The organism is Janthinobacterium aquaticum, from assembly GCF_009208565.1.
Taxonomy (GTDB): Bacteria; Pseudomonadota; Gammaproteobacteria; order Burkholderiales; family Burkholderiaceae_D; genus Janthinobacterium.
The window spans coordinates 1-57,671 of sequence record NZ_WFLK01000002.1 but is presented as its reverse complement, the minus strand read 5'-3'; the positions used below and the strand labels follow the sequence as shown (position 1 = coordinate 57,671).

General features: G+C 64.1%; 42 protein-coding genes and 2 tRNA genes (1 of these 44 running past the window's edge). 26 read left to right on the top strand and 18 right to left on the bottom strand.

The window, feature by feature from the left end; all coding sequences use genetic code 11:
* The 4 genes from tssC to GCM43_RS03180 form a co-directional block, all read right to left on the bottom strand.
* Nucleotides 1–969, bottom strand: the 5' portion of a protein-coding gene (gene tssC, locus GCM43_RS03195; RefSeq protein WP_152242080.1) for a type VI secretion system contractile sheath large subunit. 525 nt of this gene lie to the left of the window's left edge; the window shows 969 of its 1,494 coding nt (coding positions 1–969); the start codon lies at nt 967–969; its stop codon lies beyond the left edge, outside the window.
* A 46-nt stretch (nt 970–1,015) separates the two neighbouring features.
* Nucleotides 1,016–1,555, bottom strand: coding sequence for a type VI secretion system contractile sheath small subunit (tssB, locus tag GCM43_RS03190; protein WP_152242079.1), 540 nt, complete (start codon nt 1,553–1,555; stop codon nt 1,016–1,018).
* A 416-nt stretch (nt 1,556–1,971) separates the two neighbouring features.
* Nucleotides 1,972–7,827, bottom strand: coding sequence for a coiled-coil domain-containing protein (locus GCM43_RS25735; RefSeq protein ID WP_193315519.1), 5,856 nt, complete (start codon nt 7,825–7,827; stop codon nt 1,972–1,974).
* Nucleotides 7,828–8,418, bottom strand: coding sequence for a hypothetical protein (locus tag GCM43_RS03180; RefSeq protein ID WP_226929294.1), 591 nt, complete (start codon nt 8,416–8,418; stop codon nt 7,828–7,830).
* Between the two features lie 225 nt (nt 8,419–8,643).
* Between GCM43_RS03180 and GCM43_RS03175 the strand changes: the two genes are divergently transcribed.
* From GCM43_RS03175 to GCM43_RS03155, 5 genes are all read left to right on the top strand, one after another.
* Nucleotides 8,644–10,269: a transporter substrate-binding domain-containing protein gene (locus GCM43_RS03175; RefSeq protein WP_226929293.1), complete on the top strand. Its 1,626-nt coding sequence runs from the start codon at nt 8,644–8,646 to the stop codon at nt 10,267–10,269.
* Nucleotides 10,266–10,946, top strand: coding sequence for an ABC transporter permease (locus GCM43_RS03170; RefSeq protein WP_152242077.1), 681 nt, complete (start codon nt 10,266–10,268; stop codon nt 10,944–10,946). Before GCM43_RS03175 ends, GCM43_RS03170 begins: the two co-directional genes overlap by 4 nt.
* A 108-nt stretch (nt 10,947–11,054) precedes the next feature.
* Nucleotides 11,055–12,101, top strand: coding sequence for a hypothetical protein (locus GCM43_RS03165; protein WP_152242076.1), 1,047 nt, complete (start codon nt 11,055–11,057; stop codon nt 12,099–12,101).
* 94 nt (nt 12,102–12,195) lie between these two features.
* Nucleotides 12,196–13,125 carry a hypothetical protein gene (locus GCM43_RS03160; RefSeq protein WP_152242075.1) on the top strand — a complete coding sequence of 310 codons (930 nt, stop codon included), beginning with the start codon at nt 12,196–12,198 and terminating at the stop codon, nt 13,123–13,125.
* Between the two features lie 66 nt (nt 13,126–13,191).
* Entirely contained in the window at nt 13,192–13,824 is a 633-nt protein-coding gene (locus GCM43_RS03155; RefSeq protein WP_152242074.1) for a carbonic anhydrase, read from the top strand.
* A 15-nt stretch (nt 13,825–13,839) separates the two neighbouring features.
* Here the strand turns inward: GCM43_RS03155 and GCM43_RS03150 are convergent, their stop codons facing one another.
* The 5 genes from GCM43_RS03150 to GCM43_RS03130 form a co-directional block, all read right to left on the bottom strand.
* Nucleotides 13,840–16,800, bottom strand: a complete 2,961-nt coding sequence (locus tag GCM43_RS03150) for a sensor histidine kinase (RefSeq protein ID WP_152242073.1) — start codon at nt 16,798–16,800, stop codon at nt 13,840–13,842.
* Between the two features lie 101 nt (nt 16,801–16,901).
* The gene (locus GCM43_RS03145; protein ID WP_152242072.1) at nt 16,902–17,453 is read right to left on the bottom strand and encodes a hypothetical protein; all 552 of its coding nucleotides are present in this window, start codon (nt 17,451–17,453) and stop codon (nt 16,902–16,904) included.
* Between the two features lie 332 nt (nt 17,454–17,785).
* Nucleotides 17,786–18,223 (bottom strand): (R)-mandelonitrile lyase, encoded by a 438-nt coding sequence (locus tag GCM43_RS03140; RefSeq protein ID WP_152242071.1) that lies wholly within the window; start codon nt 18,221–18,223, stop codon nt 17,786–17,788.
* Between the two features lies 1 nt (nt 18,224).
* Entirely contained in the window at nt 18,225–18,995 is a 771-nt protein-coding gene (locus GCM43_RS03135; RefSeq protein WP_152242070.1) for a carboxymuconolactone decarboxylase family protein, read from the bottom strand.
* 158 nt (nt 18,996–19,153) lie between these two features.
* A complete protein-coding gene (locus tag GCM43_RS03130) occupies nt 19,154–20,041 on the bottom strand; it encodes a LysR family transcriptional regulator (RefSeq protein ID WP_152242069.1) in 888 nt (295 codons plus the stop codon).
* A 129-nt stretch (nt 20,042–20,170) separates the two neighbouring features.
* Here GCM43_RS03130 and GCM43_RS03125 point away from each other — a divergent pair.
* A tRNA-Ser gene (locus GCM43_RS03125) sits at nt 20,171–20,263 on the top strand.
* A gap of 168 nt (nt 20,264–20,431) precedes the next feature.
* Here the strand turns inward: GCM43_RS03125 and GCM43_RS03120 are convergent.
* Together GCM43_RS03120 and GCM43_RS03115 are read right to left on the bottom strand one after the other, a co-directional pair.
* Nucleotides 20,432–21,832 (bottom strand): sensor histidine kinase, encoded by a 1,401-nt coding sequence (locus tag GCM43_RS03120; protein ID WP_152242068.1) that lies wholly within the window; start codon nt 21,830–21,832, stop codon nt 20,432–20,434.
* Nucleotides 21,825–22,508 carry a response regulator transcription factor gene (locus GCM43_RS03115; protein WP_152242067.1) on the bottom strand — a complete coding sequence of 228 codons (684 nt, stop codon included), beginning with the start codon at nt 22,506–22,508 and terminating at the stop codon, nt 21,825–21,827. The genes GCM43_RS03120 and GCM43_RS03115 overlap by 8 nt, the downstream gene beginning before the upstream one ends.
* A gap of 177 nt (nt 22,509–22,685) precedes the next feature.
* On the opposite strand from GCM43_RS03115, the gene GCM43_RS03110 reads away from it, so the two are divergent.
* The 3 genes from GCM43_RS03110 to GCM43_RS03100 are packed head-to-tail and all read left to right on the top strand — an operon-like array spanning nt 22,686 to nt 28,472.
* Entirely contained in the window at nt 22,686–23,825 is a 1,140-nt protein-coding gene (locus GCM43_RS03110) for an efflux RND transporter periplasmic adaptor subunit (RefSeq protein ID WP_319636932.1), read from the top strand.
* Entirely contained in the window at nt 23,818–26,922 is a 3,105-nt protein-coding gene (locus tag GCM43_RS03105) for an efflux RND transporter permease subunit (protein ID WP_152242066.1), read from the top strand. Before GCM43_RS03110 ends, GCM43_RS03105 begins: the two co-directional genes overlap by 8 nt.
* Nucleotides 26,922–28,472: an efflux transporter outer membrane subunit gene (locus GCM43_RS03100; RefSeq protein ID WP_152242503.1), complete on the top strand. Its 1,551-nt coding sequence runs from the start codon at nt 26,922–26,924 to the stop codon at nt 28,470–28,472. Before GCM43_RS03105 ends, GCM43_RS03100 begins: the two co-directional genes overlap by 1 nt.
* 277 nt (nt 28,473–28,749) lie before the next feature.
* Here the strand turns inward: GCM43_RS03100 and GCM43_RS03095 are convergent.
* The 6 genes from GCM43_RS03095 to cysS all read right to left on the bottom strand — a co-directional run bounded on the left by GCM43_RS03095 (nt 28,750) and on the right by cysS (nt 35,094).
* Nucleotides 28,750–28,842: transfer RNA gene (locus GCM43_RS03095), tRNA-Ser, on the bottom strand.
* Nucleotides 28,843–28,953: 111 nt separating this feature from the next.
* Nucleotides 28,954–30,201 carry an aspartate kinase gene (locus GCM43_RS03090; protein WP_152242065.1) on the bottom strand — a complete coding sequence of 416 codons (1,248 nt, stop codon included), beginning with the start codon at nt 30,199–30,201 and terminating at the stop codon, nt 28,954–28,956.
* A gap of 121 nt (nt 30,202–30,322) precedes the next feature.
* A complete protein-coding gene (tilS, locus tag GCM43_RS03085; RefSeq protein WP_152242064.1) occupies nt 30,323–31,738 on the bottom strand; it encodes a tRNA lysidine(34) synthetase TilS in 1,416 nt (471 codons plus the stop codon).
* Between the two features lie 232 nt (nt 31,739–31,970).
* Nucleotides 31,971–32,945, bottom strand: a complete 975-nt coding sequence (locus GCM43_RS03080) for an acetyl-CoA carboxylase carboxyltransferase subunit alpha (RefSeq protein WP_152242063.1) — start codon at nt 32,943–32,945, stop codon at nt 31,971–31,973.
* A gap of 53 nt (nt 32,946–32,998) precedes the next feature.
* Nucleotides 32,999–33,700 (bottom strand): DNA-3-methyladenine glycosylase family protein, encoded by a 702-nt coding sequence (locus tag GCM43_RS03075; protein ID WP_413770922.1) that lies wholly within the window; start codon nt 33,698–33,700, stop codon nt 32,999–33,001.
* A complete protein-coding gene (gene cysS, locus GCM43_RS03070; RefSeq protein WP_152242062.1) occupies nt 33,697–35,094 on the bottom strand; it encodes a cysteine--tRNA ligase in 1,398 nt (465 codons plus the stop codon). The genes GCM43_RS03075 and cysS overlap by 4 nt, the downstream gene beginning before the upstream one ends.
* A gap of 284 nt (nt 35,095–35,378) precedes the next feature.
* Between cysS and GCM43_RS03065 the strand changes: the two genes are divergently transcribed.
* The 12 genes from GCM43_RS03065 to GCM43_RS03015 all read left to right on the top strand — a co-directional run bounded on the left by GCM43_RS03065 (nt 35,379) and on the right by GCM43_RS03015 (nt 46,102).
* Nucleotides 35,379–36,002, top strand: coding sequence for a peptidylprolyl isomerase (locus GCM43_RS03065; RefSeq protein WP_152242061.1), 624 nt, complete (start codon nt 35,379–35,381; stop codon nt 36,000–36,002).
* Between the two features lie 63 nt (nt 36,003–36,065).
* Nucleotides 36,066–36,557: a peptidylprolyl isomerase gene (locus tag GCM43_RS03060; protein WP_152242060.1), complete on the top strand. Its 492-nt coding sequence runs from the start codon at nt 36,066–36,068 to the stop codon at nt 36,555–36,557.
* A gap of 80 nt (nt 36,558–36,637) precedes the next feature.
* Nucleotides 36,638–37,393 (top strand): UDP-2,3-diacylglucosamine diphosphatase, encoded by a 756-nt coding sequence (locus GCM43_RS03055; RefSeq protein WP_152242501.1) that lies wholly within the window; start codon nt 36,638–36,640, stop codon nt 37,391–37,393.
* A gap of 69 nt (nt 37,394–37,462) precedes the next feature.
* The gene (locus GCM43_RS03050; RefSeq protein WP_193315518.1) at nt 37,463–38,194 is read left to right on the top strand and encodes a DUF72 domain-containing protein; all 732 of its coding nucleotides are present in this window, start codon (nt 37,463–37,465) and stop codon (nt 38,192–38,194) included.
* A 115-nt stretch (nt 38,195–38,309) separates the two neighbouring features.
* Nucleotides 38,310–38,504, top strand: a complete 195-nt coding sequence (locus GCM43_RS26035; protein ID WP_226929292.1) for a hypothetical protein — start codon at nt 38,310–38,312, stop codon at nt 38,502–38,504.
* 3 nt (nt 38,505–38,507) lie between these two features.
* Nucleotides 38,508–39,623: an ATP-binding protein gene (locus GCM43_RS03045; protein WP_226929291.1), complete on the top strand. Its 1,116-nt coding sequence runs from the start codon at nt 38,508–38,510 to the stop codon at nt 39,621–39,623.
* Entirely contained in the window at nt 39,614–40,999 is a 1,386-nt protein-coding gene (locus tag GCM43_RS03040) for a sigma-54-dependent transcriptional regulator (RefSeq protein WP_152242058.1), read from the top strand. The genes GCM43_RS03045 and GCM43_RS03040 overlap by 10 nt, the downstream gene beginning before the upstream one ends.
* A 165-nt stretch (nt 41,000–41,164) precedes the next feature.
* Entirely contained in the window at nt 41,165–41,578 is a 414-nt protein-coding gene (locus GCM43_RS03035) for a hypothetical protein (RefSeq protein ID WP_152242057.1), read from the top strand.
* A gap of 19 nt (nt 41,579–41,597) precedes the next feature.
* A complete protein-coding gene (locus GCM43_RS03030) occupies nt 41,598–42,311 on the top strand; it encodes a hypothetical protein (protein WP_152242056.1) in 714 nt (237 codons plus the stop codon).
* Nucleotides 42,301–43,551 (top strand): arsenic transporter, encoded by a 1,251-nt coding sequence (locus GCM43_RS03025; protein WP_152242055.1) that lies wholly within the window; start codon nt 42,301–42,303, stop codon nt 43,549–43,551. The genes GCM43_RS03030 and GCM43_RS03025 overlap by 11 nt, the downstream gene beginning before the upstream one ends.
* On the top strand, nt 43,548–44,771 hold the full coding sequence (locus GCM43_RS03020) for an MFS transporter (RefSeq protein WP_152242054.1): 1,224 nt from the start codon (nt 43,548–43,550) through the stop codon (nt 44,769–44,771). The genes GCM43_RS03025 and GCM43_RS03020 overlap by 4 nt, the downstream gene beginning before the upstream one ends.
* Nucleotides 44,772–44,896: 125 nt before the next feature.
* Nucleotides 44,897–46,102 carry a GGDEF domain-containing protein gene (locus GCM43_RS03015; RefSeq protein ID WP_152242053.1) on the top strand — a complete coding sequence of 402 codons (1,206 nt, stop codon included), beginning with the start codon at nt 44,897–44,899 and terminating at the stop codon, nt 46,100–46,102.
* On the opposite strand, the gene GCM43_RS03010 is transcribed toward GCM43_RS03015, so the two are convergent.
* A complete protein-coding gene (locus GCM43_RS03010) occupies nt 46,089–47,306 on the bottom strand; it encodes an MFS transporter (RefSeq protein ID WP_226929290.1) in 1,218 nt (405 codons plus the stop codon). The two genes, GCM43_RS03015 and GCM43_RS03010, sit on opposite strands and share 14 nt — an antisense overlap.
* 163 nt (nt 47,307–47,469) lie before the next feature.
* On the opposite strand from GCM43_RS03010, the gene GCM43_RS03005 reads away from it, so the two are divergent.
* The 5 genes from GCM43_RS03005 to GCM43_RS02985 all read left to right on the top strand — a co-directional run.
* Nucleotides 47,470–48,381: a LysR family transcriptional regulator gene (locus GCM43_RS03005; protein ID WP_152242052.1), complete on the top strand. Its 912-nt coding sequence runs from the start codon at nt 47,470–47,472 to the stop codon at nt 48,379–48,381.
* 188 nt (nt 48,382–48,569) lie between these two features.
* Nucleotides 48,570–48,935, top strand: a complete 366-nt coding sequence (locus GCM43_RS03000) for a GntR family transcriptional regulator (RefSeq protein ID WP_152242051.1) — start codon at nt 48,570–48,572, stop codon at nt 48,933–48,935.
* Nucleotides 48,932–49,825: an ABC transporter ATP-binding protein gene (locus GCM43_RS02995; RefSeq protein ID WP_152242050.1), complete on the top strand. Its 894-nt coding sequence runs from the start codon at nt 48,932–48,934 to the stop codon at nt 49,823–49,825. The genes GCM43_RS03000 and GCM43_RS02995 overlap by 4 nt, the downstream gene beginning before the upstream one ends.
* A complete protein-coding gene (locus GCM43_RS02990; protein WP_152242049.1) occupies nt 49,822–50,823 on the top strand; it encodes a hypothetical protein in 1,002 nt (333 codons plus the stop codon). The genes GCM43_RS02995 and GCM43_RS02990 overlap by 4 nt, the downstream gene beginning before the upstream one ends.
* A 743-nt stretch (nt 50,824–51,566) precedes the next feature.
* Nucleotides 51,567–57,671 (top strand): hypothetical protein (locus GCM43_RS02985; protein WP_152242048.1); only part of this gene is annotated, 6,105 nt, incomplete at its 3' end.

The window sequence follows — 57,671 nt, the reverse complement described above, 5'->3', positions numbered from 1 at the left end:
GGTCTTGTAGGTGTGCGCCGTCATGCCGCTGATCTTGCCGCCGCCTTCGACACCGCGTATGGCCGTGGTCCAGTTGTACTTGGCGTAGGCGTCGGTAATGCGCAGGCCGAGCTGGTAAGCCGAGTTGGCCCACAGGTATTTGCTGTGGTCGCGGCCATCGACGGCTTCTTCAAAGCTGAAGCTCTCCACCGGCACGGTCTTGGCGCCGTACGGCAGGCGTGCGGCGTAGCGCGGCAATACCATCGCTACATAGCGCGAATCTTCCGAATCGCGGAAACCGCGCCACGACGCCATCTCGGCGCTCTCGAAAATCTTCGACAGGTCGCGCGGCACGCCCAGGTCGGTAAATTCGGTCATGTCGAACAGCGATGGCGCAGCAGCCGTAATGAACGGTGCGTGTGCCGCAGCGGCCACCTTGGAGAGGCGCTCGAGCAGGGCCATGTCCTGTGGATGACGGCCAAAGTAGTAATCGCCGATCAGCAGCGAGTAAGGATGGCCGCCGAAGGTGCCATATTCTTCTTCGTAGAGCTTCTTGAACAGCACGCTCATGTCGTGATCGACCGCACCTTCGAGGTCTTTCAGCAGTTCTTTTTTCGACACGTTGAGCAGACGCAGCTTCAGGTTCGGACCGGTTTCGGTGCCGTGGACCATGTCGTGCAGACCGCGCCACGAGCCTTCCAGCGCCTGGAAGTCAGGGTGGTGCATGATGGCGTTGAGCTGGTCGCTCAGAATGCGGTCGATTTCGGCCACACGCTCGTTGATCATGGCAACCACGCCCTTGTCTGGTGCCGTTTTCATTCCTTCGTCAAGCACCTGGGTCGCGAATTGACCCAGCAGTTTCTTGGCGTATGCATCTTGCGATGGCTCGATTGCCATCTTGCCTTCCTGGACGATACGGTCCAGCAGGCTCAGTTCGCCGCTCTCGGCAGACTTGCCGGCACCGCCCTTGGCGGATTGATTGGTAGCCATGGTTTAAGCTCTCTGTAAACGATTGAGGGAAGCGTGCAGCACGCTATCAGGAAGGCGCAGCTTCAGGCTCTGCCGCAGCAGCCGGGCTGGCTGGCGCACCAGTTTCCTGGCCCTTGAGCGTCTTCAGCTCTTCCGTATTCTGGATAATGTTTTCCAGCAGAGAGTCGAGCTCATCATTACCGTCGAGCTTGCCGAGCAGATCACGCAGTTGCTGGCGTACTTCCAGCAGCTTGGCAAGGCGCGGTACTTGCGCAACGATCGCTTCGGGATGAAAGTGCGCGAACTCGGTGAAATTGAGTTCCACTTTCAGATTGCCCTGCCCCTTGTAGGTATCGGGTACCGACAGGTCGAGACGCGGGGCAATCTTGCCCATGACCTCATTGAAATTTTCACCATCAATTTCAATCAGGCGTCGCGATTTGAGTTTCGTCGGTGCGGCCAATGGCTGCCCCGACAAATCTGCCAGCAAACCAACTACCAAAGGTAGTTCTTTTTTCTCGCTGGCACCGCCAATTTCGACGTCGTACGTGATTTGCACACGAGGTGGACGATTGCGTCCTACCCATTTTTGTAAGCTGCCTGACATTCACACCCTCACATGGTGACTAGTGGCCGGCGGGACGCAATTCCTCATGGCGAGAAGTGGATTCCAGCCGTGTTTGTCCCGCTACATTATCGATCTGTGTTTTTGCTTCCAAGAACAAATAAATGATAAATGGAAAGCGTTTGCTGAACAAGTTTATTTACACACCATTAATGGAATAATGGTTTTGATAACAGTACACCGCACTAAATTACGATATGGCGACAGCAAATAAAACACCGTTACCGGCAAAAAATCGCCATTACTATTAGTCAAATAATGATATCTGGAAAGTGCACTAGCAACAAGTTTATTTGCTTGAAATTAACACAATCAGGATTTAACAATTATTGAAAATCGCACGCCTTTGTGCTGATTGCCGGCACGGCAAAGCGACCCGGCATGACGGCCTTGCGCCATCAGTCGAACCAGCCCAGCCAGTTGCGAACACGCTTGCCTGTCGACACGAGCCATCTGCCACGCCGGCTTGCCCATCCCGGGCCCAGTTCATCGGGCAGGCTGTTATCGCCGCGCGAGTCGACAGGCCAGTCCATGCTGGTCGGCTCAGCCTTATCAATCGCCTTGGCGGCATCGACAGCGGCAGGCGCATGTGGCGCTGCCAGGTTGTTTGGGGGATAGGCTGGCGGCAGCGTACGGCCGTCAGACACTAGCGGATTGCCAGCCTCGTGCGTGACCATGCTTTCGGTTTGCGCGCCAGTAAGACCAGCATGGGAAGTGGCTTGCGTGCTGGCAGTGACACCGGCATGGGATGACGTTGCGGTACGGACTGCCGTATTTTCTGTTGCGAAATGGACACCTCTATCGGTGCCGCTATCCGGGGCTGTATTCAGGCCTGTATTCGGGCCTGTATTCGGGCCAGTATTCGGACCTATACTCGGGCCTGTATTGAGGCGGGTATCCGTGCCGTCATTGAAGCCTGCTGCGCCATTGGGCACCGTCCTGGCATCGATGGCAGCGTGACTGTTTGCAATACCGTCGCCGCCCCTCTGTGCTGCAATGCTGCTGGCGTCATCGCTGCTGACACCGACGTTTCTTTGCATCGGGGACGCACCAGCGTCGCCTGCTGCAGCATTGGCTTGGCCTGCGGCGCCGTATGATGGCGCGTCCGCTGCAGATGGCGCGCCGTTGTCTGCAACACGGCCCGATGTGCCGGCACCTTCTGCTTGCGGTGCAACCGGCGTTGCCGCTGCCCTGGCCGTTCCGGTTGCTGCCTGCGCTGTGGTTTCCTGCACGGCTTGTTGCGCTTGTTGCGCTTGTTGTATTGGCGCCACTGATTGCTCGACGCTGTCGGCTGCTTGGGCAGCTGTTTTCGCCGCTGTTTCGGTGGCAGTGTGCGCTGCAGTTTCCAGTTCTGTCCCTGCCGTTGTAACGCCAGTTGCTGCCGCTTGCGCTTCAGATTGCGCTGTAGTTGTTGCAGTTGCTTCAGTTGCTGCAGTTGCGTCGGCTGCAGCGGCTGTTTGTGTTGCCGGCTCAGCGACAGCTACCGCTGGCGCCGCAGCGGCGTCAGCGTCGCTGCTGGCCGCATCATGCTGGTTATTGCTGCTTGCATGACCGTCTGGCTCACCGCTTGCTTCATCGCCGGCCTCACCGCCGATATCTTTGGCTGCGCCCTTCTCGACATCGTTTTCTGCAGGCCTGGCATTGGCAGCGCCTTGGGCGTCGTCGCCTGCCGGGGCTGCCGGTGCTGCTGCTGGTGCCACTGCTGATTCTGCGGCAGCAGGCGCCCCGGTGGCGGCACCGGCGCTTGCGCTATCGTCGCCATCTGCCTGCGCAGGCACTGGCGCGGCGGCTGCATTGCGCTCGCCATCGGCGCCATCGGCCTGCTCGTCCTCGCTGGCAGGCGCCGTATTTTTTACTTCATCAGCAGAGGAATCGTCAGCACCCTGCTCAGCACCGTCGCTGTCGTCCGTGGCATGGGCGACAGCGGCGCTGCCAGCATCATCGGCGCCAGCGCCTGCAGCATTTGCGCTGTCTGCATCTGCTACAGCGCCAGGCTCGCCAGCGGCAGCCTCATTGGCTTCAGCATTAGCTTCGGCATTGGTTTCGGTATCGTCGCCGGTAGTGGCGTTGTCGGCAGGCGCCGGTGCCGGCGATACCGCTGCTGTGTCAGTGCCATCACTTTGCGCCGCCGCTTTGTCAGGCTGCTCTGCCTGGCGACCATTGCCGTCGCTGGAGGAAGCCGCTGGCACAGCGTCTGCAGCTGGTTCAGTGACTGGTTCTATGGCTGGTTCGGTGGCTGATTCGGCATCTGCACCAGCTACCGAGTCGGCCGATGGCGCGCTGGCAGCAGCGGCCACAGGTTCGCTCGCCGGTTCAGTAACGGCACTGCTGGCCGGCGCCTCGGCTGCCTGGAGCGCACCGACCTGTGACGAAGCGGCCGATTCAGTAGCCGCTTCAGTGGCCGTTTCTGCCCTTGCCGCAGCATCGGCCTCTTGCTCGCGATTGCCATCGCTACCGGCAACGCGCGCGCCGCTGGCATCGGCATCAACAGCGCTGGCGGCGCTGGCTGCACCGCCAATTCCATCGAGGTCAGCCGGTGCATTGCTGGCATCCTCCGTCGCCTGCGGCGCTACTGCACTGGCAGCGAGGGCCGCAGCGCCATCGAGCAAGCCGGCGCCGGCCTTTGCCGCAGCCAGCGCAGCAAGCCCCGCCGTCTCCGCGCCGTCCATTACGTCGCTGCGGGCAACGCCACCGTCCTCGTTGCCATCGCGGCCCTCCTGGCCATCCTGGCTGTCTTCGCTGCTGCCAGCGGCAATATCGGTGGCCGAACCGGAAGACGCCGATGATGTGGATGCATCGGGCAAGGTGACGCCAGCCGCTGTGTCAGCTTGCTGATCGGCCTGCTGATCGACTCCCGCCTTGCGCTCTCTATCTTCGGATACGCCAGTGTGGCCTTTATCAGGATCGACGGCGCTATCGCTGGCGGCAACCGCTGGGATGCTGCCGCTTGCACGCGCCGCATCGGCATCGCCATCAGCATCGCCATCGCCAGCATTGCTGGCCTGATTGCTGTCCTGGCTGGCCTGGGCATCAGGCGGGTTCGCCGCATCCTGCCTGAGGGCGACATCGTCGTCACCGCGAACGGCATCGGCATCGGTGTCAGCACTGGCACTGGCACCGGATGCCTGGTCGCCAGGCGCTGCAGCGTCATTCTGCCGTGCGGCCGTATCGGCCTGCCCAATATCGCTGCTGGCGGCGCCAGGCTCACTGCCGCCAGTTTCTGCTGTGCCGGCGCCGGCGCCGGCCCCACCCTGACCCGCATTGTTCGCCTGCACACCGTCCGGCTGGGCAGAGCCGGCAGCGTCGGCCGCCGCTTCGGCCTTGCCAGAACCAGCACCAGCGCCAGCACTGGCAGCCGAGCCACCGGCCTCTGCTGCCTGCGCTCCCGCAGCAGCAGCAGCAGCAGCAGCAGCAGCAGCAGCGTCCTGCGCCGTCGACGATGAACTGCCGCCGAATTTCACCACTTCCGCATCGACCACCGCTTCGGCCTTGATCGCTTCGGCCCGCTTGGCGTTGACTTGCGCCTGCACGCTTTCCACTTGTGCTTGCGCCTGATTGATACTAGCCTGCGCCTCGTCTTTCATTGCCGTGGTCCGGCTGACGGCGTCCTGTACGGCAGCGTTCATGCTCTGTTCGCAGGAGGCAATTTCCGCCGCCAGTGCCTGTTCGGACTGCTTGGCCTGTTCGGCCGCAGCAATGGCCTGGTCGGCCTGCGCCTGCATGTTTTCCAGCGCCGGCGCGGTGGCTGCCGGATCGGGCTCGGCCACGCCCTGCGCTTCGCTCTGCACCTCTTCCATGGAGGCGGCCATCTCCTGCTGTGCAGCGTCGGATGCATCGAGTGCCGACTGGGCCTGCCCTTGCATGGCATCGAAAGACTGGCGCATCTGCTCTTCCAGCGAACCGGCATCGGACAGCGTATCGCGCTGCGCCTGCGCGCCGTCGCCGGCCTCGGTGGCCGCCGCCTCCACCTCGCCAACGGCCTGGCTGGACTGCCCTGCCCGCGCCATGACTTCGTCGCGCACGGCATCCACGGCCTGTTGCGCCTGCGCCTGCCAGGACTGGAGCTGTGTTGCCAGGTCGCCGGCGTCCTGCACTTGCTGCATGGCGCCCTGAAAGGTGGCCGACAGATCGTCATGAAAGCCCAGCACCGGCGCCAGTTGCCCGCTCCAGTCGGCGATGTTCAGGCGGGCAATGGCGTCCATGGCCTGGTCCAGATACGACAAGGCCTGGTTGCTGCCCTGGCGCACCTGCTCACGCGCGGTGTTGCTTGCGCCATTGACCTGTTGCTGCGCGCCCTGCAGCAGATCGTGCAAAGCCTGCAGCGGCTGCCCGGCCTGTTCGCGGGCGGCCGCCACGGCGCCCGACAGGGCCTGCAAGCCATCTTGCGCCAGCGCGGCGGCCTTGCCAACCTGGACTTTGCCTTGCTGCAAAACACTGCGCAGCGGCGCACCGGCCGCTTCGAGCTGGGCTTCGAGCGGGGCAAAGGTACGGTCCAGCAAGCCATTCAATTGCTGCTGCAGATGCTGCACCAGCGTTTCGCACTGTATCTGCGCCAGGCATTGCTCGACGGCGGCCGCGACTTTTTCCAGCACCGCATGGATTGCCGCACAGGCCTTGTCGACCTGCTCCTGCAGCAGCGGTGGAATGGCTTCGGCAGCATTGGCAACCTGCATCAGCGCCAGCTGCATTTTCTCCAGCAGGGCGATCAGTGCATCGATGGCTTTTTGCAACTGTGCAATGGCCTGGTCCAGCAGCGGATTCAAGGCTTCGACCACGCCGATGGCCTTGTCCATCAGGCCGCCAGCCTGCTTGCCGGCGGCCACCACCAGCTGGCGCGCACTGGCAATCGCGCCTTTTACGGTAGGAATGGCGGTCTTGATGCCAACAAACAGGGTGCGCGCCACCATCAGCGCGGGCGCCTTCATCATATAGCGTGTGCACACTTCAATCGCATTGGCGCACAGCACGTCAGCCTGGTCGAGCTCATGGTCAGCCAGGCTCAGCGCTTCGCAGGCGGTGCCTACATAGGGAGGAATCTGCCCCTTGACGCCGACCAGCATGGCCACTGCCTCCGCAATCATGCTGCGCACCGGTTCGAACTGCTCCGGCAAGGCGCGCAAGGCCAGCTTGGCATTTTCGGCTTCCTGGTCCAGTTCCCCCAGCAGTTGCACCACCTTGGCCACTTCTTCGCGTATCACCTGCACCACGCCGCGCAAGGCATCGGCAATGATATCGACGCGCGCATCAAGGCCGGCCAGCGGCTGGCGCACCTTGCCGACCATGGCGTCGATATTGGCGCCGGTGGCAGTGAGCTGCTCCATCACCTGATCAACCTGTCCCCTGGCCAGGGCCAGCGGCTTGAGCAAAATATCGCCGAGGCGGCTGACCTGCGCGCAGCCTTCGTCAAACAGGCCGTCGCACACCTGTGCTTCATCGGCCAGTGCAGCGCTGACCTGATCGATCAGATCGATCTGTGCCTGCAGCGGCGCCAGCAGGGCCTCCCCCTTTTGCGCCAGCAGATCTGACACGCCGGCAATGACCTGGTTGACCTGGTCACAAGCGGCCTGCATGGCGCTGTCGAGGTCGTCAACATTACCCTGCAAGATGGTGCGCAGTTCACGCACCTGCTCCAGTGCGTCAGCCTGCAACTCCCCGGCCCTGGCCACGATGCTGTCGACCATGGCGCTGGCCGCGCCGGGGGCGCCTTGCAGCATGCCCAGCTGCTTCAGTTGCGCTGACAGCGGCAGCAGATCGCGGCCATATTGCTCGACCGTCGCGGCGCTGCGCGTGGCCAGTGCCGCCAGCGCCGCGCCGCGCTCTGGCAGACTGTCAAAAAAAGCCAGTTGCGGCGACAGGTCAGGCGCCAGCGAAGCGAGTTCGGGCAGCAGCGTGGCCATGGCCGTGACGGCCTCTTTGGCCGAATCGATCACAGGCTGCACGCCGGCGGCCTGCTGCAGCAGGCGCTGCGGAATGGCGGCAGCGTCGCTGGCCAGCTTGCGCAGGTCGGCAGCGGCCGTTTCCAGCACGCCGCTGCAGCAGTCGATAATCGGTTGCGGATCGAGCAGCCTGGGGATGGCCGCCATCTGTTCGACTACCGCCTGCATATCCGTCCTGAGCGTGTCGGCGCAGGCGCTGACGTCGTCGGCAAAACCGCGCCCCTGCTCCTGCATGGTGTCGCCGGCGCTCTTGACGGCGGCGGCAATGCGCGGTGGCGCCTGCGGCAGGACCTGCAGCGCGTGATCGAGCACCTTCATCTAGATCGCTCCCAGTGCACGCGATGACGCAGCCGCAGCGCTGCTGACGGCGGCCATGATGTCGGCCACTTTCGACGGCGCCGGCTCGAGCGACAGCGAAGCCTGGCTGACGCTGGCAATGGCTGCCTTGACTTGCTCGAGCGACTGATCAAGTTCCGGCAGAACCTGCGCCCCTTCGATGCGGATATCTTCCAGCGCTGGCAACAGATTGACAGGTGCGGCCAGCGCCGGAATGTCCGACAGCGACGGCAGCTTGGCAATCGCGGCGGCCGACAGCGCGGCGGCGGGAGGCGCCACCAGCCGCCCCGGCATCGCCTGGCGGCTGACCTCTTCAAGCACCACGATGGCGCCGTTGGCCAGGCGACCGGCCAGCGCCTGCAGCCAGCCGTCATGGCCGGCATGGCTGTTGGCCAGCGACGGACCGGAGCGCTGCAATACCCACTTGAGCTCGGCACGCGCTGCCGGCTCGCCGATCCAGAAACGCAGATAACCGTGCGCCTCCTCGGTCGAACGAAAACGCCGCCGCGAGCCAGAGGCGCTGCCTTGCAACAGGTTTTGCCCGGCCTGGCCGCCCGACTCGTAAAACGTCACGCGCCCGGAATGGCGCCATAAACTGGCCAGTGGATGCAGCATCGGTGGGAGGAGGCAGGAAATGATGTCAAATTACAATAACATGGGCCGTGCAATAAGGCAAACTCACAGATTGTTTCATTGGTAAGACACCTCAAGGCGCTGCAACACCGACGTCGTTGCGCCAGGCGATGGGCTCGGTTAGCATGGTTGGCTGCACGCTAATGATGTTAAAAGACAATAAAGATGATCTGTAAGATAACGCTGTTGAACATCCTTGGCCTGGTCGCCGCATTGCTGCTGCCGTCACCAGCCCTGGCCGACCCCGCCGGCTCTACCAGCCCCACCCTCCAGGAAATACGCAAGAAAGGCGTGCTCCGCGTCGGCGTGAAGACCGATGCCAGTCCGTATAACTCGCTCAATGCAAAGGGCGAGGTGGTCGGCTTTGAAAGCGACCTGGCCGAACTGGTGGCCAAACGGCTGGGCGTGAGCCTGAAGAAGGTCAGCATCACGACCGAAAACCGCTTCCAGAAGCTGCTGTTGGGCGATGTCGATATCCTCTTGGCCACGGTGGGCGACACGGCCGAGCGGCGCAGGATGGCCACCGCCATCGAGCCGGGCTACAACGAAACCGGCGTCAACGTCCTGTTCAAGCCTGGCTATGCAGTGGACCAGTGGGAAAAGATACGCCAGACCACGCTGTGCGCCGTACAGGGTTCGTACTTCAACAAGCCGATGATCGAGCGCTATCTGCTCAATTTGCAAACCTACAAGACGGTGCGCGACGCGCAACTGGCGCTGCGCGACCGCCAGTGCACCGGTTTTCTCTATACCAACGGCGCGCTGCACAACACGCGCCTGTTGCCCGACTGGGCCGGCTACACCATGCCCTTGCCGAATGCGCTGATCACCTCGATGGCGATCTTTGTGCGCAGCGAGGAAAAAGGCAGCGAACTCGATCTGATGCTGGGCAATCTGATGGCCGAACTGCACCGCAGCGGCTGGATGCTGGAAACGGGCCGCAAGTGGCAGCTGCCCTCGACCACCTGGCTCACCGCACAGAAAGTGATGTGGTCGGCCACCAGCCCTGACGGCAAGCTCGACTGCACTCGCAACAAGAACGGCATGTGGATTGCGGCCTGCCGCACCACCGAATATGTGTCGAGCGAAGAGGTCAGCGGGCTGCAGGCGCTGGGCTTGCGCCTCAAGGAGCAGTTCGGCATCGATCTCAATTTCGTCTATGACCCGTATGACCGCACGCAATTCCTGCGCGGCCTGATGTACAGCATGCTGCTGATCGCCTCGGGCATTGCGATCAGCCTGTCGCTGGGCATGCTGGTGGCCACCACCGTGGACGAACGCGACGGCTGGCGGCACCGGGCGCTGCGCGTGCTGATGGCCTACGGCAGGATGACGCCGCCGCTGATCATGATGTATCTGATCTTCTTTGGCATCGGCGGCTGGACCACGCGCGAGTTTGGCATCAGCCTGTCGGCTTTTGCGGTGGCCACTTTCTGTTCGGGCTTTTATACGGCCGGGCTGGTCATGCGCGCGCTGCTCGAAGCGGCCGCGCACATCCGCAAGTCCGAACCGGGTTTTGTGCTGCGCTTTGCCACCCTGCGCCGCACCGAGCAGTTTGCCGCCTCGCCGATCAAGCAGTCGCTGATCAACCTGAGCAAGCAGACCATGATGGCCTCAGCCATTGCCATCCCCGAACTGCTCAGCGCCAGCAGCCTGCTGATTGCTGAAAAAGGCAATATTTTCCTGACCATGACAGCGCTGGTGCTGACGTTCTATCTGACCACCACCCTGTGGGCAAAAATCATCAATCGGCTTGAAGCGGCCGTGCTGCGCCGGGCGGTGCATCCATGAACGGCGAGACGCTCGATATACTGGCCACCTGGACCCCATTCCTGCTGCAAGGGTTCATGTGGAATATCGTGATCGCCATCTGCGCCGTTTCCCTGGGCACGTGCATCGGCGCGCTACTGGCGTGGCTGCGCGTGGCGGGCAGTCCGAAGGTGTCGCGCGGCGCGGCGCGCCTGTCGACGTTTCTCGGCGCCGTGCCCACGCTGGCGCTGATCTTTTACGTGGTATTCGTGCTGCCCAGCGATATCACGATTCCGCTGCTCGATGTCACCATCACCATCCCGCAATGGCTCAAGGCCGTGATTGGCCTGGCGTCGGCGCCACTGTCGTACACCACCGAGAGCCTGGTGGTGGCGCACCGCAACTGGAGCCGCGGCAATATCGACGCCGTCATGCTGTTTATTCCGTCGTGGATCAATGTGTTCCTGATTTCGTTCGGCGCCTCGTCCGGCGCATCGCTGGTCGGCGTCAGTGAGCTCGTCAGCCGCTGCAATACCGTCATTGCCGCCACCGGCACTGGCATGATGGTGCCGGTCTACCTGTATTGCAGCCTGTTCTTCGTGCTCACGTCGCTGTTGTTTACGATGCTGATCCGGAAATTCAAGCACTCGCAATTCATGCTGCGCATGCATGAAAAAATGACGCAAGCCCATGCGCTGTCAGTCCGTGCGGCGCCGTGAGAGGCCATGGATGCTGAAAAAATACTGCTGGCATTACTGCTTGCATGCAATATTTCAACATATCCGGGTTACAATAATTATTAAGTTTAGCGCAATACTCCGGCGTACTTGCCGTGCCGTCATCTCAAAGGAAAAACCATGCCTTATGCCTTAAGCCCAGCTCTCAAGACCGAACTTGGCACTGCACTTGCTCTGTATTATGAAGAAGCATTCGATGCTGGCACCCATGCGGCGCTTGACAGGATTGCACAGGCCGGCATGGGCACTATAACCGGCTACCTCGACCGCGCCAATGATACTTACGCCAACCTGAAAAGGAAATCCAAGGATAAATTTGGTGTGGCGTTCAAGGGACAACTGAAACTTGAACTAAACAGAATGTTTGCAAACAAGAACGATATTGCGAGCATTATGGTGGGGCTCGGCGAAAAGGCGCTGGTGGCGCTGGCCGAAAAGATTCCCGTGCCATTGCTCTCGACCGTGGTGGCCAAAGGCATTACTCTTGCGGCTGGCGAAGCGAAAGCCACACTGCATACACAGGCCACAGCTGAAGCCGACACCGCCCTGAACGCCAAGGCCGGCATTGAGGTAAGCCGCTTTTTTACCGACGATAACGAAGCAGCTGAACTGGTCAAGAAAAGCCTGGAGCAGTACAAGGACGTGTGCAAATACATTACGGCCTTGCCTTCGACAATCTCCACCTTTGACGATGCGGTAACATTCCCGATGGCAACTTTCAAAATCCAGAAGGCTGCCTCTGCCCTGAACGTGGCACTGACGCAGATCAATGATTATCTGACCGCCATGAGGTCGCGCACGGAAGCCATTTCCACCGTGGTTACCGGCTATAAACGTACGGTGCGCGAAAAAATGCCCGATGCCGCTGAAGACGTGTTGCAAAAGGGTTATGCGGATGCTTACCTCGCTGGCAAGACCGATATCGGACGCAATAAATACAAGGCGCCTCTCGCGCCAGTATTAAAGAAACCGGAAGGCAATCTGACCGGTGGCGCCACCCTGCTGGCAAGCTACCTGGCCCACGCGCTGGCACAGGGGTATTACGATGCAGGCAACGAAATGATGGCCGCGCGCCCACGCAGCAATGCCGTGGACATGAGCATGACGCGTCCGCGCAGCAACGCCATTATCCGCTAAGCCTGGAATCGAGATCGCTGCTGCTGATGCCGGCCATCATCACGATGGCCGGCCTACCCAAAATAGCTGATGGACTTTACCTTCCGGGGCGGGAATGACAGTTATCGTATATCAGTCACTGAATTCCAACAGCAGTTCGACGCATGGCATCAAGGCGAGCAATTCTCAAAACTTCACGGCGCTGACGCACGATCATTATTCCGGGCAAAATCTATCCGCTTTTTCGCTGATTCAGCCAACGCTCCCGACCGGCAGCCCCTATACGCCCGTATATGGCCCACCATCGAAGTTGGAACTGGCTCCGCAAGGTTATATGGCCAAAGGCAGCCACACCGACCAGCAGTTCCTGAGCATGGTAGAGGGCAAGGCAAGGCAGATGCACCAGACCCTTATACGGTTCAGCGAAAAATGCGATTTGATGGTGTTTGGAGAACTCGACAATACTCACTCGGACTGGAGCAGTTTGCAGTTTCACGCAGGGCCTTTTCTGAGCTCCACGTTTGGGCAGGCAAAAAGAGCGTGTCAATGCTTCAGTTTGCACTCTGAAAACAGCAACGTCTCCATCATTGCATCCGACACCAGCTGGGTGGCGGTCAAATGCATCGATATCATCGTGTTGTTTGTCCATGTGCCCAACAGTATTGCAGGCTCGCCAGACGCTCTGCTGATTTACTATAACGACATTAAAAACGAGGTAACCAATGCCAAAGGCGGCGGCACCATCGACCTGGTCATGGGTGATACCAATCAGAAAAGCGCAGGCGTGACGCCAGCCGCGCTGACCAAGGCAACTGGCTCGACCTTCATCGATGCCCATGCGGAAAAGAAAATCAATCCGTTCGACACCTACAATCAGTCTTTCTTCGGCACCAACTCCAAAGGCACGGAAAAATACGACGTCGCGGTCTACAACAGTCAGCGGATGAAGGCGCCGGAAGTCGTCTATCTTTCGCAATTCTCGCCAAATGACGAAGGTTCGGTCAACGCCATCACCGACCATATGGGCGTGGCGGTCAAAATCTGAACGCAACCGACACAAAGTCGCAATCGCGGCGATAATAATGGTCTCGATTATGACAATAGAACAACTATGAAAGATATCATCAAGGGCTTTCTGCACTTCCAGAAGGAAGTCTTCCCCACCCGCGCCAAACTGTTTCGCCAGCTGGCCGGCAAGCAGGAGCCGAAAACGCTGTTTATTTCCTGCTCGGACAGCCGCATGGTGCCCGAACTGGTGACCCAGCAGGACCCGGGCGGCCTGTTCGTGATACGTAACGCCGGCAATATCGTGCCCTCCTACGGCCCGGAACCGGGCGGCGTCAGCGCGTCGGTGGAGTATGCGGTGTCGGTACTGAAGGTGCGCGATATCGTGATCTGCGGCCACTCGGACTGCGGCGCCATGACGGCCATTGCCAAATGCACCTGCCTGGACAATATGCCTGCCGTCGAGCACTGGCTGCGCCATTCCGATGCCGCGCGCGCCATCAACCAGTCGCGCCAGTACGACAGCGAACGCGCCCGCATCGACGACATGGTGCGCGAGAACGTGATTGCCCAGCTCAACAACATCCGCACCCACCCTTCCGTGGCGCTGGCCATTTCCAAAGGCGAGCTGCACCTGCACGGCTGGTGCTATGACATCGAGTCGGGCATGATCGACGCGCTCGACGAGCGCAGCAATACCTTCGTGCCGCTGGCCGACCACCCTGCGGCGCAGGACTGAGCAGGCGTTTCTGACTCAGTCATAAGCCAGCCGCGCACCGACCAGCAGCGTGACCGTGGTGCCGCTGCCGGCGCGGCTGTCGAGCAGCAAGGTCGCGCCGATGCGCTGGGCGCGCTCGCGCATGCCGTCCAGGCCCCAGTGGCCCGGGCGGCGGCCCTGCTGGCGCACGCCCTCTTCCATGCCGGGGCCGTGGTCGCGCACCACCAGCTGCAGCTGCGCGGCAGCATAACTGAGCTCGACCTCCACCGCCGCGCCGCCGCCATGGCGCGCTGCATTGAGCAGCGCTTCCTTGCCGATGGCCAGCGCCTCGAACTTGGCCTGCGCGCGCAGGCAGCGCGTTGGGCCGTCCACCTTGAGCGAGAATGCAAAACCATGCTGGGCAGCGAGCGCATGGCCCGCTTCGCGCAGCGCATCGCCCAGTTGCACCGCAGCGTTATCGGCCAGGCGCAGATCGTGCACCTGGTCGCGCCCTTCGTCGACCAGCGCCTGGGCGGCGTCGAGCGCCGTGTCGATCTGCTGCTGCGCCGGCGCGTTGTGCGGCAAGGCGCCCTTGATCAGGTCGAAGCGCAGGATCAGGGCCTGCACGCTTTGCAAAAAAGTGTCGTGCAGCGTGCGCGCGATACGCTGGCGCTCGAGCAGGCGTTCGTGCGTGCGCTCGGCAATGCGCGCCGTCAGCTGCGCCAGGCGCGCCAGGTAAGCCAGGTACAACACGCCCAGCACGGCGGCCGCGCAGGCCAGCTTGAACCACAGCGTCTGCGTCGGCGACGGCGCAATGGAAAACGCCAGCGTGGCCGGTTCGCGGCCCCAGACGCCGTCCTCGTTGGCCGCCATCACCTCGAAGCGATAATCGCCCGGCCCCAGGTTGGTATAAAAGGCCTGGCGCCGCGCGCCAGCTTCACGCCAGTCGCTATCCTGCCCGTCGAGCCGGTAGCGAAAGCGCACCCTTTCCGGTATCGACAGGGCAGCCGCCGTAAAATCGACTTGCAGATTGTCGGTATGCTCGGGCAGGCGCACGCCATTGCGTAGCGCATGGCTGTGCCGGTCGGTCTTCAGCGCCATGATCTGCGGCGTCGGCGGCAAATGGTTGCGAACGATCCGCGCCGGATCGACCCGGCCAACGCCGCCCATGGTGGCGTACCACAGCGTGCCGTCAGGCGCTTCGGACAGGCTGTTCAACGGCCGGATGGTGCTGGGCAGCCCCTGGTGGCCATCGAGGTAGTCGAAGCGCTCCATCGGCATCGCATTACTGCCCTGAGCCGCTGCGGCCAGCGCAGCGGGATCCAGCCGCACCAGGCCGTCGGCGCCGTGCAGCCATAGCTCACCGCGCGCCGTTTCCGCCATGCCGGATAAGTTGTACAACGGTGCACCATCGCTGCTGGCCAGGCGCACGAAGCGCTCGCCGACCAGTCTCGACAAACCCTCGGTGCCGCCGATCCACAACTGCCCGCTGCGGCTGGACATGGAGAGTACTGTGCCGATATCGACGCCGTCGCGCTGGCCGTAGCGCCGTATTGTTGCGCCATCGAGAACAGCTATCTGATTGCCCGGGTAGCTGAACCAGATACGACCCTTTGCATCGGCATGCAGCGCCACTGCCGGCAACGCCGCCAGCGCCGCATGGCCGCCCCCGGCCTGCCAGCGGCCGTCCTTCCAGGTGCGGATGCCCACGCCGGCCAGCGACACCCACAGCGTACCATCGCCACCCCTGGCCAGCGCCTGCACTTCCGTCTTGCCGGCATCGGCTGGCAAGCGAATGGTGGCCGTCTGCGCACCACGCTGGTGGTGGATCAGGCCATTGCCGCCAAACCAGACGCTGCCGTCAGGATCGCGCAGCGTCGCCGTCACGCTGCGAAACGGCGTCGTGCTGCGCTTGCCGTCTTTATCGATGGCCAGGCTGCGGCCATCAAAAGCAGCGCTGGACGCCCGGTTGCCGATCCAGGCGGTACCGCCGCCATCGACGACCACGCTCAGGCCACCGATCATGCGCGGCGGCAGGGTCAAGCTACTGAGGCGTGCCGGACGGATCTGGTCGACGCCCTTGTCGGTAGAAAGCCAGAGGTTGCCCTCGCGGTCGACCAGGTCGGCATAGACCATCTTGCCGCTAAGCTGGTAAGGCACCGAAAGATCGTCGCCGACGATCAGACGCAGCCCCTCTTCTGTGTTGAGCCAGACGCCGTCATGGGCATCGCGTGAAATATTGACCGGCGCATTGCGCATGCCAGCTGGCAATGACAGCGGCTTGACAATGCCGGCAGCAGGATCGTACAGGTGCATGGTTTGTGCATTGTCGACCAAAATCACCTGGCCATCATTGCGGCGCAGCGCATATTGCATGTCACCGAGCGCCACCGCCAGCTTGAACAGCGGCGCACCGCCAGCGCCGCGCGCACCGGTACTGCGATAAACGCCGCGGGCCTGCAGCGCCAGCAGGCTGCCGTCGGTCAGCGCAATCAGTCCCTTGACCGGGCCGGCCGGAAAACCATCGGCAGGCGAGACCAGGCGCCAGCGCTGCCCGTCACGCCACAGCAGGCCTGCCGATGAACCTAGCCAGACCGTGCCATCGCCAGTGGCAGCGATGGCGTGGATAGAGCGTGCCGGCAAGCCGTCGGCCGGGCCATAATGGCGTACCTTGCCATGCTCGAAGACGCTGGCGCCGCCAAAACCATAGCCCACCCACAGCGCATCGCCGACGACGCCGACCACATTGGTATTGGAAGAAAGCAGTTTGTTGCCGTCGACTTCGTCGGTGGTCTGGAAACGCGCGCCATCGAAATGCACCAGGCCGTTACTGGAGGTAAACCACAGCATGCCGCGACTGTCCTGGGTAATGCCATACGCCGCCGCCGGCGCGCCGTCCTGCCTGGCCCAGCTCTTGTGATACAGCGCCGTCTGCCCGGCCATTGTCTGCGCAGCGCGCGCCTGCACGCTGGCCGTGCTGCCCAGCGCGACCAGGATTACCCACCATACTGCCTTCATGCCGTTCCCTTGATACGGTTGCAAAACGGCTGCAACAAAGAGGCGAGTATAGCGAAAACCAGGAAAGCGACTGAAAGTCGGTTGAAAAACCTTTGCCGGGGCTATGGATTCTGCATTTCAATGCGGTTGTTCTGATAGGCCCACTTGGTATAGGGGCCGAACACGCGCAGGTTTTCCTTGTCGGTCGACAGGCGCTGCTCGCGCTTGTATCGACGCAGCAGCGCCGGGTCGGTCAGCGGCGCCGTGGTCGGCTTGAACACATCGCGCCGCACGCTGGCCTTGGCATCGGCACCGCGCGAAATCATGGTCAGCGTGCGCGAGGCAGGATCGAAATACAGGCGCATCGAATCGGTGTTCATGTCCTGCAGATACACACCGCCGTCACGCTTTTGCGCATAGAAAAAGTCGCCGCACACGGCTTTCGGCTCGCGCTTCCATTCGCAGGCAAACACGATTAGAAAATGCTGCGCGTCAAGCGGCGTAATGCCGATGCGCGCCTTGGTGTAGCCCCAGGTGCTGGCCGGCACGGTGGTCGATGAGGCAAGGTCGTAGTTGCCGCTCAGATCGGGAGCCGCTGCGGCAGCCTGGGCTGCGGCATTGAGGCTGAACAGGGTCAGGCTGGCTGCCAGGACGGTACGCAAGATATTGGGCATGGCTTAAATAATGATGATAAGAAATTTATTATAGCCATGCCATGCAAAACATGGCGCAGGCTCTAATGCCGCTAAGTTGGCGGCCCGGCGCCACAAGCACATCAATAAAGTCAACAACACTCCAGACGCCGGCACAGGAGCACCGGGCCAAGCGGGGCTGAAAAATGTCGAGGGCAAGGCGCAGCGACGAAGACAGTACGAATGTACGGCGAGGAGCTGCAACGCCGCCATCGGCATTTTCTCAGCCTCGCGTCTTTGGCCCGCCATTTTTCGCCTTGCGACTTCAATACCGAAAAAAGCTTAACTTAGCGGCATTAGGCGCAGGCTCGCGCTTATTGGTGCTCCGGCGTGCCATGCGCATGCCACTCCGCCACCGGACTCAGGTAGTCCTCGTCAGCCACTTTGTCGAGCCAGACCACGGCCACGCCATCGAGCGCTTCCTGGATCGCGATATGGGTCATGGCGGTGGTGGCGGTGGCGCCATGCCAGTGCTTGTGGCCGGGCGGGCACCAGATCACGTCGCCGGCGCGAATTTCCACTTTGCCCTCGCCTTCGCACTGGGTCCAGCCGCAGCCGCTGGTGACGATCAGCGTCTGGCCCAGTGGATGGGTATGCCAGGCCGAACGCGCACCCGGCTCGAAGGTCACGCTGGCCGACGACACGCGCGCGGGCGCGGCGGCGGAGTGATGCGGATCGATGCGCACCGTGCCGGTAAAGTAAGCTTCCGGTCCCTTGACCGATGGCTGCGAGCCAGCTCGTTTGAGTTCCATCTTATTCCTTTCGCTCGGTAGTTCGTTTGATAAAGACTTCCTTGAAGACCGGCATGGCGGAAAACACCGGCGGCCAGCCGGCATAGAACGCCAGCTGGGTCAGCATCTCGCCGGCCTGCGCCTGCTGCAGGCCGTTGTCCATGGCGCGATCGAGGTGGTAGCCGATCTGCGCCGCCTGGCCTGAGGCCACCAGCGCGCTGACCGTTACCATGCTGCGATCGCGCGGCGCCAGGCCGGGACGCAGCCACAGCTGGCGAAACAGCGCCTCGGTGGTGTACTGCACCACGCCGGGCACCACTTCGCCGAAGTTCTGCTGAACCATGCTGGCGCGCGCCGCCTCGGCCTGTTCATCGAGCGCCAGCAGCGCGACCTCGGCCGACGGCAGTTGAGCGCTGTCGATATGACGCGCGGCAAATACCGGCTGCGCTGCCTGCACTGCGGCCATGGCATTCGGCCAGCCGCTGTAGAACGCCAGGTGGGTGATGATTTCCGCAATCTCGCCCGGCTTGACGCCGTTGTCGAGCGCCTGTTCCAGGTACGGCGGCAATTGCTGCGGCTGGTTCTTTGCAATCAGCGCCGCCAGCGTGACGATGCTGCGATCACGCGGCGACAGCCCCGGACGCTGCCACACTTCGCCCAGCAGCAGATGCTCGTTGTAGTACGCCAGCGCAGGCGCGACCTTCCGCACGTCGCTCGCATCGGGAGCAGCATCGGCGCTGCCGCATAGTACGGCTGCCGTGGCTGCCGCCAGGGCACGCTGTTTATTGTCCATAGTGTTCCTCGCTTATTGGCTGTGATTGGCTGTGATTGACTGTGGCAAGGAAGCAATATAGCTGTCAGGCAGGCGTGCCGGTAGCGGGCGCGCGCTCACTACCGATATGAGAAAATCTCATGAATCATCGAGGCAATTGAGGTAATCGGGCTAATCGATCAGAGGCGCAAGGCGTCCAGCACCAGCGCAAACGCCGCCGAGCTCTGGCGGCGGCTGGGATAATAGAGGTGGTAGCCGGGATAGGTCGGACTCCAGTCGTCGAGCACGCTGCGCAGACGCCCTGCCGCCAGGTGCGGCGCCGCCATGTCCTGCGGTAGCCAGGCAAAGCCATGGCCGGCCAGCGCCGCCTCGAGCTTTTGCGGGGTGGTGCTGAAGATGCACTGGCCGTCGACCCGCATTTCAACCGAGCGGCCATCTTTCTGGAACTCCCAGGCCGATACATTGTCATACGTGGGCAGGCGCAGATTGATGCACTGATGCGCGGCCAGGTCCTGCGGACACTGCGGCACGCTGCGCCCTTGCAGGTAAGCTGGCGCCGCCACCACTACCATGCGCAGCGGTTCCGAGATGCGCATGGCGATCATGTCCTGCGCCACCTGGTCGCCCAGGCGCACGCCCGCATCGTAGCGTTCGGCCACGATGTCGATCAGGCCGTAATTGATATTGAGTTCCAGCTTGATATCGGGATAGCGCGTCAGCAGCGGCGAGAGTTTGGGCCACAGCACGGAACTGGCCGCGTGGTCATGCGTGCTGATGCGAATGGTGCCAGCCGGCTTGTCGCGCCCCTCGCTCAGCATCAGCAAGCTGGCCTCGATGCCCTCGTAATGCGCTTCGAGCGAGGCAATCAGCCGCCCCCCCGCCTCGGTCGGCGCCACCCCACGCGTACTACGCGCCAGCAGCCGCACGCCAAGCTGCTCCTCGAGCGTGCGCAAGGTGTGGCTGAGCGCCGATTGCGACACCCCCAGCTGCAGCGCAGCCCGCGTAAAACTGCGCTCGCGCGCCACCAGCAAAAATACCTGCAAATGATTGAAGTCAGTCTTGGCCATGGCGCAGTGTACACCGCCACCCGGCACAGTTCGTTCCGTGCCCGTCTTGACCAAACGCCATTGGCCCTATACTATGTCGCTCGTCTGCACCATGCAGTTAATGGACAGACATGGTTAAGCAATTGACCTGGAGACGTGGCCGAGTGGCCGAAGGCACATCCCTGCTAAGGATGCATACGGCTTATACCTGTATCGTGGGTTCGAATCCCACCGTCTCCGCCAGAACAAACAAAAAAGCCTCCCCTGCGGGAGGCTTTTTTGTTTGTGGAGGACGGAGCCGATGGGATTCGAAGACAAGCGCCCTAGCGGGCGCGCAGGCTCTTCGAATCGCCCATCTGCCGCGCTAAGCGCGGCCCCGTTGGCCGCGCAGCGGCCAACGCCGTACCCATATCAGATCTTTGCGACCGGCACCCACATCAAAAACCGCGCCCCACCCGTCGCCGCATTGACAGCATCAATCCGCCCCCCGCAAGCCTGCATGATCGATTGCGACAGCGCCAGTCCCAGGCCAACCCCATCAACCTCGCCGGCGCGCGCGCTGCTGCCGCGAAAAAAGCGCTCGAACAGGAAAGGCAGGTCCTGTTCGGCAATGCCCGGCCCCTGGTCCTGCACCGACAGCATCACACCCGATTCGCTATGCTCCAGGCGCACCGTGACATGCCCGTCGGCCGGCGAAAACTTCATGGCGTTCTCGAGCAGGTTGCGCAACACCAGGCTGACCGGCGCGCGGTCCACCTGCACCGCCTGCGCCAGATGGTCTTCCAGCACAATGGCAATACGACGCTCGGCAGCAGGGCCGCGCAGGCGAGTGACGGCGTCACTGGCCAGCGAGGCCAGCGAGGCCAGTTCGACCTGGGCCAGCTGCTGCCCCGCGTCGAGCCGGGCCAGCATCAGCAGCTCTTCAACGAGCATCGTCAAGCCCCCTACTTCGGCCAGGCATGAGCGCAAGACGCCAACATATTCTTCATTCGAGCGCGGCCGTCGAAGCGTGATCTCGATTTCCGTGCGTAGCCGCGACAGCGGCGAGCGCAGCTCGTGCGAAGCGTCGGCAGTAAAGCGGCGCTGCGCTTCAAAAGCCTGCTCGATGCGCCCGAGCATGGCGTTGAGCGTATCGACCAGATGGCCGATCTCGTCGTCGTGGCCCGGATGCGGCAGGCGCCGGTCCAGGCTGCTGTCGCCGATCTTGCGGGCCTGGTCAACGATGTTTTCCATCGCCACGAAGGTCTGGCGCGACAGGCGCGCACCGGCCCAGCCCACCAGCGCCAGCAAGGCCGTCGCCATCACTGCAAACAGGATGGCCGCCGACTGCAGTATCTGGTCCGCGTCGTCGAGCGAGCCGGCCACCTGCACCGCGTAGCGATGGCCATCGACCACCACCGGCACCGACACCATGCGCAGCGGCTCCTCGCGCACGTCGGGCAAGGTATCAAAAATCGTCTCGCCGGCCGCCAGCTGCGCCTGCAATCGCGCCGGTACCGGCAGCTTGTCGGCGCCCAGATTGGCGCTGCGCGCCAGCACCCGGCCATTGCCGTCGATGATCTGCACCAGCCGGTCGAGCCGCGTCAGCGACAGCGGCGCGCTGCCAGCGGGCGATTCATGCACCTTCACGACGGCGCCGCCGGCGTCGCTCAGCATGCCCACTTCGGTGTCGGCCAGCGCCAGCAGGGCCGAATCGAGCTGGCCGCGTACCGAGCGCGACAATTGCCACCAGCCCGCTGCGGCTGTCACTCCCACCGTGGCCACCGTGGCCAGCAGATGGATCAGTACCAGCCGGCGGCGCAGGCTAAGCATCGGCCGCTCCGGGCGCCGCCAGGCGAAAACCGCGTCCGCGCACGGTCTCGATCAGCGGCGCAGAGCCGGCTGCATCGACCTTGCGACGCAGGTTTTTCATGTGCACGTCGATCAGGTTGTCGATGGCGATCAGATCAGCGTGCCATACCTGTTCGGCCAACTGCAAGCGGCTCACTACCTCGCCGGCATGCTGCACCAGGAAGTCGAGGATCGCATATTCCTTGGGCGTCAGGTCGAGGCTGACGCCGCCGCGGCGAACCGCATGCGTCTGCGCATCGATGCTGAGGTCAGCCACCTGCACGCGCACCGGCGCCGGTCGCGCTGCGCGCCGCAGCAAAGCGCGCACGCGCGCCAGCAGCTCGTCGAATTCAAACGGCTTGGTCAGATAGTCGTCGGCGCCGGTATTGAGCCCGGCGATGCGGTCGGCCAGCGCATCGCGCGCCGTCAGCATCAGCACCGGCAGGTGCTGGCCGCGGCGGCGCCATTCGCCGCATAGCGTCACGCCATCCTTGCCCGGCAACATCCAGTCGAGGATGGCCAGGTCGGCGCGCGCCAGCGCATCAGGCTCCACCTCCTGCGCCCGGTGCGCCACCGTGACCGCGTAGCCCTCCTCTTCGAGCCCGCGGGCCAGCAGGCGCGCCGCCTTGTGATCGTCTTCTACCAACAAAATGTGCATGATCGCCCTTTTCCTGACTGCCCGAGTATAGCAGCGGCGCCGCAAGCCTTTTCTGAAGAACAATTCAGGATGCAGTGCAGCATGTTTCTTTACCATGGCGTCACTTCCAGCCTTTCCATAGTTATAGCGTCCCCGACGGGTGACGCTGGCTGCGCCATGCCGCCGTTCCGGAGAAACATGATGAAAAAAACCACCATTACCAAACCGATCCTGCTCACCACGCTGGGCCTGGCCACCCTTGGCCTGAGCGGCTGGAGCCTGTACGGCGCGCACGCCGGCCAGGCGCCTGCCGCCGACGTGCCGGCCCTGGTGCATGAAGGTGAACGGCTGCGCATACCGGAACAGTCTCCGCTGAGGCGGGCGCTGACCATCTCGGCCATCGACACGCAGCAGATCGCCGCGCCCTTCACGCTGCCGGCGCTGGTGGAAGCCGATCCGGCGCGCCTGGTCAAGCTCACTTCGCCGCTGGCCGGGCGCATCGTCAGCATCAGCAAGCAACTGGGCGATGAAGTCAAGGCGGGCGATGTGCTGTTCAGTGTCGACGCGCCGGACATGGCGCAGGCCGGCGCCGACAACGCCAAGGCGCAAGCGGCGCTGGCGCTGGCACGGCGCAACCTGGCGCGCCAGCGCGAGCTGGCGCAGTCGGACATTGCCGCCGGGCGCGATGTCGAACAGGCCCAGAGCGATTTCGACAGCGCCAGCGCCGAGGCATCGCGCGCCGGCGCGCGCCTGGCGCAACTGGGCGCGCAGGCAGGCGGCGCTGCCGGCGGGCGCATTACCGTGCGCTCGCCCATTGCCGGCCGCGTGGTCGATCTGTCGGCCGCCGCCGGCGCCTACTGGAACGACGCCACCGCGCCACTGATGACGGTAGCGGACCTGTCGCACGTGTTCATCAGCGCCAATGCGCAAGAGAAAAACCTGCCGCAGCTCTACGTGGGTCAGCAGGCCAGCATACAGCTCGACGCCTGGCCACAGCCGGTGAACGGCCAGGTGCGCTACATCGGCGAGATGCTCGATGCCGATACCCGCACCGTCAAGGTCCGCATGCCGTTCGAGAACCGCGACGGCCGCCTCAAGCCCGGCATGTTTGCCGAAGCCACGCTGCTGGCGCGTCCGCACGACGGCCTGCTCGTGCCGATGGCCGCCGTGATCCAGAGCGGCTTTGCCAGCCGCGCGTTTGTCGAAGTCAAGCCATGGCAATTCGAAGCGCGCGAATTGAAACTGGGCGCGCAGATCGGCGAACAGGTCGAAGTGCTGTCCGGCCTGAAAGCCGGCGAGCGTATCGTCACCAAGGATGGAGTGCTGCTCAATGATTGATCGTCTGGTTACCCTGTGCTTCAACCGGCGCGGCATCGTCACGCTGATTTTCCTGCTCGTGGCGCTGTATGGCGGCTACTGCTGGACCCAGCTGCCGCTCGAAGCCTATCCCGATATTGCCGACGTCACCTCGCAAGTGGTCACCCAGGTCAACGGCCTGGCCGCCGAAGAAGTCGAACAGCAGATCACCATTCCGCTCGAACGCGAAATCATGGGCACGCCGGGCATGCACGTGATGCGCTCGAAGTCGACCTTCGGCCTGTCGCTCATTACCGTGGTGTTCGAGGACGGCGCCGAAGACTACTGGTCGCGCCAGCGCCTGCAGGAACGCATAGCCGGCGTCACGCTGCCGTATGGCGCCCAGCCGTCGCTCGACGCGCTCACCTCGCCGATCGGGGAAATCTATCGCTATACGCTGGAGTCGAAAAGCCGCGACCTGCGCGCCCTGTCCGAATTGCAGCGCTGGGTGGTGATCCCACGCCTCAAGCAGGCCAGCGGCGTGGTCGATGTCGGCAACTTCGGCGGCCTGACCACGCAGTTCCTGCTTGAATTCGATCCGGCCAAGCTGTCCAAGTACAACCTGTCGCTGGCGCAGATCACGCAGGCCATTGCGGCCAACAACGCCAATGCCGGCGGCAGCATCCTGACGCGTGGCCAGCAGGGCCTGGTGGTGCGCGGCGTGGGCCTGATCCACAGCCTGGACGACCTGGGCAATGTCGTCGTCACACAGAAAAACGGCGTGCCGGTGCTGGTCAAGGACTTGGGCAATGTCACGCTGGGCAACCAGGAGCGCCACGGCGTGCTGGGCAAGGACAAGGTGTCCGATACCGTTTCGGGCATCGTGCTGCTGCTCAAGAACGAAAACCCGTCGCGCGTGATCGCCAACGTGCACGCGGCCGTCGACGAGCTCAATGGCCACCTGCTGCCCAAGGACGTCAAGGTCGTGCCCTATATGGACCGCAGCACGCTGGTCGACGCCACCGTGCACACGGTCGGCAAGACACTGCTCGAAGGCGTGGTGCTGGTCACGCTGGTAATGGTGCTGTTCCTGGGCAGCCCGCGCGCGGCGCTGATTGCGGCGTCGGCCATTCCGGTGTCGCTGATGGTGGCTTTTATCCTGATGCACCACTTCAAGATTCCGGCCAACCTGCTGTCGCTGGGCGCCATCGATTTTGGCATCATCGTTGACGGCGCCATCTTCGTGCTCGAAGCGATCCTGCGCCGGCGCGAAGAGCAGCCCGAAGGCCTGCTGTCCGGCGGCGACTCCATGCAGGCCACGCTGCAGGTCATGCGCCCCACCTGCTTCGGCATGCTGGTCATCATGGTCGCCTACCTGCCGCTGTTCGCCTTCCAGCGCATCGAGTACAAGCTGTTCTCGCCGATGGCCTTTGCGGTCGGCTTTGCCCTGCTCGGTGCGCTATTGATGACCATCATGCTGATTCCCGGCCTGGCCTACTGGGCGTTTCGCAAGCCGCGCAAGATTTTCCACAATCCGGTGCTGGGCTGGCTGATGCCGCGCTACGAAGCGCTGCTGCAGCGGCTGGTCGGCAAATCGAAGCTGGTGCTGGCCATTGCCGGCGCCACGCTCGCTGCCGTGGTGCTGGTGGGCAGCAGCATCGGGCGCGACTTCCTGCCGTCGCTCGACGAGGGGTCGATCTGGCTGCAGGTCACGCTGCCACCGGGCATTTCGCTGACCAAGGCCACGCAAATGGCCGACGCACTGCGCGCGGCCACGCTGCAGGAGCCGCAGGTGGCGCATGTGGTGACGCAGCTGGGCCGCAATGACGAGGGCACCGATCCATTCACCCCATCGCATATCGAATGCGCAGTGACGTTGCTGCCCTACGACCAGTGGCCGTCCGGCATGAGCAAGCAGGACCTGATCGACAAGCTGTCGGCGCGCTACAAGCAGCTGCCGCGCACCGATGTCGGCTTTTCGCAGCCGATGATCGACGGCGTGCTCGACAAGCTGGCCGGCGCGCACAGCGACCTGGTGGTCAAGGTGTATGGCGACGATTTCCACGCCACCCGCAAGCTGGCCAGCCAGGTCGAACACCTGCTGCGCACGGTACCTAGCGCAGCCGACGTCATTATCGACCAGGAGCCGCCGCTGCCGCAGGTACGCATCGACGTCGACCGCGCGGCCGCCGCCCGCCTCGGCATCAACGTGGCAGACGTGATGTCGCTGATCCAGACCGGCATCGGCGGCAGCGCGGTCACGCAGGTGTATGTGGACGACCGCAGCTACGACGTGGCGGCTCGCTTCAGCGGTCCGACCCGCAACGATCCGCAGGCGATCGGCGACCTGGTGCTGAACGCGGCCAACGGTGCCCACGTGGCGCTGGCGCAGGTGGCCCATATCCGCCTGGCCGAAGGCGAAACGACGATCACGCGCGAGATGAACCGGCGCCATCTGACAGTGCGCACCAATCTGCGCGGACGCGACCTGTCGTCGTTCCTGGCCGATGCCCAGGGCCGCATTGCGCGTGAAATCGCGTACGACCACGCGCGCTACCAGATCACCTGGGGCGGCCAGTTCGAGAACCAGCAGCGCGCACAGGCGCGCCTGGCGGTGATCGTGCCGGCAGTACTGGCACTGATGTTCGTGATGCTGTTCTCGGAATTTGGCAATCTGCGCCAGCCTGGGCTGATCCTGCTGGCGGTGCCGCTGTCGCTGCTCGGCGGCCTGGTGGCGCTGCAGCTGCGCGGCATGACCCTGAACGTGTCGTCGGCAGTGGGCTTTATCGCGCTCTTCGGCGTGTCGGTACTGAACGCGGTGGTCATGCTGGCCAACCTGAACCGCTGGCGCAAGCTGGTGCCGGGCGACTTGCGCACCGCCGTCATTACCGGTGCGCGCGAGCGCGTGCGACCGGTACTGACCACCGCCACCGTGGCTGCGCTGGGCCTGGTGCCGGCAGCGCTGGCGCATGGCCTGGGCAGCGATGTCCAGCGGCCACTGGCCACCGTGGTAGTGGGCGGCCTGATCACGGCCACCATCCTGACGCTGGTGCTGCTGCCGGCCATGTATTACCTGATCGAAGAACGTGCAGCGCGCCGGGCCGCTGTTGCCGATGCACCAGAAGGAGAACACGCATGATGACAACAATCACGCTCAACTGCAGGGGCGCCATCGTCCGCGCCGCGTCCGGAGTGGCCGCGCACGGGATCGCTTTCAGCTCGGCCCCGGCCGCAACAGCGCTGTCGCTCGCGGTGCGCCTGCTGGCCGCAGTGCTGGTGACAGGTTGCGCTGCCGGCCCCGACTTCGTGCGCCCGGCAGCGCCCACGGTCAGCCGCTACACGGCCGAACCGCTGCCGGCAAGCACCGTCTCGGCGCCGGTCGCCGGTGGCCAGGCGCAGCACTACATCGCAGGCCAGGCCGTCAGCGCCCAGTGGTGGACGGTTTTCGGTTCGGCCGAACTGAACCAGCTGGTCGCCACTGCCTTGCAGGCGAGTCCTGATCTGCAGGCGGCCGAAGCGGCTCTGCGCGCCGCCAGCGAAACGGCAGCCGCGCAGCGTGGCGACGTGTTGCCCAGCGTCGACCTGCAGCTGCAGCCTGGCCGCCAGCGCGTGGCCGGCACGCTGTCCAGTCCGCTCACTTCGGGCAAAAACCTGTACACACTGCATACCGCGCAATTGAACATCGGCTACACGGCGGACGTTTTTGGCGGTGCGCGCCGGCAGATCGAAGCGGCCGACGCCCAGACCGACCTTGCGCGCTACCAGCGCGAAGCGGCGCGCCTGACCCTGACCACCAGCGTGGTCAACGCCGCCATCGGCGAGGCCGCGCTGCGTGCCCAGATCGAGGCGGTAGAGCAGCAAGTGACGATGGCGCAGCAGCAGCTGGGCGCGGTGCGCCGGCAACAGCAGGCCGGCCAGATTGGCGCGGCCGACGTTGCGGTACAGGAAGCGGCGCTGGCGCAAGTGGAAACAACCTTGCCGCCCTTGCAGAAACAGCTGGCCCAGCAGCAGAACCTGCTGGCCACGCTGGCCGGCCACACGCCGGGCGAAGCCATGCCGCCGCGCTTCGACTTCGGCGACCTGGCGCTGGCGACCGAACTGCCCTTGAGCCTGCCGGCGCAGCTGGTCGAACAGCGCCCCGACATCCGCGCCGCCGAAGCGCAGCTGCACGAGGCATCGGCGCAGATCGGCGTGGCCACTGCGGCGCGCCTGCCCGGCTTTGCGCTGACCGGCACCCTGGGCGGCACCGCGCTGAGCGCCGGCACTCTGTTCAAGGCCGGCACCGGCTTCTGGAGCATCGGCGCTGACCTGGCGCAGCCGCTGTTCCATGGCGGCGCCCTGCTGCACCAGCAGCGCGCCGCCGAGGCAAATTACGACCAGGCCGCAGCGCAGTACCGCAGCACCGTGCTGACCGCCTTCCAGGATGTGGCCGATACGCTGCACGCCATCGACGCCGACGCCCGCGCACTGCGCGCCGCCGCCGCAGCCGAGCAGGCCGCCAGCAAAAGCAGGCGCATCGCCGAGCGTCAATGGCAACTGGGCCTGACAGGCTACCCGCCCGTGCTGCTGGCCAGCCAGGCCTGGCAGCAGGCGCATCTGGCGCTGATTCAGGCGCAGGCCAGCCGCTATACCGATACGGTGGCCCTGTACCAGGCACTGGGCGGCGGCTGGCAGCACGGTAGCGACTGAGTCAAGGGCGTGCCGTACGAGGCAGAGCGCCAGGCTTTGCTGTGGGGGGGGGGGCGTCAGTTGGGGAAGGGGTACAGGCGGGGGCATATGACGTGCTAGCCGCAAATATGGGTTACGGCGTTGGCCGCTGCGCGGCCAACGGCGCCGCGCTCGCGCGCGGCAGATGGGCGATTCGAAGAGCCTGCGCGCCCTTCAGGGCGCTCCGTCTTCGAATCCCACCGGCTCCGTCCGTCACAAACAAAAAAGCCTCCCGCAGGGGAGGCTTTTTTGTTTGTTCTGGCGGAGACGGTGGGATTCGAACCCACGATACAGGTATAAGCCGTATGCATCCTTAGCAGGGATGTGCCTTCGGCCACTCGGCCACGTCTCCTAGCTGATTACTCAACTATGTCTTCCTGCCTGAAAGCTGCAGAGCAGACGACCGCCATAGTATAGACCATGACCGCTTTGGTCAAGCCAACTTGGCGGTTTTTCGCAAAATTTATGCGTTTTCCAGGCCGAAGGCCTTGTGCAGGGCGCGCACGGCCAGTTCCATGTATTTCTCGTCGATCAGCACCGAAATCTTGATTTCCGAGGTCGAGATCATGCGGATATTGATGCCCTCTTCCGACAGGGTGCGGAACATTTGCGAAGCGATGCCGACATGGCTGCGCATGCCCACGCCGACGACCGACAGCTTCGAGACCTTGTCGTCGCCGGTAATGCTGGCTGCGCCCAGTTCTTCGCGGTGTGCTTCGAGCACGGCCATGGCGCGCTTGTATTCGCCGCGCGAGACGGTGAAGGTGAAATCCGTTTTACCGTCTACCGACTGATTCTGTATGATCATGTCGACCTCGATATTGGCGTCGGCCACCGGTCCCAGGATGTGGTAGGCCACGCCTGGACGGTCGGGCACGCCGAGCACGGTGATTTTGGCTTCGTCGCGGTTGAAGGCGATGCCGGAGATAACTGCTTGTTCCATATTGGTGTCTTCCTCAAACGAAATCAGGGTGCCCGAATTGGCTTCGATCTCCAGCGGCAGCAGCGGGTCGGTCAGCGACGACAGTACGCGCGTGGGCACGCGGTAGTTGCCGGCAAATTCAACCGAACGGGTCTGCAGCACTTTGGAGCCCAGCGATGCCAATTCCAGCATTTCTTCAAAGGTGATGGTCTTGAGGCGGCGTGCCTCGGAAACCACGCGCGGATCGGTCGTGTAGACGCCGTCCACGTCGGTAAAGATCAGGCATTCTGCTGCCTTCATGGCAGCAGCAATGGCGACCGCCGAAGTGTCGGAGCCGCCGCGGCCCAGGGTGGCGATGTTGTCGTTTTCGTCGACGCCCTGGAAGCCGGTAATAATCACGATTTTGCCGGCATCGAGGTCGCGTTTGACTTTTTCGTCATCGATCGACTGGATGCGGGCCTTGGTAAAGGCGGAATCGGTTTTGATCGCGACTTGCCAGCCAGCATAGGATACGGCTTGTTTGCCGATCGCCAGCAGTGCCATCGACAATAGGCCGACGGACACTTGTTCGCCTGTCGAGGCGATCATGTCAAGTTCACGCGGATCGGGTTGATCCATGATTTCCCTGGCCAGTCCAATCAAGCGGTTGGTTTCGCCCGACATGGCAGATGGCACCACCACGATTTGATGCCCGGCGTCGTGCCACTTGGCAACGCGCTTGGCGACATTCTTGATACGGTCAGTCGAGCCCATCGACGTACCGCCATATTTGTGGACGATTAAAGCCATAAGAGTGAAGTTTCCGCTCAAGAAGAATAAAAAGGGGACTTTACTTTACATGTCGCAATGCAAAATAACAAGCGATAAAGCGCATGAGCTCATACCGTATCCGCATATGAAAATAACCGTTTCATGCAGTCCAGCGCAGGCTGACCCGTGGGCGCTCCGGCAAACCGAGGCAATGGCAATCGTGGCCGATGCCGGCCGCAAACAGCAATTGTTGCGCCGCACACACAAGCGGCAGACGCTCGCGTTCCCAGGCCGGCACATCAAAGGCCTGGTAATGCGCTTTCAGGCTGCGCGTAGGACGGTTGTGCGCCAGTTTCAGGCGCTCGCCACCCTGGCGAAAATCGATGGTCAGGGTTTGCGACTGCAGCCACTCGGCATCGATCCCTGCACCGCCCTCCTCCACCGCATCGAAATGCAGCACGCCGCCGTAGGCCGGGAATGCCAGGCTGGCTTCACCCTGCCAGCGGAACGTCTGGCCCGGTTTTTCCAGGCCGGGAATATCGATATCGCTCTTGTCGCGCATGCCGGCCAGGTCACCGAGCTTGGGGGTCAGGTGCAGGCGGTCGCGGTAGCGTCGCACATGGCATTCGGGATGCGTGACCAGCAACTGCGCATCGGCGCGCGCTTCGAGCAGCTGCGCCACCATTTCCACCAGCCAGGCGGTCGACGGCATGCGCAGGCCGCGCACATGGAACCAGTGGCGCAGCAGGTTGTAGTTGCGGTCCAGGCTCAGTGCCCGCAATTTGGCCAGATCGAGGCAGTCACCGTCGAGGCTGTCAGCCAGGTCCTGCTGCGCCAGTTCGGTCAGCAGGCGCTGGGCCGACTGCGCATGCTGGGCGCTGCGGGCAAAGCGCTCCTGGAAACCGGGAAAGGCCTGCGCCAGTACCGGCATCACTTTGTGGCGCAAGGCATTCCTGGCAAAGCGCGCATCGTCGTTCGATTCGTCGTGGATATGGGCAATCGCATGGCTGGCCACATAGGCCTCCAGCTGCTGGCGCGACACTGGCAGCAGCGGGCGCGCCATCACCAGTTCGGCATTGCCCAGCAGCTCGGGCGCGCTGTTGGCGCCGTCCATGCCCGACAAACCGGCCGTGCCCGAGCCGCGCAGCAGCTGCAACAGGACGGTTTCGGCCTGGTCGTCCTGATGATGCGCGGTCAACAGCAGCCTGGCGCCACGTTCGGCGCACATGGCGCCCAGCGCAGCATAGCGGCGCTTGCGCGCGGCTTCTTCGGTGCCGGTTTTCGGATTGGTTTCAAGCGTCACGCGGCGCGCCTCGAACGGCACGCCCAGCGCCGCGCACGCCTGTTCGCAGTGCGCCAGCCAGGCGTCGGCGTTCGGGCTCAGACCGTGATGCACATGCAGCGCGACCAGCGCCATGCCGTGTTCCTGCGCCCAGGCGTGGGCCAGGTGCAGCAGCGCCGAGGAATCGAGGCCACCACTGAGGGCAATGGCAAGCGTGCTGCCAGGCTGCGGCGCACAGGCGACCAGGGCGCGGGCAAAGATATCGGCGACGGTGGCGGTTTGGGGCTTTTTCATGGGATTTCTGAATGCAAAGAGGGACAGCGAGGTGGTACCTGGCTGTCCCTGGTTTTTGTTGAGCAACAGGAAAACTGTGATCTCAAGAAGGTAGGTCGGTAGGTCGGATTAGCCGGGCCGCGCAGGCCGCGGAGCGGCGTCATCCGACAACATCGTTGGCGCTACAGGTGTTGTCGGATTACGGCCTGCGGCCTAATCCGACCTACGTCGACCTACGTTCGCCCTGGTGCGATTACTCGCTCGGCGTGGTTTCCTTGAACTTGCCGTAGCCGAGCAGCTTCTCATGGCGGGCGGCCAGCAGGTCCTTGGTTTTGATGCCCTGGAACTGGCGCAGAGTGTCGGCCAGTGCGCGCTTGAGCAGGGTAGCCATCTGTTTCGGATCGCGGTGGGCGCCGCCCAGCGGCTCGTTGATGATTTTGTCGATCAGGCCCATGGCTTTCAGGCGGTGCGCGGTCAGGCCCAGTGCTTCGGCCGCGTCGGCGGCGCGTTCGGCGGTCTTCCACAGGATCGAGGCGCAGCCTTCCGGCGAGATCACCGAATAGGTCGAGTATTGCAGCATCAGCACGGCGTCGCCGACGGCAATGGCCAGTGCGCCGCCCGAGCCGCCTTCACCGATAATGGTGGCGATCAAAGGCACTTTCAGTTCGGCCATCACGTACAGATTGTGGCCGATGGCTTCGGACTGGCCGCGCTCTTCGGCATCGATGCCGGGAAACGCGCCAGGCGTATCGACAAAGGTAAAGATCGGCAGGTTGAATTTCTCGGCAACCTTCATCAGGCGCATGGCCTTGCGGTAGCCTTCGGGCTTGGGCATGCCGAAGTTGCGCATGGCGCGCTCTTTGGTGTCGCGGCCCTTCTGGTGACCGATTACCATGCACGGCTGGCCGTTGAAACGGGCCAGGCCGCCCACCACCGACAGGTCGTCGGCATAGGTGCGGTCGCCATGGAGTTCGTGGAAATCGGTAAAGATTTCATTCACGTAGTCCATGGTGTAAGGGCGCTGCGGGTGGCGCGCGATCTGCGCCACTTGCCAGGGGGTCAGCTTGGCGTAGATATCTTTGGTCAGTTGCTGGCTCTTCTTGGCCAGGCGGTCGATCTCTTCGGAGATGTCGACGGCCGAATCGTCTTGCACGAAGCGCAACTCTTCGATCTTGGAATCGAGTTCCGCGATCGGCTGCTCAAAATTGAGGAAAGTCGTTTTAGTCATTGTACCTCCAGGTTTTACCGGCCGCAGCGCCAGGGCGTGCGGCGTCATCATGTTTATTTTACCGTACCGGCAGAAGCGCCGGGGGCTGCATCGGCTGCTGCAGGATCAAGACTGCGCCACAAATACCAGGTCGCCACGGTGCGCCACGGCTCCCAATTGGCCGATACTTCGCGCGCATCGCTGCGTGAAACAGGTTCGCCCGAAAAGTAATTGACGCTGATGCCCTGGATCAGGCCAGGGTCGTCGAGCGGCAGCACATTCGGACGCAACAGATTAAATATCAGAAACATCTCGGCTGTCCAGCGGCCGATGCCGCGAATTTGCACGAGCTCGGCAATCACCGCCTCATCATCCATCTCGCCCCACTGGCTGGCATGGACGCGCTTGGCCTTGAAATGGTCGGCCAGGTCGAGGATATATTCGGTTTTGCGCTTGGACAGGCCGCACGCCGCCAGTTGCTCGGCGCCAGCCTTGATCACCTGCGCCGGCGTGCATTTCGGGCAGGCCAGCAGCAGCTTTTTCCAGGCAGCGTCGGCCGCCTTGGGCGTGATCTGCTGCCCCACCAGGGAACGGGCCAGGGTGGTAAACGGATCACTGTGGCCGACCAGGTGCAGGTCGCCAAACTGGGGAATCAGCTTTTTCATGATGCGGTCGCGCTTCATCAGCTCGATCTTCGCCTCTTCCCAGTAAGCAGGCACCTGCACCACCGGCGCTGCCGCTGGTGCTTCCCCTTGTTCCCTGGTGTTTGACATCATGCGCGGCGCCAGTTGGTCGAGCCGTCAGGCTTGTCTTCGAGGATGATGCCGGCAGCGAGCAGGTCGGCGCGGATGCGGTCGGCCTGCGCGAAGTCGCGCGCCTTCTTGGCGGCTGCGCGCGCGGCAATCGCCTGCTCGATGCCGGCCGTTTCATCGTCGGCGCCAGCGCAGTCGCCCACGGTCGCCTGCAGGAACTGCTGCGGCGTACGCTCAAGCAGGCCCAGCATATTGGCCAGGCCCTTGAGTTGGCGCGCCAGTGCCGGCGACCGGGTTTTATTGACTTCCGTGGCCAGGTCGAACAGGGCGGCCACGGCCAGCGGGGTATTGAAATCGTCATCCATCGCTTCGGCCACGCGCGCGGCGTGCGCTTCGCTCCAGTCGATGCCACCCTCTTCCACCACCACATCCGACAAAGCCGTATAGAGGCGCGTCAACGCCAGGCGCGCATCGTCCAGATGCACATCGGAATAATTGAGCGGGCTGCGGTAGTGCGCGCGCAGGATAAAGAAACGGATCACTTCGGCGTCGAACTTTTGCAGCACTTCGCGGATCGTGAAGAAGTTGCCCAGCGACTTGGACATTTTTTCATTGTCCAGGCGCACAAAGCCGTTATGGATCCAGTAGTTGACGCTGGTATGGCCAAACGCGCCTTCGGACTGGGCGATCTCGTTTTCATGGTGCGGGAACTGCAGATCGGCGCCGCCGCCATGGATATCGAACTGCTCGCCCAGCAGGGCGCACGACATGGCCGAGCACTCGATATGCCAGCCCGGGCGGCCGCGGCCCCATTTCGAGTCCCATTTGACCTCTTCCGGCTCGGACTCCTTGGACGACTTCCACAGCACGAAGTCGAGCGGGTCACGCTTGCCGGTATTGACGTCGACGCGTTCGCCGGCGCGCAGGTCGTCAAGCGACTTGCCCGACAGCTTGCCGTAGCTGGGGAAATTGCGCACCGCATAATTGACGTCGCCGTCATCGCCCTGGTAGGCCAGCTCGTTTTGCTCCAGGCGCTCGATCAGGTTCAGCATCTGCGGCACGTAGTCGGTCGCGCGCGGCTGGTGGTCGGGCGGCAAAATGCCCAGCGCCGCCGTGTCTTCTTCCATATAGCGCGTGAAGCGGCTTGTCAGCTGCGAGATGGTCTCGCCGTTTTCCACGGCGCGGCGGATGATTTTGTCGTCGATATCGGTAATATTGCGCACATAGGTGACCTCAAAGCCGGAAGCCTTGAGCCAGCGGTAGACCACGTCGAACGCCATCATCATGCGCGCATGGCCGATATGGCAGTAATCGTAGATGGTCATGCCGCATACGTACATGCGTACCTTGCCCGCTTCCATCGGAACGAAAACCTGCTTTTCACGTGCCAGGGTATTGTAAATCTTCAGATTGCTCATCGTACTTTAGTGGTAAAACAGCCGCCAGCCGGGCAAAACGACAGACAGGCGCAGACACCGAAGGTGCCGCGCCACTGAACTGCCGTGTGCGCCATACTGGCCAGCCGCTATATTGTTGTTCTTGTTTGCTAAAATGTCGCGTTAGCGTTCAAGTATATCATTGATAAAAACCGGACTGGCCCGATATGGATGAGGTTTTTGCGAACTCATGCTCATCCACATTGATTTCCACTGAGCAACAAGCCGATTGAACTGCAGAAAAAAATAACATCAAGGACACCAACATGCAACAAACCCAACTTCGCCGCCCTTCTTTTCTGGGCCGCCTGTTTACCGTCTTTGCCGGCCTGACGCTGGGCAGCGCGGTGGTGGCCGCGCCGGCCGCCGTCGACCCGACGCCGCACGTCAGCCTGAAAACCAATATGGGCGAAATCGTACTGGAACTGAACCAGGAAAAAGCGCCGGCCAGCGTCGCCAACTTCTTGCAGTACGTAAAAAGCGGTTACTACAAAGGCACTATTTTCCACCGCGTGATCGACGGCTTCATGATACAGGGTGGCGGCTTCGACAAGAACATGAAGCAAAAAGCCACCAAGGCGCCGATCAAGAACGAGGCGCAGAACGGCCTGCAGAATGTGACCTACAGCATCGCCATGGCGCGCACGGGCGATCCGCACTCGGCCACCTCGCAGTTTTTCATCAACGTCGGCAATAACGGCGCACTCGACTATCCGGGCCGCGACGGCTTCGGCTATACCGTGTTCGGCAAAGTGGTTTCGGGCATGGATGTGGTCGACAAGATCAAGGCTGTCGCCGTGGCCGACAAGGGCCCGCACCAGAACGTGCCTGTCACGCCGGTAGTCATCGAATCGGCAACCCTGCTGAAGTCTGCGCCGGCAAAACTGTAAAATAGCGTTTTTGCTTCCCAATGAAGCATCAATCTGACCTTTCATCATTAACAAAGGATTATCATGACCAAAGTTATCATTACCACCAACCACGGTGTCATCACCGCCGAACTGGACGCCGAGAAAGCACCGAAAACGGTTGCCAACTTCCTCGACTACATGAACGCCGGCCACTACAACAACACCATTTTCCACCGCGTGATCGACGGTTTCATGATCCAGGGCGGCGGTTTCGAGCCAGGCATGAAACAAAAGGCTGCCAACACCACCGTAGAAAACGAAGCCAAGAACGGCCTGAAAAACGATCCGTACACGCTGGCCATGGCCCGCACTTCCGACCCGCACTCGGCGTCGGCGCAGTTCTTTATCAACGTCAAGAACAACAGCTTCCTGGACTACCCAGGCCAGGACGGTTGGGGCTACGCCGTGTTCGGTAAAGTGGTTGACGGCAAGGAAGTGGTCGACGCCATCCGCGCCGTGAAAACCACGCGTTCGGGCATGTTTGCCGATGTGCCAGCTACCGACGTGATCATCGAGAAAGTCGAAGCAGCGTAAGCTGAATCAACCATGCACGGCATTGTTATCCTGACGCGTTCCCACGCAGTTTCTTTACCTCGGAGCGTTACAGCATGACAATGCCTGCCGCACTATTCATTTCCGACCTGCATCTGCAGAGCTCGCACCCGCGCACCAGCGCGGCGTTTCTGTCGTTCCTGGAGCAGCACGCGCGATCGGCGCAGGCGCTGTATCTGCTGGGCGACCTGTTCGAATACTGGGCCGGCGACGACGACCTGGCCGACCCGTTCAATGCCCGCATGACCGCCGCCATCCGCGCCGTCAGCGATGCTGGCGTACACGTGTACTGGATTGCCGGCAACCGCGATTTCCTGGTCGGATCAAGCTTTGCCGCTGCCGCCGGCGCCACCCTGCTGAGCGAGCCGCATCTGGCGACCATTGCCGGCCAGCGCGTAGTGCTGCTGCACGGCGACGCCGAATGCACCAACGATCTCAAGTACATGGAGTTTCGCGCCATGGTGCGCCAGAGCGCCTGGCAGCAGCAGTTCCTGGCCATGCCGCTGGCGCAGCGCAAGGCGATCATTGCCGGCTTGCGCCAGAACAGCCGCGCACAGAACGGCGAAAAAGCCATGGAGATCATGGATGTGACACCTGAAGCGGTGGCGCAGGTGTTTGCCGAGCACGCCAGCACCGTGATGATCCATGGCCACACGCACCGCCCCGCCCTGCATAGAGTCGACGATACTTTGCGCTATGTGCTGCCCGACTGGGAATGCGATGTGGAAGCGCCAGAACAGGCGCGCGGCGGCTGGATTGCCATCGATACGGCCGGCACCATCACTCGCCATGCGCTCGATGGCAGCGTAATCGACTAGTGCCGCGCTGACAGCACCACAAGGCGTCGTCCGACAGTCGCGCCTGCCATGCTTTGCTGTAATAAGCGCATGAACAAGCGCACCCATCCTCTTTATCTCGGCACGGCCGGCTGGAGCATTTCCAGCGCTGCCGCTGCCCCGTTTCCGCCCGAAGGCAGCCATTTGCAGCGCTACGGCAGCGTGCTCAACAGTGTGGAAATCAATACCTCGTTCTACCGCCCGCACCAGCCGGCCACCTATGCACGCTGGGCCGACAGCGTGCCGGACGATTTCCGCTTCAGCGTCAAGCTGCCGCGCCAGATCACGCACGAACTGCGCCTGACGCAGTGTGACGCCGAGCTGGCGCGCTTTGCCGGCGAGGTGGGGCATCTGGGCGACAAGCTTGGCTGCGTGCTGGTGCAGCTGCCGCCCAGCCTGCGCTTTGACGCAGCCGTGGCGCAAGAATTCCTGACGCGCCTGCGCCAGCAGTTCGGCGTCATGCTGGCGCTCGAAGCGCGCCACGCCAGCTGGTTTGGCGAGGACGCCACGGCGCTGCTGCGCGAACGCCATGTCACGCGCGTACGGGCCGACCCGCCGGCCGGCCCGCCCGGTGCGCACGAAGCCACCACGGAACTGGCCTATATCCGCCTGCACGGCAGCCCGAAAATTTACTATTCAAGCTATACCGATGCGTTTCTGGAAGAACTCGCTGCCAGCCTGCACCAGAAGAACGCCGCAGGCAGCTGGTGCATCTTCGACAATACCGCGTCGGGTGCGGCGCTGTTCAATACCCTGGCCTTGCAGCAGCTTATGCATACCTGAAGCGTTGCTGAAGAACACAGCGCTTGGTGCGCCAGGATACAGAAGCGCCAGCACATCAGCCTATAATTGTTTCACCGAAAACAATTATTGAAAGATGCAGATGGCGCTAAGTGGCATGTTGAAACGCGATCTGGGCTGGCTATGGGCAGCCATCGCCGCCATGGTGGCACTGCTGGTCTGGCTGCTGCTGCAACTGGGCATGCAGGGCACAACCGCCCAGGCGGCTTCGGCGCGCGCACGCGCTGCCGTGATCTGCCAGATCATGCGCGCCGGCGTCGAGCGCGCCGGCCTGCAGCATGGCGCAGGCTAGGCGATGGAGCGCGCCATCGTCGACATGGCGCTGCGCGAAGATATCGGCTTTGAAGGCGGACTGTGGACGCCGCAACGCGGCGCTTACGCCTATGCCTTTCCCACCTACGACGGCAGCGGCACCAAGGACGATGCGCCGGCGGCCGAATTGCAGCGTATCGCCGCACTGGCGCAGCAGACGCTCACAACCGGCAAGTCGCTGCAGGAAGTGCGCCCTGGCCTGCGCGAAGCGGTCGTGTATGGCACCTGCCCGGTGTCCGACAGCGTGGCCGGCTGGACCCTGACGCGCGTGGCCGGCATGGCCGATGGCGCACTGAACCACCTGACACTGGCAGTCAGCCTGCTGCTGGGATCGCTGGTGCTGGCTGGCGCCTGGTTTGCCTTTTTGCTGATGCGCTGGGGCCGCGAGGCGCAGCGCCTGTCTGCGCTGCTGGCCAACAACGAACGCATGGCCACGCTGGGCAGCCTGGCAGCCGGCCTGGCCCATGAAATCCGCAATCCGCTCGGCACCATCCGCATGAAGGTCGACAATGCGCTGGCGGCACCGGAGGCGCTGCGCGCAGTGCGCAGCAGTGCGGCCCTGCGCACCACGCTACTGCAGGTGCAGCGGCTTGAAACGCTGGTGGCCAGCCTGCTGGCGCTGACGCAGCCGTTTCATCCGAAGCGCGCCCCGGTCGAGCTGGGCGACTGGCTCGACAAGCGCCGGCTCGACCACGCCGAAGCAGCCAGCGAACTGGGCGTGACGCTGGCGCTCGATATCGAGCCCGGCCTGGACGCGGCAGCGCGCAACGTGGCGCTGTTCGACCCCGAGCAACTGGCGCGCGTGATCGACAACCTGCTGTCCAATGCGCTGGCCCATACCACTGCCGGCGGCCAGGTGACGCTGGGTGCGGCGCGCCAGGGCGACCTGCTGCAACTGTGGGTAGCCGACAATGGCAGCGGGGTGGCCGCGCCGCTTCGCGCCACCCTGTTTGATCCGCTGGTCACCGGGCGCGAAGGCGGTACCGGCCTGGGCCTGGCGGTGGTGCGCGAGGTGCTGCAGGCGCATGGCGGACGCGCGCTGCTGGACGAAACCTGCGCTATCGGCACGCGCATCAACATGGAGCTGCCATGGCCCTGATACTGATTATCGACGACGACAACGCCTTTCGCAGCACGCTGGCAGAAACGCTGGAAGACCTCGGCTACAGCGTGCGCCAGGCGGGCAGCTGCGAAGCGGGCGTTCGCTGCCTGGCGGACGGCGGCATCGACCTGGCCATCGTCGACCTGCGCCTGCCCGGCGACGACGGCCTGGCCTTCCTGCGCCAGGCCGCCAGCACCGCACCCGGCCTGCCCTGCATCGTGCTGACCGCTTACGCCAGCGGCTCCAATACCATCGAGGCGATGCGCCTGGGCGCGTTTGACCACCTGATCAAGCCGCTCGGGCGCGATGTGCTGGCGCAAACGCTGGTGCGCGCGCTACGCGCCAGCGAACCGGCGCAAGGCGCTGCCAGCACGAGCCCGGAACCAACTGCAGAACAGGCAGATGAGCAGATGGTCAGCAACAGCGAAGCCATGCGCGCCATCTTCAAGCGCATCGGGCTGGTGGCCGACAGCGACAATTCGGTGCTGGTGCAGGGCGAAACGGGCACTGGCAAGGAACTGGTGGCGCAGGCGCTGCATCGCAACAGCGCCAGGTCGGCCGGCCCTTTCGTGGCCGTCAACTGCGCAGCGATTCCATCGGAGCTGCTGGAAAGCGAATTGTTCGGCCACGTCAAAGGCGCGTTTTCGGGCGCGGCCACGGACCGGCTCGGGCGCTTTCGCGAGGCCGATGGCGGCACCCTGTTTCTCGACGAGATCGGCGACATGGCGCTGCCCACGCAGGCCAAGATCCTGCGCGTGCTGCAGGAACGCGAAGTGATGCCGGTCGGTGCGCGCCATGCGCTGCCGGTCGACCTGCGCGTGGTGGCGGCCACCCACCGCGACCTTGAAGCGGAGGTGGAGGCAGGACGCTTTCGCGCCGACCTGTGGTACCGGCTGCAGGTCATTACCATCAAGCTGCCGCCGCTGCGCGAACGCACGGGCGACGTGGCGCTGCTGGCCAGCCACTTCCTGCAGCAGCATCAGCAGCAAGCCAGGGGCGTGCGCAAGCGGCTCAGCAATACTGCACTCGAAGCGCTGCAGCAGTTTGACTGGCCGGGCAATGTGCGCCAGCTGCGCAATACCATGCAGCGCGCCATCGCACTGAGCGAAGGCGAGTTGATCGAACCCGAACACCTGGGTCTGGCGAACGGACGCGGCGCACCCACGCAGCCTGGCGCCAACAGCGCGGCGGGCAGTCCGGTCGATATCGACTGGGACGGGCCGCTTGAACAGGCCGTGGCGCGGCTCGAATCGTTCATGCTTGAACGCGCGCTGGACGCGGCGCAAGGCAACCGCAGCGAAGCGGCGCGCCGGCTCGGGCTGTCGCGCCAGCAGTTGTACCGCAAGCTGGCGCAATACGGGCTCGATTCATGACAGCTGTCCGCTGTTGTGACAGGCAGGTGCCAACAAAGCGGACACCTGTCGCGCGCTACCTGCAAAAACCAGCGAAAAAGGTCTGTTTTCGGTCAGTCTGGCCCGCAATAAAGCTGGCACGCGATATGCATAGGTATGGGTACACCCACACTGAAGGAGTTGATCATGAATTTGCTTAAACCGATCCTGCTGGCACTGGCCGTATCGTCCCTGAGCACTGCCGCCATCGCGGCGCAAGTTGGCCGCGCCGATGCACCGCCACCTCCACCGCCGCCATCGGCTGGCCAGGCGGGTTTGGATACCCCGCCGCCGCCACCGCCACCCGGCGCAGTGCCACCGCCGCCACGCGCAGGCGCGCCCGTACCACCGCCACCTGGCGCAGCAGGCCGTCCGGCGCCACGACGCGGCGCAGCAGTGCCAGCGCCAGCGCCGATACCTGCGCGCGGTGGCGCTGAAGCTCCGCCAGCACCACCGGCACCACCAACGGCGCCGCCGCCTGCCGATGGCCGCATGATGCCGCCAGCCACGCCGGATGCCCCTCCTCCACCGCCGCCTGGCGCCGCAGCGGCCCGTCCGTAACCGCAGCCGGGAGAGCGCCATGCTGACAGCCAGATTTGCCGCACCGCTGCTGGCGGCTGTGCTGGCCGCACCCGGCACGGTGCGCGCCGCACCACCACCAGGGCCGCCAGGGCCACCCGTGTCGGCAGCGCAGCGCGGCATTTCCGGCATCAGCGAAGGCGTGCTGCAGCGCTATATCACCACGCCCTACGGCGAACTCAATGGCCTGCGCCTGGCCGATGGCAAGCTGGTGATGTTCGGTCCCATGATGGGGCCATCGGTGGCGCAGCTGCTGCCAGTGGGTGCGCGCCTGCGCATCCTCGGCCAGAGCGCGCCTGATGGCACCATGCGTGCCAGCGCGCTGATCAATCTAGACAGCGGCAAGAGCGTGGAGGAGGCGCCGCCAGGACCGCCACCGCCACCACGGCAAGCCGGCGCGGCGGCGCTGACACTGCAACGCTGCGAGGCGGCCGGCCTGATCGAGCTGATCCTGCACGGGCCGCGCGGCGAAGCGAACGGCGTGCTGCTCGACAGCGGCGCCATGATCTATTTCCGGCCCGGCCTGGTAGCCGGCACGCTGCAGCCGGGCCAGCCGTTTGCCGCCATCGGCATCGGCACGCAAGCCCCCTCGGGCCTGGCCATGGAAGCGTTCGCGGCCGGCGCCGACCTGGCCAGCGTGCGCCAGGCCGCCTCGAACAACCAAACGCAACGCCCTCTCCTTCCACCACGAAAATCTTCAAGACATGTCGACTGAAATCATTTTGGGCAGCATTACCGTCATCACCATGGCAGGCATTACCCTGCGTCCCTGGCGCCTGCCCGAAGCGGTGTGGGGCGGCCTGGCCGTTGCCGCACTGCTGCTGTTCAAGCTGATGACCCTCAGCGATGTGTGGCACGGCATTGCGCGCGGCAATGATGTCTATCTGTTCCTGGCCGGCATGATGATATTGGCCGAGCTGGGCCGCCAGCACGGTGTATTCGACTGGCTGGCGTCTCACGCGGCGCGCGCGGCGGGCGGCTCGGGCAGCAAGCTGTTCCTGCTGGTCTACCTGGCCGGCACGCTGGTCACTGTGCTGCTGTCGAACGACGCCACGGCAGTGGTGCTGACGCCAGCCGTGTACGCGGTGGCGCGTGCGGTCGACGCCCCGCCCCTGCCGTATCTGTTCCTGTGCGCGTTTGTCGCCAACGCCGCCAGTTTTGTGCTGCCGGTATCGAACCCTGCCAACCTGGTGGTATTCGGTGCGCACATGCCCGGCCTGGCCGACTGGCTGGCGCTGTTCCTGCTGCCGTCGCTGGGCGCCATCGTGGCCACCTACCTGGCGCTGCGCTGGCTGCTGCGCGATGCGATACAGCCAACGATACGCAGCACGGTCGAGATGGTGCAGCTGACGCCGTCCGGACGGCTGACCCTGGCCGCGCTGGCGGCAACCGCACTGGTGCTGTGCGTAGCCTCGGCGCTGCACCTGGAACTGGGCCCGGTCACGCTGGGCGCCGCCGTACTGGCACTGCTGACTACCTGCGTGCGTGCACGCACCTCGCCGACAGGCGTGCTGCGCGCGCTGTCATGGGACGTGCTGCTGATGGTGGCCAGCCTGTTCGTGCTGATCGAAGCGCTGCAGGCGCACGGCGTGGTCGCTGCGCTGGCACAATGGCAGCAGCAGCTGCATGGCGCAGCGCCACAGTTTGCCAACAGCCTGACCGGCACCATTTTGGCGCTGGCGTCTAACCTGTTCAACAACTTGCCAACCGGGCTGCTTGGCGCGGCCACGCTCGACCATCTCGACGCCGCCATGCCGCTGCGCGCGGCCTCCTTGATCGGCATCGATATCGGTCCCAATCTGTCGGTCACCGGCTCGCTGGCCACCATATTGTGGCTGACCATGCTGCGACGCGAAGGCGTGCAGGTGGGCGCCTGGCAATTCCTGAAACTGGGCGCGCTGGTGATGCCGGCCGGCCTGCTGGCGGCGCTGCTGCTGTTGCAGGTGCAGTCATGACGCCTGCGCTGCAGCGCCCGGCCGCGGCCAGCCTGCTGGGCCTGGGGCTGCTCAATTTTTTCCTGGCCGATGCGCGCGACGGTCTGGGGCCCTTTCTGGACGCCTACCTGAGCACCAAGGGTTGGGCCGCAATCGACCTGGGGCTGCTGGCCACCATCGGCGGCGTGCTGGGACTGTTGGCCGGGGTGCCGGCCGGTGCCCTGATCGACCGCAGCCACCACAAGCGGCTGATGGTGATCGCACCGGTTATCCTGATTACACTGATGAGCTTTCTGTGCCTGGCCTGGCCCGGGCGCGCCATGGTGTTCGCTACCCAGGCGCTGGCGGCGGTGGCAGGCGTGCTGATCGGTCCTGCGGTGGCTGCCATCACGCTGGGACTGGTTGGCGCCGGCCAGTTCGGCCGCCAGCTGGGCAGGAATGAATCGTGGAATCATGCCGGCAACCTGGTGCTGATGGGCGGCACCTGGGCTGCCAGCGTCTGGCTGGGCTTGCCGGGCGTGGCCGGCCTGATGCTGCTGACCACCGCTGCAACAGTGGCCGCTACCCTGTCGATCAAGGCGGGCAGCATCGATCACGCCGCCGCGCGCGGCATGGGCAGCGCAAACCAGCCTGCCGGCGCCGTGCCCTCGTCGCTGCGTAAGCTGGCCGGCAACCGCCCGCTGCTGTGGCTGGCCCTGGCGCTGGCCCTTTTCCACTTTGGCAACGCGCCGCTGGCGCGCCTGATTGCCCAGCAGTTTGCCGTGCAGATGCAGCGCCCGTTTGAAACAACGGCCGTCATTACCATGGTCTCGCAGTTGTCCGCACTGGCCGCAGCGCTGGCAGCACCTTGGCTGCTGCGCCCCGGGCGCATCGCCACGGCCACCATCGTGGCGCTGATGAGTCTGCCATTGCGCGGCCTGCTGGCCTGGCGCTTTGCCGATTTTGCCATGATCTACCCGGTGCAACTGCTGGACGGCATCGGCGTGGGCCTGCTGGGCATACTGACGCCATTCCTGGTGGAAAGGCTGACGCGTGGCAGCGGCCACTTCAACCTCGCGCTGGCGGCCGTCATGACCGTGCAAGGTATCGGCGCCGCGTCCAGCAATGTGGTTGCCGGCTATCTGACGACGCGCTTCGGCTATCCTGTAGCATATCTGGCACATGGCGCGGTGGCACTGGCGGCCCTCGCTGCCATGCTGCCGGCATTGCGCGGCGCAAGCCGACAGCAAGGAAAAGCCTGACTGCGACTCGCCGGATTGCTCTCAAAGCGGTAAGATGCGCGCTTGCGCAGCAAACTATCGCTCCCGGCTTGCTGGAATGCCGTCATGCTCCAGCCATGCGCGGCGTTTTTTTTGAGAGTCCTGCAGTGCATAGAATCGACGTCCCTTCCCTGTTCATCGCCATGACGCTTAATCTGCTGATTATGGCCGTGGCGCTGCCGTATTTCATGGGCCGCGTCAACCGCGCGGCGCGCCGCGCGCAAACCGGGATCGCACTGCAGACGGCGGGCTGGGTGTTCCTGCTGTCGTCGAGCACTTTCGAGCGTGGCGGCCACGGCGACCAGCTGTTCTCGACATTGGCCATGGCCTGCGTGTCGAGCGGCATGGTGTTTAACGCCATGGCCTTTGAACTGTGGTGCGGCCGCAAGCCCAGCGTGCGCGCGCCGGCGCTGATTGCCGTGCTGATGACGGCCGGCTACGGTATCGGCTTTTCCAGCTATGTGTTCCGGGTCGGCTGGGCCAACAGCCTGCTGGCGCTGCAGATGGCCACCATCGTGTATTCACTTTGCCGCAAACCGCAGCTGCCGGTCGGACGCTGGCGCTGGCTGCTGGTGATCTGCCTGGTGCTGCAGATGCTGGTGCTGGCCTGCCGCGCCATGCTCGGTGTCTTCTTTACCGCCGACTTTCCGAACTTTTTCGGCCCCTACCTGGTCAATCAGATCTTTGCGCTGTCGTCAAACGCCACCATGGTACTGTCGGTGGTGGCGATCCTGCTGGCGCACCGCGACGAGGCAGCGCGCGAACTGGAACGCCTGGCCACGCTCGACGGCCTGACCGGCGCCCTGAACCGCCGCGCCTGGCTGCAGCAGTGCGCCGTCGACCTGGCCGGCAGCACGCGCCATCGGCAGCCGGTCGGCGTGCTGATGCTGGACCTCGATTATTTCAAGCAGATCAATGACACCCACGGCCATGGCGTCGGCGACCGCGCGCTGCAGCTGTTTGTCGAGGGCATGCAGGCCACAGGGCGCAGCGGCGACGCGTTCTGCCGCTACGGCGGCGAGGAATTTTGCGTACTGCTCAACGGCGCCGACGTTGCCGCGGTCATGGCCTACGACAAGCGCCTGCGCCTGTGGCTGGCGCAGCACCCTGTCGAAGAAATCGGCTGTGGGCTGTCGTACAGCGCGGGCCTGGCCATGCGCCTGCACAACAGCGACAGCATCGACGCCATGCTGCAGCGCGCCGACGTTGCCCTCTACCAGGCCAAAGCGCAGGGGCGTGGCCGCACGCTGGCCAGTGCCACCAGATCGTCCTCGATGCCGCCGCCGGATACCGATCCGCTCAGGCGGATTTGACTGCGCGCGCCATGCGGGCCGTCAGCCAGGCGAGCCCGCTTGCCAGCAACAGCAGTGCGGCGCTGACGCCAAAGGTCCAGCGATAACCGCCGACATCGAACAGCAGGCCGCCCAGCGTGGAGCCGAAAGCAATGGCCAGCTGAATCACGGCAACCATCAGCCCGCCACCGGCTTCGGCGTTACCAGGCAGCGAGGTCGCCAGCCACGACCACCAGCCCACAGGCGCCGCAGTGGCCACCAGCCCCCACAAGCCGAGCAGGACAAACACCACCGCCAGCGACTTGCCGAACACAATCAGTGTCAGCGCAATGGCCGCCATCAGCAGCGGAATCACGATCAGCGTGCGATAGACGCCGGCCTTGAGAAACCGGCCGATAACGAGCGTGCCGGCAAAGCCGGCAACACCCAGCGTGGCCAGTGTCAGCGACAGGGTCGGCAGGGAGACCTGAGTGACGCTTTCAAGGAAGGGTCGCACATAGGTAAACAGCACAAACTGCCCCATGAAAAACACGCCGACGGCAAGCATGCCGCGGATAACCAGCGGCTTTTTCAGCAACGACAAAGCGTGTTCAGATTTGGCGGTACGCGCCTCGGCCTGCATCGAAGGCAAGCTCAGGTATTGCCAGGCCAAGGCTACGATGGACAGCGGCACCAGGCACAAAAAGGCGCCACGCCAGCCGATCACGCCACCGAGATAGCTGCCCAGCGGTGCCGCCACCACGGTAGCGAGCGCATTGCCGCTGTTAAAGATCGCCAGCGCCCTCGGCACGCTGTGCGGCGGCACCAGGCGCATGGCCACGGCGGCCGACATCGACCAGAAGCCGCCCACCACCACGCCGATCAGGATGCGGCCCAGCATATAGACCGGGTAGCTGCTGGCCGTGCCGATAACCACCCCGGACAAGCACATCAGGGCCGTCATGAGCAGCAGCAGCGTCTTGCGGTTCATGGCGCCGGCCAGCGAGGAAATGGACAGGCTGGTCAGCACCGCAAAGGCACCGGAAATGGCGATGCCATAGCCGACCAGCCCCTCGCTGATCTTCAGATCAGCGGCAATCGGCGTCATCAGGCTGACCGGCATGAATTCGGAAGCGATCAATGCAAACACGCAAAGCGTCATGGCAAATACGCCGCTCCAGCAGGCCGCAGTAGCGCCTGGCGCACCCGCCTGTTGCGGTCGCGCCTCCAGTCGTTGAGCAGTCATGGGCATCTCCGTGCAAGTAAAGAACATTATCTTGCCAGTGCAGCATTACCTTGATAAGCCACTGTAATCTGGATGAGCTTATGAGCAAAATTCATTAATTTAGCCGCTTCCACCAAAATACTGGTGGCTATAATGGAGACAGTTTTTTGAGGAAAATTCAGCAATGAACCCGGCCAAATTCAACACAGATTCCAAGCTCAGCCAATTGCAGGCGTTTGTGATCGTGGCGCAGCAGCAGAGCTTTACCAAAGCTGCCGCCAGGCTCGAGGTCACCCCGTCTGCGCTGAGCCACACCATCAGGACGCTGGAGGGGCGCCTGGGCGTGCGCCTGCTGACCCGTACCACCCGCAATGTGGCCCCTACCGAAGCCGGTGAAAAGCTGATGCGCTCGATTGGCCCCTTGTTCGAGCAGATCGCCGCCGAGGTCGATGCGCTGGGCGAGCTGCGCCACAAGCCGGCAGGCACCATCCGCATCACCTGCACCGATGACTCGCTGCAGTTCTGCATACGGCCCATCCTGGTCGAGTTTCTTGAAGCCTATCCCGACATCACGCTGGAACTGTTTGTCGACTACGGCTTTACCAACGTGGTGGAGGAACGGTTCGACGCCGGTGTACGTATGGGAGAAGCGATCAGCAAGGACATGATCGCCGTGCGCATCGGGCCCGACTGGAGCCTGGCGCTGGTCGCCTCGCCCGCCTACTTTGAGCGCCACCCGGCGCCGGCAACGCCGCATGAACTGACCGGCCATACCTGCATCAATATCCGGCACCGCCCTTCCGGCCCGATCTACGCCTGGGAGTTTGAAAAAGACGGCCATGCCTTTACCGTCCGCGGCGAAGGCCAACTGGTCTACAACAGCATCATGCATGTCCTGAGCAGCAGCCTGGACGGCATCGGCATCGGCTATATACCGGAACAGCTGGTGGCGCCGTACCTGGCCGACGGCAGGCTGCAGCGCATCCTAACGGACTGGTGTCCGGTGTTTGAAGGTTTTCACCTGTATTACCCGAACCGCCGACAGGCGTCGCCGGCGTTTACCGCCTTTGTTGAGGCGGTCAGATATCGGGGCTGACTGCGGCCGGGGCCAGCACCGCCACGTGGCGTGCAATAAATATCCCGCAATTCGCGCGTGACTGCATCGTTTTTTCGCTTTAGTGTTATAGTTAACTACAACACCAACTTACCAACTCACCTGGAGGCCCCGATGCATGCAGTATTGCCCACGCACCGTCCCGACCGGTTCTTGTCGGAGCGCATCCCATGAGCGCCGACTGGAACGACAATAGTCCGATCTACCGCCAGCTCAAGGCGCGGGTGGTCGGCATGATGCTCGATGGCACGCTGCAAGCCGGCGACGCCCTGCCCTCGGTGCGCCAGGTGGCGGCCGACTATCAACTCAACCCCATCACCGTGTCGCGCGCCTACCAGGAACTGGTGGACGAGGCGCTGGTGGAAAAACGCAGAGGACTCGGCATGTATGTCTTGCAAGGCGCCCATGAAAAACTGCTGGCCAGCGAACGCGAACGTTTTATGCGCGAAGAATGGCCAGCCATGCTTGAACGCATTCATCGTCTGGGGCTGGACCTGGATCAATTGCTCGCAGCGGACAAAGGGGAACGCACATGACGCCCATCGCAAACAGCGCCGATAGCGCCGATAGCGCAAGCGTAATCAGCGCGCGCAATCTGCGCAAAGTGTATGGCGGGCAGGCCGCCATCGATGGCTTGACCTTTGACATCGCCCCGGGGCGCATCTTTGGTCTGATCGGGCCGAACGGCTCGGGCAAGACCACCACCCTGAAAGCCATCCTGGGACTGACCGGCTTCGAGGGCGACCTGACGGTGCTGGGGCGTGATCCGCGCCATGAGCGCGACGCGCTGATGGAAGACGTCTGCTTTATTGCCGATGTGGCGATCCTGCCGGCCTGGCTGCGCGTAAAGGACGCCGTCGATTTCGTGGCCGGCGTGCATCCGCGCTTTGACCGCAGCAAGGCCGAGCGCTATCTGGCGGCCACCAAACTCAAGCCGTCGATGAAGGTCAAGGCCATGTCCAAGGGCATGGTGGTGCAGCTGCACCTGGCGCTGGTAATGGCCATCGACGCCAGGCTGCTGGTGCTCGACGAGCCGACGCTGGGTCTCGACATTTTGTACCGCAAGCAGTTCTACCAGAACCTGCTGGAAGACTATTTCGACGAGAACAAGACCATCGTCATTACCACCCACCAGATCGAGGAAGTTGAACATATCCTCAGCGACCTGATGTTCATTCGCGAAGGCAAGATCGTACTGTCGGCGTCGATGGAAGACATCGGCGAACGCTATGTCGAGGTCATGGTGGGCCCACAACACATCAATCCGGCGCGCGCCTTGCAGCCGATCAGCGAGCGCAGCGTGTTTGGCAAGTCGGTGCTGCTGTTCGACGGCGTGGCGCGTGAACAGCTGGCCGTGCTTGGCGAAGTGCGCACGCCGAGTCTGGCAGACCTGTTTGTCGCCACCATGAAAGGAGCCGGACAATGAAACACATCACGGGCAAGAAAATGGGCTGGCTGATCCGGCGCGAACTGTGGGAACACAAGGGTATGCTGCTGTGGACGCCTGCCGTAATCGGCATCCTGATGACGCTGCTGGGCGGTCTGCTGGCCTTTGGCGCCGTTGCCAGGACCAAGGTGCGCACCGCCCTGATAGTCAACGGCGAAGAAATCTCGTGGGGCGCCGTCCTCAATGCGCAGTCGTTTGCCCACCGCAAGAGCGAAATTATCCAGGCCGTGGCCAACAACTACACCTATACCGGGGCGCCGCTATTCCTGGCACTGGGCTTCCTGGTGTTTTTCTACTGCCTGTCGGCGCTGCATGACGACCGCCGCGACCGCAGCATTCTGTTCTGGAAATCGCTGCCGGTATCGGACGCACAAACGGTGCTGTCGAAGGCAGCCGTTGCACTGCTGGTCACGCCCATGATCGTACTGGCTGCAGCCAGCCTCAGTTCGCTGGCGCTGATCCTGATCCTGTGCGGCGTGCTGGCAGCGAACGACATCCACGTTGTTGCCGAGCTGGCCAGTGCGCCCGGCCTGTACCTGGGACCGCTGCGTCTGTTCGGCCTGCTGCCGGTCTATATGCTGTGGGCGTTACCGACGGTGGGCTGGCTGCTGCTGGTATCGTCCTGGGCGCGCAGCAAGGTATTGCTGTGGGCCGTAGGCGTGCCACTGTTGCTGCTGGTACTGGTGGCCTGGGCCGGCAAAATGGCGCAAGCCGACCTGCCGGTACACTGGTTGCAAACCAATGTGATTGCTCGCGCGCTGGTGGGGGTCCTGCCAGGCAGCTGGTATGTGTTCGAACCTGCACTGCTGCCGGCAACGCCGGCCCATGCCGACAGCGGGCCACGCATGCTGCAGTTTGACTTGTTTGCCAATTCCTGGTCCAGCCTGGCCCTGCCCTCCGTATGGGTCGGCGCTTTACTGGGCGTGGGCATGATCGCTGGCGCCATTCGCCTGCGCCGCTGGCGCGAGGAAGGTTGACGCCTGCGGCAAGCAACATTGCGTCACCATGAAACACGCCCCGCCAGTCGGGGCGTTTTTCATGGCACGCACGCCAGTTTGACCAGATCAGGCAGTGACTACGGTTTTGACAGCATGCATGAATATGAACGCATGATCGTCGCTATTCAATTGATACCTGATCGGCGACATATAAAACACCATGTCTTATTCAAATAAAAAAATCCATTTCATCCAAACAAACAATCATCAGGCAAAAAAGCAACAACTACGTTTTCGATAGCCGACTGATTCGTGCGAAAAACACCAGCAATAAAGCCAAAGCCGTAACCGCTCTTCACAATAAATACAAAATGGTGAGAATTGGTGATAATCCGGCTTAAAAAACACAGCAATAATAAAGTCGTAAATTATAAATAAAAATAAAACACATATTTCTAAATTGAAATAATAAACACAGTAAAAATAAGGACTTACATGAAAATTTGACTGCGCAATCCCATCACTTCCAGCTGCCTGAGCATGCAGGAAAACATGAATAAAGCAGTCACCCACAAGAAAGATGCAAAAGCGACAATCGATTCACGAGCACGAAAAATTTTTTTGATCAGCAATGCCTTGGCAAATATGTTTTACTAACTATCAGCACTCACCAATACAACAACACGGCCCAAGCAATGCCGGAATCCCATGGAATGTCCGATGCCATTCCATTATTAATTTTTTGAGAATAAAGCACTCAACACTTATCCGGAGATTACAAAATGGCCACCACACCTACCCCAGCCCAGACGCCCGCCAATAACACTGCAGCACAAGGCGTTCCGGCCGCAGCGGCAGCGCAGGGGAATCAAACCGACATGCAGCGCTCGGGCAAGGCCATGCAGCAGAAAAACGATCAACGCAAACGCTATGACGAGGAAGAACTCGAACAGCAGGAAGCGAGCAAGGTCATGCCGGCCGAATACGTGGTGGAGGTCAATGGCACGGCCGAATCGGGGGTGGCAGGCAATGCCGCCGCGCTCGCTGGCGCTGCTGCTGCCGCGGCTGCCCTGGCTGGCGGCAGCGGCACGGCTGCCGACGCTGCGGCGGCGCAAGGCGATCCTGACGCCAGCGGCCAGAGCGGTGCGGCAGGGCTGGGCGCGGCAGGCACCGCCGGTGGTGCGGCCATTCCAGGCAGCAGCGTGGTCGGGATTGCCGGCAGCAGCGCCGGGGCCGGCGCAGGGGCCGGCATGGGCGCCATCGGCGGTATTTCAGGCATGGGCGCCATCGGTGCGCTCGGCGGCCTGGGCCTGGTAGCAGCGGCCGCCGGCGGCGGTGGCGGCACTACCGCCGGCACTGGCGGCGGTACCGGTGGCACCGGCAATGGTGGCACCGGCAACGGCGGCACCGGTGGTTCGACCGGTGGCCAGGGCGATGGCGGCACCGGCGGCTCGCGCCAGGCCATTACCACCGTGGTGCCAGCCAATGGCGTCAATGCTGCAGCGGCCGCCGTCGCCGCTGCCAGCGTGGCAGCGGCCGATGATGCTGCGGCTGCAGCTGCGGCTGCCAATGCGGCGGCCGCACGCGCCGCAGCCAATGCCGCCGCGCAAGCCGACCAGCAGGCGTCGCAGGCCCAGGCCGCCGCAGGGCAGGCGCGCGTCGATGCGATCGTGGCGGCGCAGGCCGATGCGAATGCGCCGGTAACGGCGGCCACTGCCGCCGCTTCACAAGCGGCCGCCGCCGCGGCCGTCAATGCCGATAATGCCGCCGCGGCCGCCAATGCTGCTGCGGCAGCCTCCAGCGCCGCCGCCATCGCCGCCCAGGCAGCGGACGCCGCCGTCCCCGTCGCCACCCAGGCCGTACAGGATCGCGCCGCCGCCCTGGCCGCCGCTGATGCCCTGGCTGCGCAAACCGACGCCCAGGCGCTGGGCGCCGCTGCCGACAACGCCGCCACTGCCGCCGCAGCCGCCAATACCCAGGCTGGCCTGACCGATGCGCAGGCGCTGGGCGCTGCCGCCAGCAACGATGCCGCCAACGCCGCCCAGGCCGCCGCGCTGGCCGACAGCACCGACGCTGCCGCCCTGGCGCAAGCGGCCACTGTCGCCAGCGCACAAGCTGCAGCTGCAGCCAATATCGCCAACCAGACTGACGCCGCCGCACTGGGCCAGGTCTACGACAATGCCGCCACCCAGGCCAGCCAGGCGCAGGCCACCGCCGATGCGACCGACGCCGCCGCCCTGGCGCAGGCTGCAACCGCCGCCCAAGCTGCGGCCCAGGCCGCCGCCACCAAAGCCGACGCCACCGATGCGGCAGCGCTCAGCACCGCCGCCGCGCAGGCAACGCAAAATGCCGCCAACGCCACCACCGTGGCCAACCAGACCGATGCCGATGCGCTCAAGGCCTCTGCCGACGCTGCTGCTACGCAAGCGGCGGCCGCCCAGGCCAAGGCCAACGAAACCAGTGTCGATAACCTGCTGCAAGCTTCGGTCAACGCCAATATCAATGCCGCCGTTGCCGCAGGCGTTGCCAACCAGACCGACGCCGTCGCCTTGAGCGCCGCCGCCACGATAGCGGCCAACAATGCCGCAGCAGCCAACGCGCTGGCCAACCAGACCGACGCCGCCGCACTGCAAACGGCCTATAACAATGCCCAGGCGACGGCAGACGCCGCAGCCGCCCAGGCCGCCGCCACCGACGCACCAGCCCTGCAACAGGCAGCCAACGCCGCCAACACGGCGGCCCAGGCGGCCGCTGCGCTGGCCAACCAAACCGATGCCGCTGCACTGCAAGCTGCTGCACAGACTGCCGCCCAGGCCGCCAGCGACGCCGCCGTGATTGCTGACCAGACCGATGCCGGCGCCTTGCAAACAGTCTATGACGCCGCCGCGCAGGCATTGGCAAACGGTGCTTCGCCGCTGCTGCAGGACTTGAACGCCGCCAATGCCGCCGCGCTGGCCGCCGCCAACCTGGCCAACCAGACCGACGCCGATGCACTGAGCGCCGCCGCCGTGCTGGCCAACCAGGCTGCGCAAAATGCCGCCAACCTGGCCAACCAGACCGACGCCGCCGCGCTGCAACTGGCCAGCGATGCCGCCCAGGCAGCGGCGCAGGCAGCGGCCACGCAGGCCGCTGCAAGCGACGCTAATGTCCTGACGCAAGCGGCCAACGCCGCCAATGCCGCAGCCCAGGCGGCCGCCAACCTGGCCAACCAGACCGACGCCGCCGCCCTGCAAGCGGCAGCCGCCAGTGCAGCCCAGAACGCCAACGCCAGCGCCGCGATTGCTGGCCAGACCGATGCGGCTGCGCTGCAAACGGCCTATAACAACGCCCAGGCCGCTGCCAACGCCGCCATCGCCCAGGCCGCCGCGACCGACGCCGGCGCGCTCGGGCAGGCAGCCAGCGTGGCCAACAACGCCGCCACCGCTGCCGCCGGCATCGCCAACCTGACCGATGCCGGTGCGCTGCAGACAGCCTCGAACGCCGCCACCCAGGCTGCCAACAATGCCGCCGCCCTCGCCGCGCAGACCGATGCCGCCGTGCTGCAGGTCGCCTATGACAACGCCGTGGCAGCGCAAGCGGCCGCGCAGGCGCAGGCCGACGCCACCGACGCCGCAGCACTGGGCCAGGCCGCCGCCGTCACCAACGCCACGGCACAGGCAGCGGCGTCCGTTGCCAACGCTACCGACGCCGCCGTGCTGACCGGCGTCGCCAACGCCGCCGCGCAACTGGCGGCCAACGCCGCAACCCAGGCCAACGCCAACGATGCGGTAGCGCTGCAGGCAGCATATGATGTGGCCCAGGCCACTGCCGTTGCCGCCGCCACGCTGGCCGGCAATACCGACGCCATCGCGCTCGGCAGGGCCGCCGACAGCGCCAACGCCCAGGCCGCCAACGCGGTGGCGCTGGCCAACGCCACCGATGCCAACCTGCTGGCCACGACCGCCGCCACCGCCGCGCAAAACGCCGCCAATGCCGCCGCCATCGCCGCTGCCACCGACGCCACCGCGCTGGGCCAGGCCTATAACGCAGCGCAAGCTGGCGCCGACGCCGCCGCCAGCCAGGCCGCCCTGACCGATACGGCGACCCTGACAGCAGCTGCCAACGTCGCGCAAACGGCCGCCATCAATGCACAGGTACAAGCCGACGCCACCGACGCCGGTGCACTGGCTGCAGCCGCCGCCAACGCCGCCAGCGCCGCCGCAGCCGCCCAGACGCTGGCCAACGCCACCGATGCTGCCGCGCTGCAGATCGTTTCCGACAACGCCAGCGCCGTCGCCCAGGCAGCCGCCAACCAGGCCAACCTGACCGACGCCGCCGCGCTGGCTGCTACTGCCAGCAACGACGCCATTGCAGCGCAGAACGCGCAGAATCTGGCCGACACCACTGACGCCACCGCCCTGACCGCCGCGTCCAATACCGCTGCGCAGGCAGCGGCGAATGCCGCCACGATTGCCAATATGACCGACGCCGTGCAGCTGAAGGCAGACTACGATGCCGCCGCTGCCAGGGCTGCCCAGGCCAACGCCGCTGCCAGCGGCATCAACCTGACAGCGCTGGTCAATGCGGCCGACGCCAGCAACCTGGCGGCGATTGCCGCCAATCTGACGGCCAACCAGAGTGACGTACTGGGCCTGCAAGTGCTGGTCAATAACCTCAATGCAGCCGCCAACTCCGCCAACCTGCTTGCCCTTGCCACCGATGCCGATGCGCTGAACCTGATCTCGAGCGCCGATGCGGCAGTCGCTGCCACGCTGCAGGGCATCGCCGCGCAGACCGACGCCGCCGCCCTGGCCGCGGTGGTGGACGGTCTGCTGGTGAGCGCGCAGGTGAATGCGGGAGCGCTCGGCGTCGATCTCAGCGCCGTCGCCACGGCAGCCACGGCAGCGGCAGCGTCGGCCGCCGCCGCCGCCACTGCCGCGCTGACCAACGCCGATGCGCTGGCGGTCATTTCCACTGCCGATGCAGCCGCCGCAGCCGCGGCAGCCCTGCTGGCTTCGCAGACCGACGCGACCGCCCTGGGCGTGATATCGAATACGGCTGCCACCGTCGCCGCCACTGCCCAGGCGACGGCCAACCTGACTGACGCAGCAGCGCTGGGCGTGCTCTATAACACCGCCAACGCTGCCGCCGCCGCTGCCCAGACAGCCGCCAACGCCACCGATGCCGTCGCGCTGGGCCTGGTCTCGACTGCCGATGCCGCCACCGCTGCCGCCCTGGCCAATATCGCCAGCCTGACTGACGCCACGGCGCTGGGCGTCATTTCGGCCGCCGACGCCGCTGCTGCCGCCGCCCTGCAAACGACGGCCAACCTGACCGACGCGGTGGCGCTGGGTGTCATTTCAACCGCCGCTGCCACTGCATCGACCGCTGCCAGCCACCTGGCCGACCTGACCGATGCCGTGGCGCTCGGCACGGCGTCAACTGCCGCCACGGCAGCGGCCAACGCAGCGCAGGCAACGGCCAACCTGACCGACACCGCCGCGCTGAGCCTGGTAGCCACGGCCGACGCCGCGCTGGCAGCCACCGCCCAGGCCACTGCCAACCTGACCGACGCGGTCGCGCTGAACATCGTTTCAACCGCCGCCAATATCGCTGCCGCAGCTGCCGCCGCGACCGCCAACCTGACCGACGCGGTCGCGCTCAATACGGTCTACACCGCCGCGGTGCAGGCCGCCAATACGGCGCAGGCCACCGCCAACCTGACCGACGCCGTGGCGCTGGGACTGGTGGCCACCGTCGACGCCGCCGCTGCTGCCACCTTGCAAAACACCGCCAACCTGACCGACGCGGTCGCACTTGGCCTGACGGCCACGGCCAATGCGACCGCTGCGACGGCAGCCGCCACGCTGGCCGGTCTGACCGACGCAGTGGTACTGGGCACCACTCATACGCTCAACGTCACGGCCGCAACCGTGGCGGCCACCAAGGCAGCGCTGACTGACGCAGCCGCGCTGACCACGATCGCCAACAACGATGCTGCAGCAGCAGCGGCGGCGGTCGCCACGGCCAACGCCCAGCCGCTCAACGTGGTGGCGCAATTGGCGGTCACCACCACCGCCACCACGGCGTCTCTCTCGCGCGCCGCCGCCAATGCGGCCATTGCCGACGACGCTGCCGCCGCCAATGCAGCAGCCACTGCCGCCGCCTCGCTGACCGCGCTCAATAACGCGCTTGCTGCCGACAACGCGGCCACCGCTGCCGCCACGCTGGCTACCGTCTCGCAACTGGCGGCGCAAACGGCGCTGGCTGACGATGCCGCTGCGGCCGCTGCCGCCATCGTGGCATCGACCTCGCAGGCCGCCTACCAGGCGGCACTGGCTGCCGATGCAGCGGCCGCCTCGACCGCGACCACCGCCACCAACGCGCTGTCGGCACTCAATGCCGCGCTGGCCGCCGATGCCGCCGCCGCCTCGACTGCCGCCCAGGCGGTGCTGGCCAATGCCGCCACCGCTGCCGCCGTGGCCGATGATGCCGCTGCCGCCGTGGCAGCAACCACCGCTGCCGCTTCGCTCGCTGCCTACAATGCAGCCCAGGCTGCCGACAACGCCGCCGCCAGCGCCACCACCATCGCCAACAATGCACTGGCAGCGCTCAATAGTGCACTGGCCGATGACGCCGCCGCCGTCGCGGCAGCAGCCAACGCTGCCACCACGCTCGCTGCCACCACGGCCGCGATTGCCGCTGATACGGCAGCGGCCGCTGCCGCCAACGTGGCCGCCTTGTCGGCGGCCGCCACGCAGGCGGCAATCAACGATGACCTGGCAGCGGCCGCCGCCGCCAACGTTGCCAGTGTGTCGCTGGCGGCCACCCGGGCCGCGCAAGCGCTCGACAACACCGCCGCCGCCGCCGTGGCGGCCGCCAACAGCGCGCTGGCCGCACTGAACGCC

Bases quoted from the DNA above. Each gene is read 5' to 3' on its own strand.
- GCM43_RS03065 (WP_152242061.1), top strand. From the start codon at position 35,379: ATGCAACAAACCCAACTTCGCCGCCCTTCTTTTCTGGGCCGCCTGTTT.
- GCM43_RS03010 (WP_226929290.1), bottom strand. From the start codon at position 47,306: ATGACTGCTCAACGACTGGAGGCGCGACCGCAACAGGCGGGTGCGCCA.
- GCM43_RS03110 (WP_319636932.1), top strand. From the start codon at position 22,686: ATGATGAAAAAAACCACCATTACCAAACCGATCCTGCTCACCACGCTG.
- tilS (WP_152242064.1), bottom strand. From the start codon at position 31,738: ATGAAAAAGCCCCAAACCGCCACCGTCGCCGATATCTTTGCCCGCGCC.
- GCM43_RS03115 (WP_152242067.1), bottom strand. From the start codon at position 22,508: ATGCACATTTTGTTGGTAGAAGACGATCACAAGGCGGCGCGCCTGCTG.
- GCM43_RS26035 (WP_226929292.1), top strand. From the start codon at position 38,310: ATGTTGAAACGCGATCTGGGCTGGCTATGGGCAGCCATCGCCGCCATG.
- GCM43_RS02995 (WP_152242050.1), top strand. From the start codon at position 48,932: ATGACGCCCATCGCAAACAGCGCCGATAGCGCCGATAGCGCAAGCGTA.
- GCM43_RS03025 (WP_152242055.1), top strand. From the start codon at position 42,301: ATGTCGACTGAAATCATTTTGGGCAGCATTACCGTCATCACCATGGCA.
- GCM43_RS03055 (WP_152242501.1), top strand. From the start codon at position 36,638: ATGCCTGCCGCACTATTCATTTCCGACCTGCATCTGCAGAGCTCGCAC.
- GCM43_RS03080 (WP_152242063.1), bottom strand. From the start codon at position 32,945: ATGACTAAAACGACTTTCCTCAATTTTGAGCAGCCGATCGCGGAACTC.
- GCM43_RS03160 (WP_152242075.1), top strand. From the start codon at position 12,196: ATGACAGTTATCGTATATCAGTCACTGAATTCCAACAGCAGTTCGACG.
- GCM43_RS02990 (WP_152242049.1), top strand. From the start codon at position 49,822: ATGAAACACATCACGGGCAAGAAAATGGGCTGGCTGATCCGGCGCGAA.
- GCM43_RS03155 (WP_152242074.1), top strand. From the start codon at position 13,192: ATGAAAGATATCATCAAGGGCTTTCTGCACTTCCAGAAGGAAGTCTTC.
- GCM43_RS03150 (WP_152242073.1), bottom strand. From the start codon at position 16,800: ATGAAGGCAGTATGGTGGGTAATCCTGGTCGCGCTGGGCAGCACGGCC.
- GCM43_RS03075 (WP_413770922.1), bottom strand. From the start codon at position 33,700: ATGATGTCAAACACCAGGGAACAAGGGGAAGCACCAGCGGCAGCGCCG.
- GCM43_RS03170 (WP_152242077.1), top strand. From the start codon at position 10,266: ATGAACGGCGAGACGCTCGATATACTGGCCACCTGGACCCCATTCCTG.
- GCM43_RS03045 (WP_226929291.1), top strand. From the start codon at position 38,508: ATGGAGCGCGCCATCGTCGACATGGCGCTGCGCGAAGATATCGGCTTT.
- GCM43_RS03175 (WP_226929293.1), top strand. From the start codon at position 8,644: ATGATCTGTAAGATAACGCTGTTGAACATCCTTGGCCTGGTCGCCGCA.
- GCM43_RS03000 (WP_152242051.1), top strand. From the start codon at position 48,570: ATGAGCGCCGACTGGAACGACAATAGTCCGATCTACCGCCAGCTCAAG.
- GCM43_RS03090 (WP_152242065.1), bottom strand. From the start codon at position 30,201: ATGGCTTTAATCGTCCACAAATATGGCGGTACGTCGATGGGCTCGACT.
- GCM43_RS03050 (WP_193315518.1), top strand. From the start codon at position 37,463: ATGAACAAGCGCACCCATCCTCTTTATCTCGGCACGGCCGGCTGGAGC.
- GCM43_RS03130 (WP_152242069.1), bottom strand. From the start codon at position 20,041: ATGGCCAAGACTGACTTCAATCATTTGCAGGTATTTTTGCTGGTGGCG.
- GCM43_RS03030 (WP_152242056.1), top strand. From the start codon at position 41,598: ATGCTGACAGCCAGATTTGCCGCACCGCTGCTGGCGGCTGTGCTGGCC.
- GCM43_RS25735 (WP_193315519.1), bottom strand. From the start codon at position 7,827: ATGAAGGTGCTCGATCACGCGCTGCAGGTCCTGCCGCAGGCGCCACCG.
- GCM43_RS03035 (WP_152242057.1), top strand. From the start codon at position 41,165: ATGAATTTGCTTAAACCGATCCTGCTGGCACTGGCCGTATCGTCCCTG.
- GCM43_RS03140 (WP_152242071.1), bottom strand. From the start codon at position 18,223: ATGGAACTCAAACGAGCTGGCTCGCAGCCATCGGTCAAGGGACCGGAA.
- GCM43_RS03040 (WP_152242058.1), top strand. From the start codon at position 39,614: ATGGCCCTGATACTGATTATCGACGACGACAACGCCTTTCGCAGCACG.
- GCM43_RS03100 (WP_152242503.1), top strand. From the start codon at position 26,922: ATGACAACAATCACGCTCAACTGCAGGGGCGCCATCGTCCGCGCCGCG.
- GCM43_RS03145 (WP_152242072.1), bottom strand. From the start codon at position 17,453: ATGCCCAATATCTTGCGTACCGTCCTGGCAGCCAGCCTGACCCTGTTC.
- GCM43_RS03135 (WP_152242070.1), bottom strand. From the start codon at position 18,995: ATGGACAATAAACAGCGTGCCCTGGCGGCAGCCACGGCAGCCGTACTA.
- tssB (WP_152242079.1), bottom strand. From the start codon at position 1,555: ATGTCAGGCAGCTTACAAAAATGGGTAGGACGCAATCGTCCACCTCGT.
- GCM43_RS03105 (WP_152242066.1), top strand. From the start codon at position 23,818: ATGATTGATCGTCTGGTTACCCTGTGCTTCAACCGGCGCGGCATCGTC.
- cysS (WP_152242062.1), bottom strand. From the start codon at position 35,094: ATGAGCAATCTGAAGATTTACAATACCCTGGCACGTGAAAAGCAGGTT.
- GCM43_RS03005 (WP_152242052.1), top strand. From the start codon at position 47,470: ATGAACCCGGCCAAATTCAACACAGATTCCAAGCTCAGCCAATTGCAG.
- GCM43_RS03120 (WP_152242068.1), bottom strand. From the start codon at position 21,832: ATGCTTAGCCTGCGCCGCCGGCTGGTACTGATCCATCTGCTGGCCACG.
- GCM43_RS03060 (WP_152242060.1), top strand. From the start codon at position 36,066: ATGACCAAAGTTATCATTACCACCAACCACGGTGTCATCACCGCCGAA.
- GCM43_RS03020 (WP_152242054.1), top strand. From the start codon at position 43,548: ATGACGCCTGCGCTGCAGCGCCCGGCCGCGGCCAGCCTGCTGGGCCTG.